Annotated in this window: 50 protein-coding genes, 1 tRNA gene and 1 pseudogene (2 of these 52 running past the window's edge); 29 read left to right on the plus strand and 23 right to left on the minus strand. The window is 68.4% G+C overall.

The genetic code is table 11. The features are described 5' to 3' along the window. The 3 genes in view from sucB to R8G01_06040 are tightly spaced (at most 60 nt apart) and all read right to left on the minus strand, a layout consistent with a single transcriptional unit that may run on beyond the window. A protein-coding gene (gene sucB / locus R8G01_06030; GenBank protein ID MDW3213533.1) for a 2-oxoglutarate dehydrogenase, E2 component, dihydrolipoamide succinyltransferase crosses the window boundary here: on the minus strand, positions 1 to 904 show its 5' portion. Its footprint begins 506 nt before the window's first position; only the first 904 of its 1,410 coding nucleotides appear in the window; its start codon is at positions 902 to 904; its stop codon lies off the left edge, out of view. A gap of 45 nt (positions 905 to 949) precedes the next feature. Next, positions 950 to 2,350 (minus strand): dihydrolipoyl dehydrogenase, encoded by a 1,401-nt coding sequence (gene lpdA, locus R8G01_06035; protein MDW3213534.1) that lies wholly within the window; start codon positions 2,348 to 2,350, stop codon positions 950 to 952. Positions 2,351 to 2,410: 60 nt separating this feature from the next. Then, positions 2,411 to 2,824, minus strand: a complete 414-nt coding sequence (locus R8G01_06040) for a hypothetical protein (GenBank protein ID MDW3213535.1) — start codon at positions 2,822 to 2,824, stop codon at positions 2,411 to 2,413. An 88-nt stretch (positions 2,825 to 2,912) separates the two neighbouring features. Between R8G01_06040 and R8G01_06045 the strand changes: the two genes are divergently transcribed. Further along, on the plus strand, positions 2,913 to 3,170 hold the full coding sequence (locus tag R8G01_06045) for a hypothetical protein (protein MDW3213536.1): 258 nt from the start codon (positions 2,913 to 2,915) through the stop codon (positions 3,168 to 3,170). 15 nt (positions 3,171 to 3,185) lie between these two features. Further along, a pseudogene (locus R8G01_06050) lies at positions 3,186 to 3,467 on the plus strand (redoxin domain-containing protein). A 22-nt stretch (positions 3,468 to 3,489) separates the two neighbouring features. On the opposite strand, the gene R8G01_06055 reads toward R8G01_06050, so the two are convergent. After that, complete coding sequence (locus tag R8G01_06055) at positions 3,490 to 5,529, minus strand: hypothetical protein (protein MDW3213537.1); 2,040 nt, start codon at positions 5,527 to 5,529, stop codon at positions 3,490 to 3,492. Positions 5,530 to 5,648: 119 nt separating this feature from the next. Here R8G01_06055 and R8G01_06060 point away from each other — a divergent pair, with 119 nt between their 5' ends. Genes R8G01_06060 through argJ form a run of 4 tightly spaced genes read left to right on the plus strand, consistent with a single transcriptional unit; the run spans position 5,649 to position 9,445 of the window. Continuing rightward, positions 5,649 to 6,548 carry a TIGR01777 family oxidoreductase gene (locus tag R8G01_06060; GenBank protein ID MDW3213538.1) on the plus strand — a complete coding sequence of 300 codons (900 nt, stop codon included), beginning with the start codon at positions 5,649 to 5,651 and terminating at the stop codon, positions 6,546 to 6,548. Continuing rightward, positions 6,545 to 7,798 (plus strand): NAD(P)/FAD-dependent oxidoreductase, encoded by a 1,254-nt coding sequence (locus tag R8G01_06065; GenBank protein MDW3213539.1) that lies wholly within the window; start codon positions 6,545 to 6,547, stop codon positions 7,796 to 7,798. Before R8G01_06060 ends, R8G01_06065 begins: the two co-directional genes overlap by 4 nt. A 31-nt stretch (positions 7,799 to 7,829) precedes the next feature. Next, a complete protein-coding gene (locus R8G01_06070; GenBank protein ID MDW3213540.1) occupies positions 7,830 to 8,291 on the plus strand; it encodes a MarR family transcriptional regulator in 462 nt (153 codons plus the stop codon). Then, positions 8,288 to 9,445 (plus strand): bifunctional glutamate N-acetyltransferase/amino-acid acetyltransferase ArgJ, encoded by a 1,158-nt coding sequence (argJ, locus tag R8G01_06075; GenBank protein MDW3213541.1) that lies wholly within the window; start codon positions 8,288 to 8,290, stop codon positions 9,443 to 9,445. The genes R8G01_06070 and argJ overlap by 4 nt, the downstream gene beginning before the upstream one ends. A 10-nt stretch (positions 9,446 to 9,455) precedes the next feature. Here argJ and R8G01_06080 read toward each other — a convergent pair whose 3' ends face one another. The 3 genes from R8G01_06080 to R8G01_06090 all read right to left on the minus strand — a co-directional run bounded on the left by R8G01_06080 (position 9,456) and on the right by R8G01_06090 (position 15,316). Further along, positions 9,456 to 12,587: a SpoIID/LytB domain-containing protein gene (locus R8G01_06080; GenBank protein MDW3213542.1), complete on the minus strand. Its 3,132-nt coding sequence runs from the start codon at positions 12,585 to 12,587 to the stop codon at positions 9,456 to 9,458. A gap of 84 nt (positions 12,588 to 12,671) precedes the next feature. Beyond that, positions 12,672 to 13,190 (minus strand): ribonuclease H, encoded by a 519-nt coding sequence (locus R8G01_06085; protein MDW3213543.1) that lies wholly within the window; start codon positions 13,188 to 13,190, stop codon positions 12,672 to 12,674. Then, entirely contained in the window at positions 13,187 to 15,316 is a 2,130-nt protein-coding gene (locus tag R8G01_06090) for an acyltransferase family protein (GenBank protein ID MDW3213544.1), read from the minus strand. The genes R8G01_06085 and R8G01_06090 overlap by 4 nt, the downstream gene beginning before the upstream one ends. Positions 15,317 to 15,358: 42 nt before the next feature. Here R8G01_06090 and R8G01_06095 point away from each other — a divergent pair, with 42 nt between their 5' ends. The 3 genes from R8G01_06095 to aceE all read left to right on the plus strand — a co-directional run bounded on the left by R8G01_06095 (position 15,359) and on the right by aceE (position 21,660). Then, the gene (locus tag R8G01_06095) at positions 15,359 to 17,140 is read left to right on the plus strand and encodes an SGNH/GDSL hydrolase family protein (protein ID MDW3213545.1); all 1,782 of its coding nucleotides are present in this window, start codon (positions 15,359 to 15,361) and stop codon (positions 17,138 to 17,140) included. Then, on the plus strand, positions 17,137 to 18,852 hold the full coding sequence (locus tag R8G01_06100) for a hypothetical protein (GenBank protein MDW3213546.1): 1,716 nt from the start codon (positions 17,137 to 17,139) through the stop codon (positions 18,850 to 18,852). The genes R8G01_06095 and R8G01_06100 overlap by 4 nt, the downstream gene beginning before the upstream one ends. Before the next feature lie 63 nt (positions 18,853 to 18,915). Next, a complete protein-coding gene (gene aceE, locus R8G01_06105) occupies positions 18,916 to 21,660 on the plus strand; it encodes a pyruvate dehydrogenase (acetyl-transferring), homodimeric type (GenBank protein ID MDW3213547.1) in 2,745 nt (914 codons plus the stop codon). Positions 21,661 to 21,674: 14 nt separating this feature from the next. Here the strand turns inward: aceE and R8G01_06110 are convergent, their stop codons facing one another. The 4 genes from R8G01_06110 to R8G01_06125 are packed head-to-tail and all read right to left on the minus strand — an operon-like array spanning position 21,675 to position 23,762. Further along, entirely contained in the window at positions 21,675 to 21,893 is a 219-nt protein-coding gene (locus R8G01_06110) for a hypothetical protein (protein ID MDW3213548.1), read from the minus strand. Between the two features lie 32 nt (positions 21,894 to 21,925). Then, complete coding sequence (locus R8G01_06115) at positions 21,926 to 22,384, minus strand: DUF4345 family protein (GenBank protein MDW3213549.1); 459 nt, start codon at positions 22,382 to 22,384, stop codon at positions 21,926 to 21,928. Continuing rightward, a complete protein-coding gene (locus tag R8G01_06120) occupies positions 22,381 to 23,277 on the minus strand; it encodes an NAD(P)H-binding protein (GenBank protein ID MDW3213550.1) in 897 nt (298 codons plus the stop codon). The genes R8G01_06115 and R8G01_06120 overlap by 4 nt, the downstream gene beginning before the upstream one ends. Then, a complete protein-coding gene (locus R8G01_06125) occupies positions 23,274 to 23,762 on the minus strand; it encodes an Rrf2 family transcriptional regulator (protein MDW3213551.1) in 489 nt (162 codons plus the stop codon). The genes R8G01_06120 and R8G01_06125 overlap by 4 nt, the downstream gene beginning before the upstream one ends. Positions 23,763 to 23,843: 81 nt before the next feature. Between R8G01_06125 and R8G01_06130 the strand changes: the two genes are divergently transcribed. Next, entirely contained in the window at positions 23,844 to 24,212 is a 369-nt protein-coding gene (locus tag R8G01_06130; protein ID MDW3213552.1) for a VOC family protein, read from the plus strand. Here the strand turns inward: R8G01_06130 and R8G01_06135 are convergent. Beyond that, a complete protein-coding gene (locus tag R8G01_06135; protein ID MDW3213553.1) occupies positions 24,199 to 24,624 on the minus strand; it encodes a cupin domain-containing protein in 426 nt (141 codons plus the stop codon). The genes R8G01_06130 and R8G01_06135 overlap by 14 nt on opposite strands. 303 nt (positions 24,625 to 24,927) lie before the next feature. Here R8G01_06135 and R8G01_06140 point away from each other — a divergent pair, with 303 nt between their 5' ends. The 4 genes from R8G01_06140 to R8G01_06155 all read left to right on the plus strand — a co-directional run bounded on the left by R8G01_06140 (position 24,928) and on the right by R8G01_06155 (position 28,769). Continuing rightward, positions 24,928 to 25,614: a GntR family transcriptional regulator gene (locus R8G01_06140; GenBank protein MDW3213554.1), complete on the plus strand. Its 687-nt coding sequence runs from the start codon at positions 24,928 to 24,930 to the stop codon at positions 25,612 to 25,614. A gap of 128 nt (positions 25,615 to 25,742) precedes the next feature. Next, a complete protein-coding gene (locus R8G01_06145; GenBank protein MDW3213555.1) occupies positions 25,743 to 26,600 on the plus strand; it encodes a fumarylacetoacetate hydrolase family protein in 858 nt (285 codons plus the stop codon). A 127-nt stretch (positions 26,601 to 26,727) separates the two neighbouring features. Next, positions 26,728 to 27,162 carry a RidA family protein gene (locus R8G01_06150; protein ID MDW3213556.1) on the plus strand — a complete coding sequence of 145 codons (435 nt, stop codon included), beginning with the start codon at positions 26,728 to 26,730 and terminating at the stop codon, positions 27,160 to 27,162. Continuing rightward, positions 27,162 to 28,769: a D-aminoacylase gene (locus R8G01_06155; protein ID MDW3213557.1), complete on the plus strand. Its 1,608-nt coding sequence runs from the start codon at positions 27,162 to 27,164 to the stop codon at positions 28,767 to 28,769. Before R8G01_06150 ends, R8G01_06155 begins: the two co-directional genes overlap by 1 nt. A gap of 12 nt (positions 28,770 to 28,781) precedes the next feature. On the opposite strand, the gene R8G01_06160 is transcribed toward R8G01_06155, so the two are convergent. Then, the gene (locus R8G01_06160; GenBank protein ID MDW3213558.1) at positions 28,782 to 29,606 is read right to left on the minus strand and encodes a phytanoyl-CoA dioxygenase family protein; all 825 of its coding nucleotides are present in this window, start codon (positions 29,604 to 29,606) and stop codon (positions 28,782 to 28,784) included. Between the two features lie 5 nt (positions 29,607 to 29,611). Next, entirely contained in the window at positions 29,612 to 30,925 is a 1,314-nt protein-coding gene (locus R8G01_06165) for an aspartate aminotransferase family protein (protein ID MDW3213559.1), read from the minus strand. A gap of 359 nt (positions 30,926 to 31,284) precedes the next feature. On the opposite strand from R8G01_06165, the gene R8G01_06170 reads away from it, so the two are divergent. The 6 genes from R8G01_06170 (at position 31,285) to R8G01_06195 (ending at position 39,668) form a co-directional block, all read left to right on the plus strand. Further along, positions 31,285 to 33,351: an ABC transporter ATP-binding protein gene (locus R8G01_06170; GenBank protein MDW3213560.1), complete on the plus strand. Its 2,067-nt coding sequence runs from the start codon at positions 31,285 to 31,287 to the stop codon at positions 33,349 to 33,351. Beyond that, positions 33,348 to 34,283: an ABC transporter permease gene (locus R8G01_06175; GenBank protein MDW3213561.1), complete on the plus strand. Its 936-nt coding sequence runs from the start codon at positions 33,348 to 33,350 to the stop codon at positions 34,281 to 34,283. The genes R8G01_06170 and R8G01_06175 overlap by 4 nt, the downstream gene beginning before the upstream one ends. Further along, positions 34,283 to 35,239 carry an ABC transporter permease gene (locus R8G01_06180; protein ID MDW3213562.1) on the plus strand — a complete coding sequence of 319 codons (957 nt, stop codon included), beginning with the start codon at positions 34,283 to 34,285 and terminating at the stop codon, positions 35,237 to 35,239. Before R8G01_06175 ends, R8G01_06180 begins: the two co-directional genes overlap by 1 nt. 125 nt (positions 35,240 to 35,364) lie before the next feature. Further along, positions 35,365 to 37,071: an ABC transporter substrate-binding protein gene (locus R8G01_06185; protein MDW3213563.1), complete on the plus strand. Its 1,707-nt coding sequence runs from the start codon at positions 35,365 to 35,367 to the stop codon at positions 37,069 to 37,071. Between the two features lie 180 nt (positions 37,072 to 37,251). Continuing rightward, complete coding sequence (locus R8G01_06190) at positions 37,252 to 38,676, plus strand: sulfatase-like hydrolase/transferase (protein MDW3213564.1); 1,425 nt, start codon at positions 37,252 to 37,254, stop codon at positions 38,674 to 38,676. Then, positions 38,673 to 39,668, plus strand: coding sequence for a sugar kinase (locus R8G01_06195; GenBank protein MDW3213565.1), 996 nt, complete (start codon positions 38,673 to 38,675; stop codon positions 39,666 to 39,668). The genes R8G01_06190 and R8G01_06195 overlap by 4 nt, the downstream gene beginning before the upstream one ends. A gap of 25 nt (positions 39,669 to 39,693) precedes the next feature. Here the strand turns inward: R8G01_06195 and R8G01_06200 are convergent, their stop codons facing one another. Beyond that, positions 39,694 to 40,320 (minus strand): bifunctional 4-hydroxy-2-oxoglutarate aldolase/2-dehydro-3-deoxy-phosphogluconate aldolase, encoded by a 627-nt coding sequence (locus tag R8G01_06200; GenBank protein ID MDW3213566.1) that lies wholly within the window; start codon positions 40,318 to 40,320, stop codon positions 39,694 to 39,696. Positions 40,321 to 40,472: 152 nt separating this feature from the next. Between R8G01_06200 and R8G01_06205 the strand changes: the two genes are divergently transcribed. Further along, positions 40,473 to 41,933, plus strand: a complete 1,461-nt coding sequence (locus tag R8G01_06205) for a D-aminoacylase (GenBank protein MDW3213567.1) — start codon at positions 40,473 to 40,475, stop codon at positions 41,931 to 41,933. Positions 41,934 to 41,948: 15 nt separating this feature from the next. On the opposite strand, the gene R8G01_06210 is transcribed toward R8G01_06205, so the two are convergent. Both R8G01_06210 and R8G01_06215 read right to left on the minus strand, forming a co-directional pair. Beyond that, positions 41,949 to 42,746 carry an SDR family oxidoreductase gene (locus R8G01_06210; protein ID MDW3213568.1) on the minus strand — a complete coding sequence of 266 codons (798 nt, stop codon included), beginning with the start codon at positions 42,744 to 42,746 and terminating at the stop codon, positions 41,949 to 41,951. After that, a complete protein-coding gene (locus tag R8G01_06215) occupies positions 42,743 to 44,218 on the minus strand; it encodes a M81 family metallopeptidase (GenBank protein ID MDW3213569.1) in 1,476 nt (491 codons plus the stop codon). The genes R8G01_06210 and R8G01_06215 overlap by 4 nt, the downstream gene beginning before the upstream one ends. A gap of 114 nt (positions 44,219 to 44,332) precedes the next feature. Here R8G01_06215 and R8G01_06220 point away from each other — a divergent pair, with 114 nt between their 5' ends. From R8G01_06220 to R8G01_06235, 4 genes are read left to right on the plus strand one after another with little or no spacing between them, the layout of a single operon-like run. Beyond that, positions 44,333 to 45,187 carry an SDR family NAD(P)-dependent oxidoreductase gene (locus R8G01_06220; GenBank protein ID MDW3213570.1) on the plus strand — a complete coding sequence of 285 codons (855 nt, stop codon included), beginning with the start codon at positions 44,333 to 44,335 and terminating at the stop codon, positions 45,185 to 45,187. A 22-nt stretch (positions 45,188 to 45,209) separates the two neighbouring features. Next, positions 45,210 to 45,626 carry a cupin domain-containing protein gene (locus R8G01_06225; GenBank protein MDW3213571.1) on the plus strand — a complete coding sequence of 139 codons (417 nt, stop codon included), beginning with the start codon at positions 45,210 to 45,212 and terminating at the stop codon, positions 45,624 to 45,626. Next, complete coding sequence (locus R8G01_06230) at positions 45,626 to 46,024, plus strand: Rid family hydrolase (protein MDW3213572.1); 399 nt, start codon at positions 45,626 to 45,628, stop codon at positions 46,022 to 46,024. The genes R8G01_06225 and R8G01_06230 overlap by 1 nt, the downstream gene beginning before the upstream one ends. Continuing rightward, on the plus strand, positions 46,021 to 46,974 hold the full coding sequence (locus tag R8G01_06235) for a mannonate dehydratase (protein MDW3213573.1): 954 nt from the start codon (positions 46,021 to 46,023) through the stop codon (positions 46,972 to 46,974). Before R8G01_06230 ends, R8G01_06235 begins: the two co-directional genes overlap by 4 nt. A gap of 24 nt (positions 46,975 to 46,998) precedes the next feature. On the opposite strand, the gene R8G01_06240 is transcribed toward R8G01_06235, so the two are convergent. Continuing rightward, positions 46,999 to 47,445, minus strand: a complete 447-nt coding sequence (locus R8G01_06240; GenBank protein ID MDW3213574.1) for a RidA family protein — start codon at positions 47,443 to 47,445, stop codon at positions 46,999 to 47,001. A gap of 140 nt (positions 47,446 to 47,585) precedes the next feature. Between R8G01_06240 and R8G01_06245 the strand changes: the two genes are divergently transcribed. Both R8G01_06245 and R8G01_06250 read left to right on the plus strand, forming a co-directional pair. Beyond that, entirely contained in the window at positions 47,586 to 49,178 is a 1,593-nt protein-coding gene (locus R8G01_06245) for a D-aminoacylase (protein MDW3213575.1), read from the plus strand. 28 nt (positions 49,179 to 49,206) lie between these two features. Beyond that, positions 49,207 to 50,691, plus strand: coding sequence for a M81 family metallopeptidase (locus R8G01_06250; protein MDW3213576.1), 1,485 nt, complete (start codon positions 49,207 to 49,209; stop codon positions 50,689 to 50,691). A gap of 33 nt (positions 50,692 to 50,724) precedes the next feature. Here the strand turns inward: R8G01_06250 and R8G01_06255 are convergent, their stop codons facing one another. Beyond that, a complete protein-coding gene (locus R8G01_06255) occupies positions 50,725 to 52,005 on the minus strand; it encodes an alanine racemase (protein ID MDW3213577.1) in 1,281 nt (426 codons plus the stop codon). Positions 52,006 to 52,149: 144 nt separating this feature from the next. Here R8G01_06255 and R8G01_06260 point away from each other — a divergent pair, with 144 nt between their 5' ends. Continuing rightward, entirely contained in the window at positions 52,150 to 54,324 is a 2,175-nt protein-coding gene (locus R8G01_06260) for a hypothetical protein (protein ID MDW3213578.1), read from the plus strand. Positions 54,325 to 54,384: 60 nt separating this feature from the next. Here R8G01_06260 and R8G01_06265 read toward each other — a convergent pair whose 3' ends face one another. Further along, a complete protein-coding gene (locus R8G01_06265) occupies positions 54,385 to 55,161 on the minus strand; it encodes an IclR family transcriptional regulator (GenBank protein MDW3213579.1) in 777 nt (258 codons plus the stop codon). Between the two features lie 148 nt (positions 55,162 to 55,309). Here R8G01_06265 and R8G01_06270 point away from each other — a divergent pair, with 148 nt between their 5' ends. Continuing rightward, the gene (locus R8G01_06270; GenBank protein MDW3213580.1) at positions 55,310 to 55,717 is read left to right on the plus strand and encodes an amidohydrolase family protein; all 408 of its coding nucleotides are present in this window, start codon (positions 55,310 to 55,312) and stop codon (positions 55,715 to 55,717) included. Between the two features lie 201 nt (positions 55,718 to 55,918). Here R8G01_06270 and R8G01_06275 read toward each other — a convergent pair. The 3 genes from R8G01_06275 to R8G01_06285 all read right to left on the minus strand — a co-directional run. Next, positions 55,919 to 55,991, minus strand: a tRNA-Ala gene (locus R8G01_06275). A gap of 492 nt (positions 55,992 to 56,483) precedes the next feature. Further along, positions 56,484 to 56,864, minus strand: a complete 381-nt coding sequence (gene rsfS / locus R8G01_06280; protein ID MDW3213581.1) for a ribosome silencing factor — start codon at positions 56,862 to 56,864, stop codon at positions 56,484 to 56,486. Between the two features lie 27 nt (positions 56,865 to 56,891). After that, a protein-coding gene (locus R8G01_06285; GenBank protein ID MDW3213582.1) for a hypothetical protein crosses the window boundary here: on the minus strand, positions 56,892 to 57,671 show its 3' portion. Its footprint extends 537 nt past the window's final position; only the last 780 of its 1,317 coding nucleotides appear in the window; its start codon lies beyond the right edge, outside the window — the gene reads right to left on this strand; the stop codon is at positions 56,892 to 56,894.

Genomic DNA, 57,671 nt, shown 5'->3' on the forward strand with positions numbered 1-57,671 from the left:
CGATCGCCCGCGAGATGAACGGCAGGTAGGTGAGGCTGAAGCCCTCGGCCGCCTTGAACTCGGCCTTGACCTTCGAACGCGTGGCGTCGACGTTGGCGAAGTCGACCTCGACGACGCTGAAGGCGTGTGGTGACGTCGCCTTGCTCATCACCATGTGGTCACCGGTCAGCTGCCGGATCTTGGACAGCTTGACGACCGAATCGCGCTGCCCGGCCGAAGCGGCGGGAGCCGGTGCGGGGGCAGGCGCCGGCGCGGCTGCCGGTGCAGGGGCCGGCGCGGCGGCGGGAGCAGGTGCCGGTGCGGGGGCAGGCGCCGGGGCCGGGGCCGGGGCCGGGGCGGACCCGACCGCGTCGATGTGGTCGAGTACGTCTTCGCGGGTGATGCGCCCGCCGGGGCCGGAACCGGCGATGTCGTCCGGGTTCAGGGAGTGCTCGTTGACCAACCGCCGCACGACGGGCGACAGGAGTCGGTTGTCGGACGCAGCGGGCGCCGCAGCAGGAGCAGGAGCGGGTTCCGGTGCAGGCGCAGGTGCGGGTTCCGGTGCAGGCGCAGGTGCGGGTTCCGGTGCAGGCGCAGGTGCAGGAGCGGGTTCCGGTGCAGGTGCGGGCGCAGATTCAGGTGCGGGCTCCGGTTCGGCGGCAGGGGCGGGCTCGGACGCCGGTGCTGCATCGGCGTCGCCGACGACCGCGACGACCGTGCCGACCTCGATCGTGTCGCCCTCGGCGACGCGAATCTCACTCACGACGCCGGCGATCGGCGACGGGACCTCGGTGTCGACCTTGTCGGTCGACACCTCGAACAACGGCTCGTCTTCGGCGACCGAGTCGCCGACGCTCTTGAACCACTGTGTGATGGTGCCCTCGGTGACGGTCTCGCCGAGCTGGGGAAGGGTGACATCAGCCATGATCGGTAACTCTGCTCCTGTGGTAACTGTCGATTCGTCGTGTGCTCAACCGTTGATGCTGCGACCGGTGAGCGACATCATCGTCTCACCGAACAGCTCGGTCATGCTGGGATGGGGTTGGATGAACTCGGCGACTTCGTCGACCGTTGCCTCCCAGTTCACGGCGAGGTAACCGCCGGACAACTGCTCGGTCACCCACGGGCCGACCATGTGCACGCCGAGCACCTGACCCGGCGTGCCGTCGGCGTTCTTCTTGGCGATGATCTTGACCATGCCGTCGGTCTGACCGACGATCTGGGCCCGACTGTTGAACTTGAACGGGTGCTTGCCCACCACGACGTCGATGCCGGCGGCCTTGGCCGCATCTTCGCCCGGACCTGCCCACGCCACTTCGGGGTCGCAGTAGATCGCCCACGGGACCCGGTCGTACGCGACCGGCATCGCGCCCTCGCCCAGCGCATGCTTGACCACGAGGATCGCCTCGGCGTATCCCACGTGCGCCAGCTGCGGGGTGTTGATCAGGTCGCCCACGGCGTACACACCCGGCTCACCGGTCTGGCAGTACTCGTCGACGACGACGAAGCCGCGCTCGTCGACCTGGACACCGGTGCCCTCGAGCCCGAGTTGATCGGCGAACGGACGCCGCCCGACCGAGATGATGCAGGCGTCGACCTCGACCGACTCGCCGTCGCCGAACTGCACGGTCGTGCCGCCCGACCCGTCGGGAGTGTGGCCGGTGACCTTGACATCGGTCTTGATGGTGATCTTCTTCTTCTTGAAGCTGCGCTCGACGATCTTGGTGACGTCGCTGTCGAGACCCGGCAGGATCTTGGGCAGCCCTTCGAGGATCGTGACCTCGGCGTCCAGGTCGGCGAAGGTGGAGGCGAACTCGCAGCCGATCGCGCCGCCGCCGATCACGGCGACCCGTGGCGGTACGTGGTCGAGATTCAGCACCTCGTCACTGGTCATGATCGGACCACCCACGTCGAAGCCCGGGATCGTCCTGGGCACCGAGCCGGAGGCGAGGATCACGTTGGTGCCGGTGATGGTCGCCGACCCGCCGTCGTTCATGGCGACCGACACGGTTCGATCGGCGCCGAGCGAGCCGACGCCGTTGAAGACCTCGACGTTGCGGCCCTTGCACATGGCGGCGATCCCGCCGACGAGACCGGCGACGATCTTCTGCTTCCGCTCCTGCGTGACCGCGAAGTTGACCGACGGCGAACTCGACTCGATCCCGAAATCGGCGCTGTGCTCGACGTGGCGCTTGACCGCCGCCGTCTCGAGGAACGCCTTGGCCGGGATGCACCCACGGTTGAGGCACGTTCCGCCGAGTGCGTCTTTTTCGACGAGGGCCACCTGCATGCCGGCGGAGGCGGCGTACAGCGCGGCGGCGTACCCGCCCGGGCCACCACCGATGACGACGAGATCGAACGAATCACTCACGAACGCCACCGTATCGTCGCTACCCACGGGTAACGCACGCCCCTCGCCGCTGTCTGGTGGTCAGCCCAACACCCAGCGGGCCTGGTCGTCACCACGCTCGTAGAACAGCACGCGCGACGCCCCGTCGGCGGAGGCGACGTCGAACTCGATCGCACAATCGGCGAGTGCCGACGACGAGGCCGCACAGGTCGTCGACTCGAGCCCCACCGGACGTCCCGAGGCGATCAACCGGAACGCTGCGGTCGGGTCGTCGTCGTCGGTGCCGCCGATGGTCACGAGCACACGGAGGCGGCCGGCGTCCTCGACGGCGTCGGTGACGACGACCGTCATGTCGCCCACCTCTGCCGACTCGCCGAGCGCCACCGGAGCCGCGATGTCGTCCTGACCGGTGAGCTGGAACAGGAAGACCGCTCCGGCCAACATGATCGCGAGTCCGCAGCCCAGGGCCATCAACATCAGTGTTCGTGTCTTCATGTGCGGACGAGGCTACGAGCGGAAACGTTCGCGAAACACCGCCCGAGGTGACGGCGTCGCTCGCCTCGACCGCGGTACCGTGCTCCTCGTGTTCCGACGTGCCCTCCCCGTACTCGCAGCGACGCTGCTCGTGGCGTGTGGCGGCGGGGACCCCGAGGCATCGCCGACCACCGATGCACCGACGCCCGCTGCCGTGACGACCGCTGCGCCAGGTGCGACAGCGATCGATCCTGGCGCCGTGCCGGCGGCCTTGCAGTTCACCGCCCCGCTCGTCGGCGGCGGCGAGATCGAGCTCGGCGAACTCGCCGGTCGGCCGGTGCTCCTCTGGTTCTGGGCACCGTGGTGAAGCACCTGTAATCGAGAAGCTCCCTCGGTCGAGGAAGCAGCACAACGATGGGCCGGTCAGGCCGAGTTCGTCGGCGTCGCCTGGAGCGGCACCGAGGACCAGTTCCAGGACTTCATCGACAAGTACGACCTGTCGTTCCCACAGATCGGCGACGGGACGGGCGACGTGTTCGCCCAGTTCGAGATCCCGACACAGCCGGCGATCGCGATCATCCGTCCCGACGGCGAGGTCCAGACCCTGTTCGGCGCCGCCGACGAGGCGCTGCTCGACTCGTTGATCTCCGACGCGTTGGCCTGAGACCCGAGCGATCGGCGACCGATCAGTTCTCGTACGCCGCGTCGAGGCAGTCGAGATAGCGCTCGTCGTACTCGGGGTCGTCGAACTCGTTGTACCAGTTCCGACCCTCGAAGCATTCGAGATACGCGATCTCGGTCGGCAGTTCCCACTCGTCGACGACACCCTGCTCGACCAGGTCGAGGAAGCAGGGGCGGGCGGCCTCGGCGCCGGCGATGAACTCGTCGTCGCTCAACTGATAGACCTCGCCGGCCCACGATGACGTGTACCCGCATTCGGGGTGACGCAGCGCGAGCGGGACGAACGACGAGTCGATCTCCCCGGCATCGACCGCGGTCCAGAAGCAGACGGCGGCCACGTCGGGATCGGACTCCGAGTAGCAGTCCTCCCACGAGCTCGCACCCTGATCACCGGTTCCGCCGGTGGTCGCGTCGCCGGTCATCTCGTCACCGATGTCGTCACCCATGCCGTCATCGACGACCACCGTTGCCGGCGGTGCCACCGGCTCGCTCGAGCCGTCGAAGTCGGTGGTGAACTCACCACCGAACGAGCCGGGCAGGTTGTTCAGGCTGCCGAAGATCGCGTCGACGAACTCCTCGCCGGCGGCGGGGGCCTGCTCGATGATCGCATCGAGTTCGGATCGGTCGAGTGCCCGCAGCACGTTGAGGAACGCCTCGCTCGCCGTGGTGGTCGGGCTGACGTACCAGAGACCGTCCGACCTCCGCATCTCGAGCCCGGACTCCTCCATGTCGGCGAACGCGTCGGTCACGGTCTCGATCAGCTGCTTCGTGGCGGGGGCTTCGTCGAGCAGGCCGTTGGCATCCTCGAACACACCCGAGTTGCACTGCTCGAACGTCTCGCCGGCAGCGGCGGCGCGGATGCAGTCGTCGGCGAACTCGAACGAGAACGGCTCGTCCTCGAAGGTGCCCTCGACGGCGATCGCATCGAGGAAGACGGTGGCCGTGTCACCCGACTCGTCGACCCGGAACTCGCGTCGGGTGATGCTCCAGTCGAGCGGCACCTCGGCCAGCGCCGCCTCCGCCTCTTCGATGAACAGCGGGGCGTAGCGCTGGAGGGCGGCCGCCTCGCCGGGGTTCAGGGTTCGCAGCAGACCGGTCAGGTCGAGATCTTCGACACGATCGAGCACGCCGTCGAAGGCCGCATCGGGGGTGTCGGCGCCGTCGGACCCGATGCCCTGGATCGGGATGAGCATGCCGGGGGCCGCCTCCTGGCGGGCGAGTTCGGCGATCGTGTGGAACACGCTGAAGTACCAGCGACCGTCTTCTTCGACCGCGGTGAGACGGACGTCGAACTCGTCGGTCTCGGTGAGACGGGTGCCGCGCATCTCGGTCATCAGGTCGTCGGGGACATTGTCGGTGATCAGGTCACCGATCGGCAGTTCGGCACCGTCGAAGGTCAGCACCGCATCGGCTCGGAGGTCGATGTTGGTGATGTCGGGCACGTTGGTCGACGACGCCGACACGCGCTCGTTCGAGAGTTCGACGTCGAGGCCGAGGATGCGCGACAGATCGGCCTCGGGCGACAGCACCTCGAGGCGCGTCAGCTCGGAGACGAGGTCGACCAACGGGTCGCGGAACACGTCGCGCTCCCCCGGCGACAGCACGTCGACGACGCCCAGGACGTCCTCGTTCTCGATCGCCTGCAGGAGCGACAGGCCCAGTTCGTCGGGTGACGCGGCGCCACCCTGGGCACCGCCGGTGAGGTTGCTGACGGCGAACACGCCGGCCGCGCCCGTGGCGAGCACGGCGGCGACCGCCCCTCCGACGAGCCACTTGGAGCGCTTGCTCCTGGTCGGCGGCTCACCCGAACGGACGAGGACGTCCGAATCGGCCGGCTCGAGCGGCTCGGCCGCCGGCGACCAGTCGGTCGGCGCAACCGCCGGGCCGGTCGGAGCGGGTGGCGGCGGGACGATCGGCGCAGCCGATGCCGGCACGACCGGCGGGGCGGCCGCGGGCGACGGCAGCGACGGCAGCGACGGCGCCGCCGACTCATCGGTCGATCGACCGGGCTCCGACGGCGGTTTCCAGGGGCTGTCGTCCTGCATCTCGTTCACGCTATCCATTCCTCGCATCTCGCTGCTGGCTGTTTGGATCGGCCCGTTCGGCGCCGAACTTGACCCGGACCCGAGGTTTGGGGGTCGCGGCGAACGCGTACAGTCGGGCCATGCACGTAGGAATCACCGGGGCCTCGGGCCTGATCGGCACCGCGCTCGGCGAGCACCTCCGGTCGAACGGCCACCAGGTCACCCCGATCGTTCGACGTTCGGCCTCCGCCGACGAGATCGGTTGGGATCCCGGTGCGGGACGACTGGATCCCGCCGACATCGCCACGCTCGACGCGGTCGTGCACCTGGCCGGCGCCGGCATCGGCGACCGCCGCTGGACCGACGAGTACAAGCGCACCCTGATGGACAGCCGCGTCGACGGCACCACCCTGCTCGCCGGGGTCCTGGCCGAACTCGGCGACGACGGCCCGCAGACGCTGCTCAGCGGGTCGGCGATCGGGTTCTACGGTGACCGGGGCGACGAGATCGTCGACGAGAAATCGCCCAGCGGTGACGGCTTCCTCGCCGAGATCTGCCGGGCCTGGGAGGCCGGCACCTTGCCGGCGTCCGGCGCCGGCGTGCGGGTCGCACACCTGCGAACGGGCATCGTCCTGAGCGACCAGGGGGGCGCGCTGACGAAGATGCTCCCGCTCTTCAAGGTGGGCGCCGGTGGTCGTTTCGGGTCGGGCGAACAGTGGATGAGTTGGATCTCGATCACCGACGAGGTGCGTGCGATCACCCACCTCCTGACCGCCGACGTCGAGGGCCCGGTCAATCTCACCGCTCCGAACCCGGTCACCAATCGCGAGTTCGCCGACACCCTGGGCGACGTCCTCCACCGCCCGTCGTTCATCCCCGTCCCGAAGTTCGGTCCGAAGCTGCTCCTCGGCAGCGAACTCGCCGACGCCCTGCTGTTCGAGGGCCAACGCGTGGACGCTGCTGTGCTCGGTGCCGACGAGAACTTCTCCTTCGCCCACCCCGACCTCGCGACCGCCCTCCGGGCGGTACTCGACCGGTGACCCCGGCGCGTCGCGGCGACGCGCCGATCGTCGTCGTCGGAGCCGGCCTGGCCGGCCTGAGCTGCGCCGTCGCCCTCCACGACGCGGGTCGCGAGGTGCTGGTGCTCGAGGCGAGCGACGGCGTGGGCGGTCGGGTCCGGACGGATGCCGTCGACGGCTTCCTCCTCGACCGTGGTTTCCAGGTGCTGCTCACCGCCTACCCGGAGGCGCACCGACAACTCGATCTCGACGCGCTCGACCTGCGTGCGTTCGATCCGGGTGCCCTGATCCACGACGGCGAGTCGTCGTCGGTGATCGTCGACCCGTTCCGCTCGCCGACTCGGGCGATCGACGCGGTCCGGAGCCCGGCTGCGACGCTCATCGACAAACTCCGCATCGCTCGGCTCCGTCGACGCCTGCGGTCGGTGCATCCTGCGTCGCTCCTCCGGGGTGCCGACATGAACACGCGCGAGGCTCTGGTCGCCGACGGCTTCTCGGATCGCACGATCGAACGGTTCTTCCGCCCACTGTTCGGAGGCATCCAACTCGACCCCGACCTGAACACGTCACGCCGGATGTTCGACGTCATTTTCCGCACACTCGCCGACGGCGACTCGGCGGTCCCGGCGTCCGGGATGCGAGCCATCCCCGACCAGCTCGCAGCACGGTTGCCGGACGGCGCGATCCGCCTCGACTCGCCGGTCGAGCGGATCGACGGCGACGGGGTCGACGTGTCGGACGGGCACATCGCGGCATCGGCCGTCGTCGTCGCCTGCGAGGGTCCGGCCGCGACCCGACTGCTCGACCTGCCGGCCACCGGCTCGAAACCGGTCGGCGCCGTCTACTTCTCGGCGCCGGACGCCCCCACCGACGAACGGTTGGTCGTCCTCAACAGCCGGCCGGGTCCGGTGCTCAACGCGGCGATCATGACCAACGTGGCTCCGAGCTACGCGCCGCCGGGTCGTCACCTGATCGTCGCGGCGATGCCCGGCGAAATCGGGACACCAGCGGCCCTCGAACGATCAGCCCGAACGACGTTCCGCAGTTGGTGGGGGCCCGCCGTCGACGGATGGGAACTCATCCACACCTACCGCATCGAACACGGGCAGCCGATCCAGCCCGTGCCGTTCTCGCCCAAGCAGCCGGTGGCGCTGAGCGACGGGCTGTTCGTGTGTGGTGACCACCGCGACACGGCGTCGATCCAGGGTGCGATGTACTCCGGGCGTCGGTGCGCCGATGCCGTGCTCGGCCGGCCGCGTCCGATTGCGTAGCGCAACAGTTGCACCTGGGTACGATGTCGTCATGAGCGACGTCCGATGGCTGAACGACACCGAGATGGCCGCGTGGCGGTCGTTCGTCGAGGCGCACGACGACCTGATGAGCGCGCTCGAGGCCGACCTGACACCCACCGAGCTGACCCTCGGCGACTACCAGGTGCTCGTGTACCTCACCGAAGCCGACGACCGCCAGATGCGCATGTGCGACCTGGCCGAGATGCTCCAGCTCTCGCCGAGCGGACTGACCCGCAGACTCGACGGCCTGGTCAAGGCCGGGTGGGTCGAGCGACGCAACTCCGAGGTCGACCGCCGCGTCATGCTCGCCGCCCTCACCGACGCCGGACGCGCACAACTCGCGGCGGCGGCGCCGACACACGTGGCGAGCGTCCGGGCCCGCATGATCGACGTCCTCGACACCGACGACCTCGATGCCGTCGCCCGGGCCTTTCGCAAGATCCGCGCCGCACTCGATGCGGAGTGCGCATGACCACGCTCCCCCAGGGTTTCAGCGCGTACGTCGCGAACATCGGCATCAAGGACGACACCGACGACTTCGTCGTGATCGCCGCCGACCGCCTCGCCGCCGCTGCCGGCGTGTTCACCAAGAGTCGTTTCGTCGGACCGAGCGTCACGATCAGCCGCGACCACGTGGCGTCGGGCACCGCCCGAGCGGTCGTGGTCGTCTCGAAGAACGCCAACGTCGCCAACGGGCCGTCGGGTGAGTCCGATGCCCGCGAGTTGGTCGCCTCGGTCGCCGAGCGACTCGGCTGCCAACCCGACGACGTACTGATCGCCTCGACCGGTGTCATCGGCCGGCCCTACCCGATGGACCGCGTCCGCTCCGGTGTCGCCGCCATGCCGGCGCCCCTGACCGCCACTTCGGCCGACGCCGCGGCCGACGGCATCATGACCACCGACACGGTCCGAAAGGTCGCCGTCAGCTCCGTCGAGGGCGCATCCGCGACCGTCGTCGGCATCGCCAAAGGCGTCGGGATGATCGAGCCCGACATGGCGACGATGATCGCGATCGTCCTCACCGACGCGCTCGTCGAACGCGACGAGCTCGACGAAACCTTCAGGCGCGTGGTCGACCGGACCTTCAACTGCGTCAGCATCGACACCGACACGTCCACGAGCGACACCGCGGTCGTCCTCGCGAGCGGCGCAGCCGGACCGGTCGACGCCTCGGCGTTCGAACGGGCGATGCATGACGTGTGCCTCGACCTCACCAAGCAGATCGCGCGTGACGGAGAGGGCGCACAGACGTTGATCGAGGTCACGGTCACCGGCGCCCGCGACGACGATCAGGCCAAACGGGTCGCGAAGACGATCGTGAACTCGCCGCTCGTCAAGACCGCCGTGCACGGCGCCGACCCCAACTGGGGCCGTGTCGCGATGGCGATCGGCAAGTGCAGCGACGACACCGACATCGACCAGGAACGGGTCACGATCCGGTTCGGCGGCACCGAGGTCTACCCGACCCAGGTCGACGACGGCGGGCTGGCCGAACTGTCGATCTACATGCGGGGCGAGACGGTCGAGATCGGTGCCGATCTCGGCATCGGTGGCGGCGACGCCACCGTGTGGGGCTGCGACCTCACCGACGGCTACGTCCGCATCAACGCCGACTACACGACCTGACGCCGAGCAGTCAGCGGGTCGGGATCGGGCCGACCCCGTAGCGGGTGTCGACCACACGTTCGCCGGGCGACGAACGCAGGCCACCGTCGAACCAGGCCGTCACGTCGACGATCACGTCGGTCTCCACCAACGACGACACACACACCTCACCCGACTCGTCCACCGGCACCACCACCGCATTCGGCTCCACCGCACCAGCCGCCACGAAATTCACCGACGACGTCTCCGGCTCCTCCGAACCACACGCCCACACCCGCAAGAACCCCGGACCCACCGGACCCACCGCCGTCACATTCAACGCAACACCCACCACACCCGACTCCGGCACACCCGCCCGATCCGACACCGGCACCCGCAACACCTCACCCGCGGCCACACGCGACCCCTCGCGCGTATCCACCAACCGACCCGACGCCGCACCCACACCCGACTCGAACCACGCCGTCACATCCACGATCACGTCGGTCTCCACCAACGACGACACACACACCTCACCCGACTCGTCCACCGGCACCACCACCGCATTCGGCTCCACCGCACCAGCCGCCACGAAATTCACCGACGACGTCTCCGGCTCCTCCGAACCACACGCCCACACCCGCAAGAACCCCGGACCCACCGGACCCACCGCCGTCACATTCAACGCAACACCCACCACACCCGACTCCGGCACACCCGCCCGATCCGACACCGGCACCCGCAACACCTCACCCGCGGCCACACGCGACCCCTCGCGCGTATCCACCAACCGACCCGACGCCGCACCCACACCCGACTCGAACCACGCCGTCACATCCACGATCACGTCGGTCTCCACCAACGACGACACACACACCTCACCCGACTCGTCCACCGGCACCACCACCGCATTCGGCTCCACCGCACCAGCCGCCACGAAATTCACCGACGACGTCTCCGGCTCCTCCGAACCACACGCCCACACCCGCAAGAACCCCGGACCCACCGGACCCACCGCCGTCACATTCAACGCAACACCCACCACGTCGGTGCCGGCGCCCTCGGCGGGTACCCCACCGACGCCCATCACCGGGATGCGGAGCGGTTGACCGGGCAGCAGCGATCGCGGCGGCGTGTAGCCGTCGGCGACGATCTCGAGTACCCGGTTCCGGAGCCACAAGGCGAACTCCGCCTGGCCGGTCGACGTCAGGTGGACCCCATCGGAATACCAGCGATCGGCGCCGGCATGGCTGCTCGCGGCGTTCCAGTCGAGCACGACGAGTTCGTCCCACGCCGCAGCGGCCTCGTCGAGCGCGGCGTTCGTGAGGTGGTACGGCATGGAGGTGCGACGTTCGGACACGTTGACCCACAGCACGAGGCCGACCTGCCGTTCGCGCAGTGCGAGCATGACGGCATCGATGCGAGCGGGCATCGAACCCGGGTCGTCGTTGTACCCGAGTTCGACCACCACCAGATCCGTGCCGACCGGGACGTCGGACGCGGCCGACACCCCGTCGACGATGTGGCCACCCTGGGTGCGGCGGCTCGAGATGGCATCGAACGTCTCGTCGCCGAAGACGTCCTCCGTGACGACACGGAACTCCGAGGACTCGGACCCCGCCACGCTCACGCCGACGGAGTCACCGATGAAGGCGAAGTCGACCGCGTCGGTGACGGTCCGTCGGATCGGCACCAGCTCGAAGCCGGGCGCGTTCAACCCGAAGGCGTTGCGGAAGTCCCAGGCGCTGACCGTCGTCCCGTTCCCGAGCCGGACCTCGTTGGCCCAGATGCCGCCGTACGGCGAGTCGGTGTCGGTCGCGGTCGTGACGTCGTTGGCCGAGCCCAACCCATAGCGCGAGCGGATCGCATCGGCGTCGATGATGCGGGTCCAGCGGTGATTGGGGTTGCCCGGCTGGTCGTCCCAGGGGTCGACGACCGAGGGAAACGAACCACCGGCCGTCGTCGGACCGTTCGACGCGGAGAACTCGGTCGACACGATCGCGCCCGAGCCCGGCCACACCCGAACAACGCCCCCGGTGTCATCGATGGCCTCGTCGGTGTTGTCGTGCTCGAGGCGAACCGAGTTCGCCGTCGCCGCATCGAGACGCACCGCCGAGCCGCCGTACACCTGGCACGACGAGGTGTCACACGTGCTCGCGTAGGAGTAGCGGTTCTGCGTGAGCGCGTACGACCGTGCGGCGACCGACTGGGCCCGCAGCGCGTTCATCCCGGCGCCGCCGGCGGCGTCGCCCCACGATGCGGGCGACTCCTTCGGGACGACCCCGCGCAGGTAGTTCTCGATGTCGACCTCGTTGACGACCCGATTGCCGTCTCCGGTGTGCAGGAATTCGACCGACCCGCGGTAGTGGGTGATCGAGCCGTCGGGCTCGCACACGCCCAACACGTTCGCGGCGCCCGCCGACGACTGGTTCACCGGGGTGGTGAACCGGACCGGGCCGTCGACCGGTTGCGCGGTCAGCTTCGTCCACGGGGGTGCGTCCTGACCTTCGAGCCGCTCCTCGGCCCGGTTCCAGTCGGCGGCGTCCCACGTGCCGTCGACCGGCAGACCCTCGGCTTCCTGGAAGTCTTCCAGGGCCTCCTGGGTCATGTTGCCGAAGATCCCGTCGATCGGGCCGGGCGAGAAGCCGAAGTGCGAGAGCAGTTGCTGCATCTGCGTGACGCTCTGCCCGCGGTCGCCGTTCGTGAGCGACACCTGCGGCACGACGAACGACGACGACCCGACGCACCCGTACCCCGACGTCGCGCCGTACACCTCGAACCGATCGGGGCTCACCTCGACCGCGTACATCGACGTGTACTTCGCGGTCGAACCGTTCCACGCCGCCTTGCCGTCGCGGCTGATCACGCCGACGGTCCCGACGCCGTCCCACGGGGTCAACCGGACGCGCAGGTCGGACTTCGTCGCGGTGCCGGCCTCGGTGTTGCTGTAGTAGGCGTCGAGGATCTCCTGCCACGACTGGCCGTCGATCGCTCGCCCGTAGGAACCCCATTGGCTGAGCCCGCGGCCGTGGCCGTTGCCGACGCCGCGGACCTCGAACGCGATCACCTCGTCGTCGCCGCCCGGAGCGGCCGACGCAGGCGTGCTCGGCATCGCTGTCGCGAGGGCGCCCGTACCGACCAGGGCGAGCGCGAGCAGCGCGGCGATGCGGCGGGGAGTCTGCACGATCGCGCACCGTAGCCATTCGTCACGCGTTTGTAACGTCACGCCGGGGATATCGGCACGATGGTGGGCCGACTCAAGGAATCGTCAAGACGAGCCGGCGGGCACCGCGGCGACGGCGAGCCGGTCGACCAGGTCGTTCATCCGATCACCCGAATGCCCCTTGACCCATTGGAACGTCACCGAGCCCGACTGGACGATCTCGACGAGCGGCTGCCAGATGTCGAGGTTGGCGACCGGCTCCTTCTTGGAGTTCTTCCACCCGTTGCGCTTCCACTTCACCCACCAGCCGTCGCGAAAGCAGTTGACGACGTAGGTGGAGTCGGACACCACGGTGACCGGCCCGGCCTCCGAGCCGACGCCGAGCGAGCGGAGTGCTTCGAGCACCGCCATCAGCTCCATCCGCTGGTTGGTGGTGCGCGCCTCGCCGCCGGAACCGCACGGTTCACCATCGGGGGCCACGGCCCAACCCCAGCCACCGGGCCCGGGGTTCCCCGAGCAGGCACCGTCGGTGTAGACGGTCACCGGTGCCGCGTCGGCGACACGGCCACCGGGACCGTCGGCGTCGGGGCGATCTGCCGGATGGTCGAACAAGCTGTCGGTCACGGTTGCGGTACTCCCAGTGCGATGCGGACGAGTCGGTCCCCCAGATAGCGCTCACTGATCTCGGTCGCCGCCTCCGGCGTCGGATGCACGCCGTCGGGGCGCACATCCTCGCTGCGGTCGAGGCGCTGATCGCGAAGCCACCGGTCGAGGGCGACCACCTCGACGAGATCGTCGGCGGTGGCGAGGCGGTCGTAGAGGTCGTAGATCACCTGGTGACGCGCTGGGTCTTCCTGTGCGTCGACGCGCGGCAACCAGAACGGGTCGGGAATCGGGTGCCGTACGAGCGCGACTCGGCCGGCACCCGATGTCTCGAGTGCGGTCGTCAGGGTGCGATAGTCGGCGTCGAGCCGTTCGGCGAACTCGTCGTCGAACGGAGTGAGCAGCGCCTCACCGCTCCACCGCCGGTCGACGAGGTCCCACGAGGTCACCATCGCGACCACCACGTCGGGACGGAGCCGCTCGACCTCGGGGTACACGAACCGCTCGAGCCAACGGTCGCAACCCTCGATCGGCCCGATCGTGTCACCGGTTCGCCGCTCGCCACCGGTGAGGAATCCGCACCCGGGCGCCCCGACGACCTCGACCTGGGCGAGTTCGGGGTTCGCTGCCGCCCAGTTGACGAGTCCGGTTCCGAACGCATTGGCCGTCGAGTCACCGGTGACGAGGATCCGGACGGGTCGCGCGAGTTCGGGGAGCGGTTCGACCGCGGCGACCGACCCGGGTGCGGTCGTCGGCGGCGATGTCGCGACGGTCGGCGCCGTGTCGGCGTCGGGCCGCGTGGTGGCGGTGCTCGCCGTCGCCGGTGGTGACGAGGATGGCGAGGGTGGCGACGATGGTGATGTCGATGAGGATGGTGATGTCGATGAAGTGGGCGTCGTGGCCACCGTCGTGGTCGTCGCGACCAGACCGACCAGCGGCTCGTCGGTCTCGTCGATCGACGCCGCCTCGACCGTGTCGGCATCGGGATTCCAGTACTCGCCGATGCCACTCGGCACGACCGCGACAGCCAGCACGAACACGGAGACGGTCGACGCGAACGAGGTGGTGAACGTGATCCTGGGGCCGCGGCCGCGGGCCGACCGGATCGGCTGCTCGACCAATTCGTACGAGACGATCGTGACGGCGAGCGTGAGCACGATGCGAACCAGGAACAGCGCCGGCCCCGGCCAGTCGAACCGATCGGGGTGGACCAACACGAAGATCGGCCAGTGGAACAGGTACAGGCCGTAGGACACCTTGCCGACCCACACCACGCCGTCGTGTTCGAGCAGCCGGCGCAGCGGGCCCGGCTGCTGGAGACCGAGGACCAGGGCGGCCGAGACGAGCGCCACCAGCGGCAGCGCACCCGCGTAGGCCGGGCCACCCGCCGACGGGAACGCGACGATGCACACGACCAGCACGGCGAGCGCGAGCGGCGCCAACGGTGCCACTCGCTCGGGTGCGGTTCGGCCGGCGAGCACCGTCGCCAACGCCGCACCGATGATGATCTCGCTGATCCGCGCCGGGGTCGCCCAGTATGCGGCATCGGCGCCCCAGACGAGCGCGATCACGGGTGCACTGATCGACGTCAGCACCGCCAGGCCGCCGACCACGACCACTCGCCCGCGCCGGCGCGGCACACGGGCCAGCACGAACATCATCAGCGGTGGCCACACCCAGTAGAACTGCTCTTCGATCGCCAACGACCAGAAGTGTTCGAGCGGTGACGACGTCCCGCTCGTCCGTTCGAGCAGGTCCTGGTAGGAGCCGTCGCCGGCCAGGAACACCCAGTTCGCGACCTGGAACACCGACCCGAGCAGATGCGCCCGGAGGTTGGCCACGCCGTCGAACAGATCGGTCGTCGTGGCGATCAGCGCCACGCCGACGAGGCACACCACGCTGGCGGGGAGGAGTCGCCGCAACCGCCGCGCGTAGAACCCGGCAAGGTCGATCGTGCCCGACCCGTCGTGTTCGCTCAGCAGCAGGCTCGTGATCAGGAAGCCGGACAGGGTGAAGAACACCGACACCCCGAGATAGCCGCCGTCGAATCCCGGTATCCCGGCGTGGAAGAGCAACACGGCTGCCACCGCGAACGCCCGGACACCGTCGAGTGCCGGCTGATATGCGATCGTCGGGCGATTCGACATGCGAGGCAGCAGTGTAGGGGCGCGCTCAGTATCGTCGGTGGCGTGCCACGAATCCGTCGGACCCCCCGCCTGGGGCTCGCACTCGTCGTGACCGTGGCGTCCACTGCGGTCCTGAGCCCGGCGTCGACTCCGGCCCACGCCGCGCTCGCGAACCAGATCGGTGATTCGACCACCCGGGTCCACGGCGCCGTCACCGTGCTCGGCGATTCGGTCCTCCAGGGTTCCGTCGTCTTCGGTCCGACGATCGCGACCCGCCTGGCCGAGCACGGGTGGGGTCCGATCCGCGCTCGTGCCGGTGTCGGCTACACGACCGGCTACTTCAGCACGAACTCGATCGAGGCGAAGTCGACGTATTGGATCGAGCGGTGGCGGCAGGAGGGCTGGGACGCACCGAACGTGCTGGTCAACCTGGGCGCCAACGACTCGGGGCGCTGCGATGTCGACCTCGCCTGCGCCCGCAACGCGATCATGCACCTGGTCGACGAGATCGGACCGGGGCGCCGGATCTGGTGGCCGCAGATCACCCGCCATCCGCTGTACCGCCATCAGGCCGACACCTGGAACCTCGCGCTGCACCAGATCGCCGGGGAACGCGACGACTTCTTCACCTGGGACTGGCCGCAGGTGATGGCCGCCGGCGGGTTCCGTTCGGGCGACAACACCCACCTCTCCGTCGATGGGTACCGGACACGTTCCCAGCTGATGGCCCACGAGTTCAGCGCCGACCTCGTGGCGGGCAGCCGGGTCGGCGGCGATGCCGGGCTCGCCGCAGCGACCGGCGCGACGACCGGTGTCGTGCCGATCGGACCGCTGCGCGTGATCGACACACGTGACGACGCACCCGGCACCGTCGCCGCCGACACCGCGATCGAGATCGACGTGTCCGAACACGTCCCCGACGGCACCACCGCGATCGCTGCCTACGTGTCCGCGACCAACACGACCGGACCGGGTTTCCTCACCGCGTACGAGTGCTCGACCGGCCGCCCCGAGGCGTCGGCCGCCAACCACACCGCTGGTCAGACGCGCGGCGCCGTGGCGATCACCCCGATTTCCGACCACGGCACGTTCTGCCTCTACACGCTGGCCGAGGCCGACCTCCTCGTCGACCTCCAGGCAGCGTTCGTGCCGATCACCGACGAAACGTTGCGATTCGACCCGCTCGACACGCCCCGGCGTCTGGTCGACACACGCGAGACCGGTCGCCGGGAGACGCTCGAGATCGACGTCCCCGACGGCGCCGACGCCGTCGCGATCAGCCTCACCGCCGTGTTCACCGACACGTTCGGGTTCCTCACCGCCTACCCCTGTTCCGACGAGGTACCGACCGTCGCGACGGTCAACTACCAGCCGAACGAGGTGATCTCGGGCACCGCGATCGTGCCGGTCAGCGACGAGGGCACGATCTGCGTCTACGCACTCTCGGACACCGACGTGACGGTCGATCTCACCGGCACCTTCGCCGCCGACGCCGAACTCGTATTCCAGCCGGCGCGGCCAACCCGCATGATCGACACGCGGGTCGGCATCGGAGGGTGGAGCCCGATCCACGGGCAGTTCCAGACGATCGACGCTCGGGTCGCTCCCGCCGGCGCCCAGGCGGTCAGCGGCACCCTGACGCTGGTCTCGCCGATGCGTCCCGGGTTCCTGCGGGCGTGGGGTTGCGGGGTGCAGCCCGACACCGCCAACGTGACCGGGCTGCAGGGCGACGTGCTCGGCAACTCCCTGACCACCGGGATCTCCGCCGACGGTCGGCTCTGCATCTTCGCTCGATCGGCGACGTCGACGATCTTCGATACCAGCGGCTGGTGGGTCCCCGGGTGAACCGCCGACTGGTCACAGCGGTCGTGCTGCTGACCACCGCCGTCGGCGTCGGCGGCACCTCGACCGACGTCACCGCCGAGACGCCCCGAAGCCGACGGGTCACCATGTTCACCGACTCGGTCGGCCTCGGCGCCGAGTACGCACTCCCCCGTGCGTTCCCCGCCGACTGGCAGGTCCGGGTCGACGGCGAACCGGCCGAGATGGTCGGCCAGATGGAGCGCAACTTCGTCGCCCCGCGCATCGCCACCAACCCGGAGTGGTTCGGCGACCACGTGGTGATCGCCGCCGGCTACAACTTCCCGTACTGGGACCACGACCGGTTCGTCCGCGAGGTCGATTCGATGATCGCGACCCTCACCGCGGCGGGGGTCGAACACGTCCACTGGGTGACCCTCCGCGAGGTGAAGCGTGAGTTCGTCTCGCCGTCCGGGTGGCGCCAGATCCAGCCGTACTCGTGGTACTTCCCCATCGTCAACGACCTGCTCGAGCAGGCCCTGGAGCGACACCCCAACCTCCACCTCGTCGACTGGGCTGCGATCGCCGACCGGTCCGACATCACCTATGACGCGATCCACCTGAACAACACCGGCGCCGAACTCTTCGCCAACCTGATCCGCGCGTCCGTCGACCGGGTCGCCACCACCGTGGCCGATGGCTCGACCACCCGCATCAGGGTTCCGAACGCCGACGGCGCCGTCGCCGCAGCCGTCAACGTCACGACCACCGACCCGCGCACCGTCGGCTTCATCACCCTCCACCCGTGCGACGGCCCACCGCCCACGGTGTCGATGCACAACCATCGCCGCGGCGAGGTGGCGGCCCACGCCGGGATCGTCCCACTCGACGACCTGGGCGACTTCTGCGTCACCACACGGGTCGCCACCAACCTGATCGTCGACGTGACGGGGCTGTTCCGGGCCGACGAGGGCTTCATCGCGCCCACGCCGACCCGTTGGCTCGACACCCGCGAGCGTGCCGACCGCGCCCCGGTGCCGGCCGGCGACACGATCGAACTCGACCTCGACACGATCCGCGACGAGATCGGGTACTCCGGCGACGCCGCGGCCGTCGCGGTCGTGGTCACGGCGACCGAGGCGACTGCGCCCGGCTGGCTGCGCGTGGGCACGTGCGGCGCCGGGTCCGACACGTCGAACGTCAACTACAACGACGGATTCGCCGTCCCGAACCTGGCGATCGTCGAACCCGACGCCGACGGCCGGATCTGCGTGACCACATTGGCCGACACCCACGTGATCGTCGATCTGTTCGGGGTCGTCGAGGCGTCCTCCGACCAAGCGCAACCGGCCGTGCGTGCCGACCGGGCCGTTCGCATGCTCGACACCCGCACCACCGGCACCAAGGTCGCGGCGGGTGAGATCGTCCGACTCGACGCCACCGCCGGCGGGTTCGAGCCCGCCGCAGGCATCGTGGTCAATGTCACCGGCGTCGACACCGACGACCCCGGCTTCCTGACGGTGTATCCGTGCACCGATGAGGTGCCGACGAGCTCGAGCCTCAACACCCGTCCGGGGCTCGTCGTGTCGAACGCGAGCATCGCGGCGACCGACGCCGACGGGTTCGTCTGCGTGTTCTCGCTCACGGGCACCCATCTCGTGGTCGACATGATGGGAACGGTCGACGGTCCGTTCGACCCGGTCGTGCCGTTCCGCGTACTCGACACACGAACCGCGACCGACGGTCCCACCGGTTGACCGACCGCGGCGAATTCGCTGCTCCCGGTGGTACCCATCGGTAACTCTGCGAGAATGCCCCCCATGATCTTCGACGGCTTCGTGCATCAGCTGCCCGACATCGACCCGGTCGAGACCCAGGAGTGGTTGGACTCACTCGACGCGGTCGTCGACGTCCACGGCAAGACACGGGCGCGGTTCCTGCTGAGCCAGCTCCTCGACCGGGCGAACGCCAGCCAGGTCAGCTTCCCGGCAACCGTGAGCACCCCGTACATCAACACGATCCCCCGTGAGCAGGAGCCGTTCTTCCCCGGCGACGAGCACATCGAGCGGCGCATCCGTGCGTTCATCCGCTGGAACGCAGCCATGATGGTGATCAAGGCGAACAAGCACGCCGACGGCATCGGCGGCCACCTCTCGACCTTCGCGAGTTCCGCAGCCCTGTACGAGATCGGCTTCAACCACTTCTTCCGCGGCAAGGACGACGAGCCCGGCGACCACGTGTACTTCCAGGGCCATGCCGCGCCCGGTGTCTACGCCCGCGCCTACCTCGAAGGCCGGATGACCGACGACGACCTCGACCACTTCCGCCAGGAGATCGGCCGTGGCGGTCGCGGGCTGTCGAGCTACCCGCACCCGCGCCTGATGCCCGACTTCTGGGAGTTCCCCACGGTGTCGATGGGCCTCGGGCCGATCACCGCGCTCTATCACGCCCGTTTCAACCGCTACCTCCAGAACCGCAAGCTCGACGACACGTCGGGCAGCCGGGTGTGGGCGTTCCTCGGTGACGGCGAGTGCGACGAGCCCGAGACCCTCGGGGCGATCTCGCTCGCCTCACGCGAGCAGCTCGACAACCTCGTCTTCGTCGTCAACTGCAACCTGCAGCGACTCGACGGTCCGGTCCGCGGCAACGGCAAGGTCATCCAGGAGCTCGAGGCCGTGTTCCGCGGTGCCGGCTGGAACGTGATCAAGGTCGTCTGGGGCTCCAAGTGGGACGAACTGCTCGCCAAGGACAAAGACGGTGTGTTGCTCAACAAGATGAACAACACCGTCGACGGCGAGTTCCAGCGGTACGCCGTCGAGAGCGGCGACTACATCCGCGAACACTTCTTCGGCCCCGACCCGCGCCTGCGGGCGATGGTCTCCGACCTGTCCGATGACGAGCTGCGCAGCCTCCCGCGCGGCGGCCACGACTACAAGAAGCTCTACGCCGCGTACAAGGCGGCCACCGAGAACCTCGGCTCGAGCCGACCGACCGTGATCCTCGCGAAGACGGTCAAGGGCTGGACCCTCGGCCCCGGCTTCGAAGGTCGCAACTCGACCCACTCGATCAAGAAGATGACCAAGCAGCAGCTGCTCGACCTGCGCGATCGGTTGCACCTCCACGACGAGATCCCCGAAGAACTGATCGAGGCCGACGACCCGCCGTACTTCCGGCCGGCCGAGGACTCGATCGAGTACCAGTACATGATGGAGCGCCGCCGAGCGCTCGGCGGATCGCTGCCCAAGCGCACCACGACGGCCCGGCGTCCGCTCGAACTGCCGGAGCCCGACGCCTTCGAGGAGATGCGTGCCGGCTCCGGCAAGCAAGAGGTCTCGACGACCATGGGCTTCACGCGCCTGTTGCGCAACCTGTGCCGCGACGAGAACGTCGGCAAACGGATCGTGCCGATCATCCCCGACGAGGCCCGGACGTTCGGCATGGACGCCCTGTTCCGCGAGCTCGAGATCTACGCCAGCCAGGGTCAGAAGTACGAGCCGGTCGACCACGACCTGCTGCTGTCGTACGCCGAAGACTCCGACGGACAGATCCTCGAAGAGGGCATCACCGAGGCCGGCTCGATGTCGAGCTTCATCGCAGCCGGAACCAGCTATGCCACGCGTGGCGTACCGATGATCCCGTTCTACACCTTCTATTCGATGTTCGGGTTCCAGCGCGTCGGCGACCTCGTCTGGCAGGCCGCCGACATCCGCACCCGCGGGTTCATGATGGCCGCCACGGCGGGCCGAACCACGTTGCTCGGCGAAGGCCTCCAGCACCAGGACGGCCACGGGCTCGTCCTCGCCTCGACCGTGCCGGCGGTTCAGGCATACGACCCCGCGTTCGCCTACGAGGTCGGTGCGATCGTCCGAGCCGGCATCGAGCGCATGTACGGCGCTCGGTCACGCGAGAACGGTGGGGATCTCGACCCCGACGTGATGTACTACATCAACCTCTACAACGAGAACTATGTGATGCCGGAGCTGCCCGACGACCGGGTCGCCGAGATCGAAGAGGGCGCCGTTCGCGGCCTCTACCGGTTCGCCGAAGCCCCGGAGGGCCCCTCCAAGCGGGCCACCATCTTGTTCTCGGGTATCTCGCACGCCGCCGCCCGTGCTGCCGCCGATCAACTCGCGGAGCACTACGACGTCGGTGCCGAACTCTGGTCGGCCACGAGCTACAAGGCGCTGCGCGAGGAAGCGATGGCGGTCGAGCGCCGCAACCGGCTGCACCCGACCGAGCAGCCAGAGGTTCCCGAGGTGACGCAGCTGCTGTCACAATCGTCGGGCCCGATCACCGCCGTCAGCGACTTCATGAAGATCGTGCCCGAGCAGATCGCCAGGTTCGTTCCCGACGACCGTCCGTTCGAGATCCTCGGCACCGACGGCATGGGCCGCTCCGACACGCGCGAAGCGTTGCGTCGGTTCTTCGAGATCGACATGGGCAACGTGGTGGTGAGCGTGTTGACCGGACTGATGCAGTCCGGCGAGGTCGACGCGGCAACCGTTGCCGACGCCATCAAGCGCTACGACATCGATCCCGACGCCGTCGATCCGTTCATCATCTGATCATCGTCGTCTGATCAACGACGCTTGCGACGGCTCCCGATCGCATCGCGCAGCGCCGAACCCTCGGCACCTCGCTCGCGCCGGAGACGACGGCGACGGGTGCGTTCGACGACCTCGCTCGCGACCAGCGTGACTCCCGCCGCGATCAGACCCCAGATGATGCCGGCGACGAGGGTCACCACGACGCCGACGACCACGACGGCAGCGAGCCAGATCATGTTTCGTGTACTCACGCCAGGCACCGTAACGCGCGGAGCAGGCCCGCTCAGGTGACGCCCGACCCGACCTCGGGCCGCCGATCGTCCGGACGCCGCTCGTCCGGTCGACGCTCGCCGACGAGGAGCGCGATCGGGATCGCGGCGATGAGCACCTGGCCCGTGAGGCTGGCGGCGAGATCGCCGGCGCCGAGGCCGGCGCGATGCGTGACGTGATAGATGAGGTGGGGCACACCACTCGCGAGCACGGCGACGCTCGCGGTGATCACGATCGAGCGGGCGAGGGTCACGATCGCGGCGACGATCAACACGCCCAGACCGAGATACAGCCCGCCGACGTCGCGGACCAGGTGTTCGTTGTACGGACCGTCGACGTCGACCCAGGCCCGTCCCAGCCCCGGGAAGCCGTCGTAGAACGACTTCGGCGCGAACTGTGCCCACACCCCGATCTGGAGCGAGACGACGGCCAGGTAGCCGAGCGCGATGCGTTTCCACACGCGCTCGGTCACGTGAGTCGGCCCCACTGCTCGAGGGCCGCACCGGTCGGCTCCCACGATGTGACCGCCCTGAAGGCCTCGCTCGAGATGCGGTGGGAGCGTGCGAGACCCTCGCCGGCCGCACCGGCGAGCCGCTCGACGAGCGGCAACGTACGCAGGGCGTCGCGACCGACCGCCGCAGCCAGCGCCGAACGGTGGTCGCCGCGGAGCCGGGGGTCGGCTTCGGCGATGTTGTAGACCCCGGGCGGTGCGTGGAGCGCGGCGACGACCGCCGCGGCAGCATCGTCGACGTCGACGAACGACATGTAGGAGTCGTCGTCGCCGAACAACCCCCACAGACCCTTGTCGGCCATCTGGGCGTAGGTCTGCATGTGAGCGCTGTCGTCGGCCATGAACATGGCGAAGCGGAGCACGACACCGGCCCCTCCGACGGCGGTGACCGCCGCTGCCGCGGACTCGGCATCGACGGTGGTGCGGTTGCCCCAGAAGAACGACTGCTCGGTCGTCTCGCCGATCCAGTCGGTCCCACGATCGACGTAGGAGAACGTGATCGACTCCTGCACGTAACGTCCGATGCCGAGTTCGACGGCAGCGTCACTCAGGAGCCGCGCCGACTCCGAACGCAACCGGTCGTTGATGCGCCATCCCCGCTTCCGCATCGCCGAGGCGCCGGTCGGGATGTTGGTGGCGAGGTGCGCGATCGCATCGTGGCCCGCGACCGCCGAGCGGATCGCGTCGAAATCGAACAGGTCGACGTCGGCGGGGGTCGCCCCGTGCTCGGTCAGCGATGCCGCCTTCGCTGACGTCCGGGCCACGGCCGTGACGTCGTGTCCGGCATCGACCAGACGTGGCACGACGCGGCGGCCGAGGACCCCGGTGGCGCCCGTCACGAAGATCTTGCTCATCTCAGTACCTTTCCCAGCCAGTTGATGGCGTTGTCGATCTGTTCGGGTGAGACCGTGCGGTCGAGTTCGGCGACGAGGTCGCCGATGGTCACGGAGCGCAGCGAGTCGCGCCAGGCGGTCTCCGCGTCCCACATCGCACGGGCGATGCCGCACGGTCGGACATAGTGCTCGGGGGCCACGGCGCTCGGTCCGCGCTGGCGGATCTCGCTGCAGCGGAACGCCGGGTCGTCACCGTCGACCGCGAGCACCACGTCGAGCAGCGTGATCTCGCCGGCGGGTCGGCCGAGGCGATAGCCACCGTGACGGCCCGGCACCGACTCGACGATGCCGGCCTGGCTGAGCGCTTGGAGATGCTTGGCCAGGTAGGCGGCCGGCACCTCGTGGAACTCGGCCAGCCTGGCGCTCGGAAGCGCAACCGCGTCGGGCAGCGTGCCCAGCACGGAGCAGCAGTGCAACGACCATTCGACGCCTTCGCTCAGCTTCATACTCGGATGTTAGATATCTGGATATCAGTTGTCCAATTATTCGGCGAGCGGGCGTCCCGAGTGATGCGCGAGGATTGCCGCATGCTGGAGGTCGAGCGGACGAACACCGTGCTCTACTGCGTGCGCTGGGACGAGACCGTCGCGTTCTACCGGGACACGCTCGGGCTCCCGGTGTCGTTCGAGAACGACTGGTTCGTCGAGTTCGCGCTCCAGCCCGGCGCGTTCATCAGCGTCGCCGACGCGGCGCGGAGTTCGATCCGCGCCGGCGATGGCGCCGGCGTGACGTTGAGCTGGCAGGTGCCCGATCTCGATCCGGTCCGCGCAAGCATCCGGGCGAACGGCATCGAGGTCGGCCCGATCCGAACGAGGTTCGGATCACCCGTTTTCGACGTGTTCGACCCGGTCGGCAACCGGATCGAGTTCTGGTCGAATGCGCTCAGCGACGCGTGATCGACAGACCGTCTCGACGCCGGTGCACGCTGAGGTAGGTCAGGCCCTCGGACGCAGCGCGAATCCGCCGACGGCTCCCGCGCGGCACCTGCACGACGACGCCCGGACGGAGCGACCGTGCCCGACCGTCGACCGCCAGTTCGCCGGCACCCCGCCACACGACGACGAGGACATCGACCTCACGGTTGACGTGCTCGTCGATGGCGTCGCCCGGCCGGAGCCAGACGGCGTTGGCATCGAGGTCACCGCCGTGAGGCAGGCTCCAGACCGCGCCGCTGCTTCCGGATTCGTCGAGGTCGGCCAGTTCCACGCCATCGAGCGGCCGACCGTCCGAGCCGTCGGCAACGTCGAGCTCGTCGACGAAATGCGCCCAACACGCCGGTTCGCCACCGAGGTCACTGTCATCGCTCATGCCGCTCCTCCCGCGGTTCGTCGACTCGAGTCTCGCACGCCCCGTCACCGCGGGCGGCGCGATCACGACGTGACGTCGACGACGGCGATCAACACGAGCGCCACCGCGACCCCCAGCATCAGCAGGGCAGCGATGAGCGTGGGGTGCGTCGGCTGCTGATCACGGTCGGGAGGCGCCACGAGTGGCCAGGCTAGACATGCTTGCATCGCGCCGGACGTTCCTGGGCATCAGCGACGTGAGTCGGAGGACGGTTCCAGACCGGTTCTGGTAGTTTGCCGAGCTTCCAGCGAGATCCAGCCACCCATGACGCCACCCACCACACCGATCGAGGACAGCACCGTCGAACAGGTGGTCAACTTCGTCCGCGACGGCATCATCCGCGGCGATTTCCCGCCGGCGTCGAAGTTGCTCCCCAAGCAGATCGCCGAACAGTGCGGCACGAGTTTCATCCCCGTCCGCGAGGCGCTGAGGGCGCTCGAATCCGAAGGCTTCGTCAACTTCGTCCACAATCGCGGGGCGTGGGTCACGCCGCTGTCCAAGGCCGACCTGCTCGACATCTACACGATCCGTATCGAGCTCGAAGGCGAGGCGGTCAGGCGTGCGTCGGCATTCACCGACGACGACATCAGCGCCCTGGAGGAAACCCTCGCCCGCCTCGGCGACCGCCACGAGCACCACGACCATGCCGGCGTGGTGGCGCTCAACCGTGAGTTCCATTTCTCGATCTACCGCAAGGCAGGCTCGCCCCGCCGCCTCAAGCTGATCGATCAGCTCTGGATGCATTCGGCCCGGTACCAACGCCTCGTCCTCGACCATCGCGACGACGGCGCCGACGCCGAACACCGCGAGATGGTGGCCAAGCTCCGACAGGGCGACCACGAGGGAGCGGCGAGAGCACTACGGACGCATCTCGAGTCGACGGTCGAGCTGATGAGCGCCGACATCGAGGCCGCGACCGACGAGCGCACCGACTCCCCCGCCGGCGCCTGACCGCTCCGGCGGCCGTTGGCCGCCGGATGCTATATTCTTGGTCGGCATCGTCGGACGGACGATGCTCCGCCTCGGTCCACCCGTCGGGTGCCCCTGGCCGGACGACCCTACGGAAGTTGGACCAACAGATGAAGCTGCTTCGCTACGGAGATCAGGGGGCCGAACGCCCTGCCGTCATGCAACCCGGCACGGACGTCGTGCTCGACGCCCGCCCGGTCACCGACGACTTCGACCCTGCGTTCTTCGCATCCGGTGGCCTCGAGCGTCTCGCCGCAGCCGTCGACGCCGGCGAACTCGACCCGGTCGACATCTCGGGCGAGCGTCTCGGCGCACCGATGGGTCGACCCGGCAAGATCGTGTGCATCGGCCTCAACTACCGCAACCACGCGGCCGAAGGCGGGATGCCGATCCCCGACGAGCCGATCATCTTCATGAAGGCACCGAACACCATGGTCGGGCCCAACGACGACGTCCGTATCCCTCGCGCATCGACGAAGACCGACTGGGAGGTCGAACTCGCGGTCGTCATCGGGTGCGAGGCGAGCTACGTCGACAGCCCCGAAGCGGCACTCAGCCACGTTGCGGGATATGCGGTCGGCAACGATGTCTCCGAACGCGAGTTCCAACTGGAGCGCGGTGGCCAATGGGACAAGGGCAAGTCGTGCGACACGTTCAATCCGCTCGGCCCGTGGATCGTCACACCGGACGAACTCGGCGACCACCAGTCCAAGGACATGTGGCTGGACGTCGACGGGCAGCGCGAGCAGACCGGCAACACGTCCGACATGATCTTCGGCGTCGACCACATCATCTGGTACGTCAGCCAGTTCATGACGCTCGAACCGGGCGACCTCATCAACACCGGCACGCCGGCCGGCGTCGGCCTCGGCAAGACACCGCCCCGATACCTCAGTGCAGGCCAAGAGATGGTCGTCGGCATCGAAGGCCTCGGCGAGCAGCGCAGCCGCACGATCGCGGCTCCGTAACACCTCCCGACGACCTGCGGCCCCGCCGGCCCGACCGGCGACCGACGAGCGGCAATTGTTATAATGTTCGCTCAGGCCGGTCGAACCGATCGGCCACCCCCCACCAACAGAGAAACGAGCACACATCATGGGAGCACAGGCCAACGCCACCGCCAAGGGATTGGACTTGTCGCCGATCGAATCCGGTTACCTCGCGATGTGCGTGCAGAGCGGGTCACTCATCCACACGAGCGGCCACGTGTCGACCACCAAGGGCGTGCTCGGCAAGGACGTCACGGTCGAGCAGGGCTACGAGGCAGCCCGTGACTGCGCCGAGAAGATCCTGCGGTCGGTGCACCACCACCACGGTTCGCTCGACGGCCTGCGCGTCGTGAAGCTCCTCGGCGCCGTGTACTCGGCACCCGACTTCACCGATCACCACCTGGTGATCAACGGCGCCTCCGACCTGCTGCACGAACTGTTCGGCGACGATCTCGGCTACCACGCCCGCAGTGCACTCGGCTTCGCCGCACTCCCCACCGGGGTCGCGGTCGAGATCGAGGCGATCTTCGAAGTCGTCTGATGCCGATGTTCGACGTTCTGATCACCAACGGCCTCGTCGTCGACGGAACCGGACAACCCGCCTTCGCTGCGGATGTCGCGATCAACGGTGAGCGGATCGTCGCGGTCGGCGACCTCGCCCAGGCCGAGGCCGGCCGCACGATCGACGCAACGGGCATGGTGGTCTCCCCCGGATTCATCGACATCCACACACACTCGGACCTGACCCTGCTCGTCGAGCCGTTCGGCATGAGCAAGATCCGCCAGGGCGTCACGACCGAGGTCAGCGGCAACTGCGGATACAGCCCCTACCCGGTCGCCCCCGATCATGCCGACGAGCTCCGCGAACTGCTGAGCAGCGGACTCCACGGCGAGTCGGTCGACTGGGTCTGGAGCGACCTGGCCGGCTACCGCGACTTCGCTGCCGAACGCGGGCTCGGCATGAACGTCGCGCCGCTGGTCGGTCACGGTGCCGTCCGTGGCGCCGTGGTCGGGTTCGAAGACCGCCGTGCCACCGCCGATGACGTCGCGGGCATGCAACGGTTGGTGTCGGAATCGATGGAGCAGGGCGCGTTCGGCCTCTCGACCGGCCTCACCCTGACGCCCAGCGCCTATGGCGACACCGAGGAGATCGTCGCGCTCGCCGAGGCGATGTCGCACTTCCCCGGCCGCTTCTACACCAGCCACACCCGACTCTGGGCCGGCTGGCACATCAAGGGCGTCGCCGAAGCGATCGACATCGGTCGACGGGCGAACGTGCCGGTCCAGGTCTCGCACATGGCGGTCAACGACCCGCCCTACTGGGGGCAGGCCGACACGGTGATCGCCGTCTGTGAAGACGCCGTCACCGACGGGTTCGATGTGACCTTCGACGTGTACCCGTACGCGGCGAGCAGCAGCGGGTTCGCCCAGTGCATCCCGACGTGGGCGCAGTCCGGCGGGACGCAGGCACTCCTGCAACGGCTGCGCAACCCGAACGAACGCGCCCGGATCCGGGCCGACATGCTCGAAGAGGGGCTGTTCCGAGGCTGGCCGTGGTTGTGGGACCGACTCCAGGTCAGTGCCGCACACACGCGCGAGGTCAGCGAGTTCGAAGGCATGTCGTTCGAGCAGGCGGGCGAGAAGATGGGCCTCGAACCGATCGATGCCGCACTCACCCTGATGGAACGCGACGAGGCGAAGCTGCGGATCATCTTCTACTACCGCACCGAGGAGGACATGAAGTCGTTCCTCCGGCATCCGATGGGCATGATGGGTTCGGACGGACTGGCGATCCAGGCGTCGGGTCCGCTCGGCGCCGGTCGGCCACACCCGCGCTCCTACGGCGCCCACAGTCGAGTGCTCGGCCTGTATGTCCGCGACACCGCCGTACTCACGATGGAAGAGGCGGTGCACAAGATGAGCGGACAGGTCGCGACGCGCCTCGGCATGTCGGACCGCGGCGTGATCGCCGCCGGCAACATCGCCGACATCGCGATCTTCGATCCGGACACCGTCGCCGATCGGGCCAGCTTCGAAGATCCGCACCAGTACGCGGTCGGCGTGCCGTACGTGCTGGTCAACGGCGAGGTGGTCGTGGCCGAAGGCGAACACACCGGCGCACTGCCGGGCCGCGTACTCGCCGCGTAGGACGAATCGACGTCAGCCCGGGCGCTTGCCGGGAGCGGGCGCGCCCGAGTACCCGATCGCGTCCTGCATCGCGAGCGCGCGCCGCGCGTTGGCGACGTCCACGTCGGCCATGACATCGGTGGCCGGGGGCAGCAATTCGAAGTGGCCGAACCGATCCTCGCCGGCGACGAGGTGACCGAACGTCTGCTGTCCGGACACCTGCCTCATCGACGGCGTCACGAATCGGAGCGCCAGTCCGATCCGACGATCGTCCGACGTGTTCGGCTTCGAGGCGTGGAAGAGATGCCCGTGGTGCAACGACATCTCGCCGGGCCGCAGGATCGCCTCGACCGCGTCGGCCTCGTCGACGTCGACTGCGACCTCCTGACCGCGAGACAACATGTTCGACTCGTCGAACGTGTCACTGTGAGCGACGAGTTCATGGTGGCTGCCGGGCACGAAGCGCATACAGCCGCTGGCAGACGTTGCCGGCGACAGAGCGACCCAGGCCGTCACCTCGGACACGTCGTCGTAGCCCCAGTACGTCAGGTCCTGATGCCAGCTGATGAAGTCCGGGGTCCGCGGCTCCTTCACGAAGAAATTGGCGCCCATCACGATGAGATCGTCGCCGAGAATCGACGCGACCGGCTCGACGATCGACGGCAGGCGCATGATCTCGTCGACGAACGGCAGCACGATGTTGGCGAACTGCTTCACGATCCGCGTGGCATCGGGATCGTGTGCATACTCGGCCTCGATCGCTTCGAAGGCGGCGCGGTGCTCGGCGGCACCAGCCGGGCTCATCACCCGGAGCGGGAAGACGTACCCGTCACGCTCGAACGCTCCGCGAACGGACACGCCGGTCAGCCTGCCCCGGCGTTGGCCATCTCGCCGAGCACACGATCCCCGGCAGCGAGGGTGCGGTCGATCGCATCGTCGTCGTGGGCGGCCGAGACGAACCACAGCCCTCGTCCCGTCGGCCGGACGCCGTGGTCTTGCAGGAGCTCCAGGAACCGGGTCAGCATCGGCCCGTCGGAGTTCGCTGCGAAGTCGGTTCGCGAGGCGATCGGCCCGGACTTCCCGAAGCGGGTCTGGAGCAGGCCTCCACCGATGTGATCGACGGCGAGTTCGAGACCGTGACGCTGACCCAGCCCGACGAAACCGTCGGCGAGACGTCGCGCCAGACGATCGATCTCGGGGTACGGGTCGGTGTCGATCAGGACCCGGAGCGTGGCGATCCCGGCCGCGACCGATGACACGCCGGTGTTGTACGTACCCGAGTGGTTGACCTCGCCGCGACCGACGCTCGCCAGCAACTCCGTCGTGGTGCCGAGCACGGCCAAGGGAAAGCCCGAGGCGATCGCCTTGGCGTAGATCGAGATGTCGCCGTTGATACCCAGCAGACCCTGGGCGCCGGTGAGCCCGAGCCGGAACCCCGTGATGACCTCGTCGACGACCAACAGCGCGCCGTGCTGCCGACAGAGTTCCTTGACGCCTTCGAGGTAGCCGTCGGCCGGTGGGATCAGCCCGGTGTTGCACATGACCGGCTCCATGATCACGCACGCGACGTCACCGGTTCGGAGCACGGCGGCGACCTGGTCGAGGTCGTTCCACTCGCACATCACGACGTCGTCGGCCGCCGACACGGACTGGCCGGGGGTGAGCGGAACGGGCCCGTTCTGGTCGGGGGTCGCGGCCATGTTGACGAACAGCGGGTCGAGCCACCCGTGGTAGTGGCCGGTGAACCGCAACACCTTGCGATTTCCGGTGGCGGCCCGGGCGATGCGAACGGCCAGCAGGTCCATCTCCGTTCCGCTCATGCCCATCCGGATGCTCTCGACCCACGGCAGCGCGCCGACGAGCGCTTCCGCGAACTCGGCCTCGAGCGTGTTCTGGCCGGCGAACAACTGACCGGTCGACAGACATTCCTGAACCGCCGTGGTGACGGCCGGATGATTGTGGCCGAGGACCATCGGACCCATCCCGCCGGCGTAGTCGACGTAGGCATTGCCGTCGACGTCCCACAACATCGCTCCGTCACCGCGGGCGATCGTCAGCGGAACCGGTGACCCCTGCAACCGGACGTTCGAGTTCACCCCGCCGGCGATCACCGCCAGGCGGCGAGCGTGCTCCGCTCGGCTCCGGTCGTAACGGAAACTCTCCACTGTTGTCATCATTGACCTCATCGTGTTGGTGAATCGGACCAGCCGACCCCGCAACCGGCCGGGCCCGACCGTTCCGCCGGGTCACCTGCACCGGGAACGAGCCGCCCAGCGCGCTCAATCTCAGCTGCTGGACACCATACCACTGCCTGCAACCCCCACTTCATCAAATGAAATCGTGAGCCTGGCGCGCTTGGCATTGACCGGCGTTCACCGGGACAGTATGGTTCCACGCACTGAAACTTGGGGCACTGTGAATGACACGGACAGGGCCTGCATGACACGGGAAGGGACAGGATGACCACAGCCGACTGCGAGCACGCCGCGACCGAACGAGGTCAGGGTCGGCGAGGCGTGAACGACGGGCTCCGCCGGTGACCGACACCGGCGCGCGAGCCATCGACGACGCCCCGCTCCTCCGCATCGACGGGCTGAACGTCGAGTTCGGCTCGTCCGACCAACCGGTCAGGGCGGTCAACGGGGTCGACCTCGAGGTCCGCCGCGGGGAGACACTCGGGATCATCGGCGAGTCCGGTTCCGGGAAGAGCGTCACGGCGATGTCGATCCTGAGGCTCCTCCCCAAGGGCCAGGCGCGAATCACGTCGGGCAAGATCCTGTTCGACGGCACCGACCTGCTCACCGCCGACCCCGGCGTGTTGCGGCGGGTCCGCGGCAAGGACGTGTCGATCATCTTCCAGGACCCGGCGACCTCGCTGCATCCGTCCTACACGATCGGCGCCCAGTTGATCGAGGCGATCCGGATCCACGACAGCCAGATCTCGAAGGCCAAGGCTCGAGCGCGGGCGGCCGAACTGATCGCCAGCGTCGGCATCGCCCACGCAGACGAACGGTTGGATCAGTATCCACACCAGTTCTCGGGCGGAATGCGCCAGCGTTGCATGATCGCGATGGCGATCGCGAACCAGCCCCAGGTCGTGATCGCCGACGAGCCGACCACCGCGTTGGACGTCACGATCCAGGCGGAGATCCTCAACCTGTTGCGCGTCGTCCAGCGCGAAACGGACTCCGCCGTGATCTTCATCACCCACGACCTCCGGGTCGTGGCCCAGGTCGCCGAGCGAGTGGCGGTGATGTACGCCGGGTCCATCGTCGAGTCCGGCAAGGTCGACGAGGTCTTCCAGAACCCGCAGCACCCCTACACATCGGCGCTGCTCCGCAGCCTGCCGGCGCTCGACCACCGAGCCGAACGCCAGGTGACCATCCAGGGGACACCACCCAACCCGAGCGACCTGCCGATCGGTTGTGCGTTCCAGCCGCGTTGCGACGTGTCGCGCGGCCGGTCCGTGTGCATCACCGATCGTCCCCCGCTCGTCGACGTCGGTGGCGGTCGGACCGCGGCGTGCCACTTCAGCGACGAGATCGAAGCCGTCGCCGTCAACCTCGCGCGCCACACGCCGCAACCACAGGCGATCACCGTCGCGAGCAGCGACGACGCCGAGCCGGTGCTCAGCGTCACCAACCTCGACAAGAAGTTCGAGATCGGCGGCGGTCTGTTCACCGGCGCCAAGCGGCAGGTCCACGCCGTCAACGACGTCTCGTTCGACGTGCACCCTGGCAAGACGCTGGCCCTGGTCGGCGAGTCCGGGTCGGGCAAGTCGACCACCGCCCGCCTGATCCTGCGACTCCACGATCCGACCGGCGGCAAGATCATGTTCGGCGGTCGAGACCTCGCGGTCACCAACGGCACCGACTTGCGCAACCTGCGTCGTGAGATCCAGGTCGTCTTCCAGGATCCGTTCGGATCACTCAACCCGCGCCTCACCGCCCGTGAGTTGGTCGCCGAACCCCTCAAGATCCAAGGGCTCTTCGATCCGGACGGCACCGACAAGGTCGGCGAGCTCCTCGGTCGTGTCGGGCTGTCCCCCAGCCAGTGGAACCGTCTGCCTGCAGCGTTCTCCGGCGGCCAGCGACAGCGAATCGCGATCGCCAGAGCCCTGATCCTCGAGCCCAAGATGCTCGTCCTCGACGAGGCGGTCTCTGCCCTCGACGTCTCCATCCAGGCCCAGGTACTCAACCTGCTCGCCGACCTCCAAGCCGAGCTCGGTCTGACCTACCTGTTCATTTCCCACGATCTCGCCGTCGTCCGGCAGCTCGCCGACTCGGTCGCGGTCATGTTCGCCGGACGGATCGTCGAACAGGGCGCCGCAGCCGACGTGTACGGCTCGCCGCGACACCCCTACACGCGGGCGCTGCTCGCGGCGATCCCCGGAACCGACCCGCACGGCCCTGCGGGCAGTGACGTCGAGGTCAAGGAGGCCCGCATCGACATCGCCGATGAGGGATGTGCCTATCGACTGCGATGCCCGATCGCCCAGGATGTGTGCACGACCGTGAGCCCGCCGTTTGCCCGGATCGACGGCACCGTCCACGACGTGGCGTGCCACTTCGGCGCCGTGCCGGTGGAGGTGACCGCGCCGTGACCACCCCCGTCGACACCGACACCGCTCCCCCGGCCGAGGGTTCGGCGGTCGCACCGCGCAAGCGGCGACTCCGCTCGGCGGCACGCTCGTTCGGCCGCTGGTCGATGGACGAGAAGCCGGCGGCGATCGCGGTCGGATTCCTGGTGCTGCTGTCGTTGGCGGCGATCGCCGCCCCGATCGTCTCGCCACACGATCCGCTCCAGCAGGACCTCAGCTCGATCCTCGTCGGCCCCTCCTGGTCGCATCCGTTCGGCACCGACGAACTCGGTCGCGACATGCTCAGCCGGGTCATCTACGGCGGACGGATCTCGCTCGCGACCGCAGGGATCGCCGTCGGGATCGCCGGGGTGCTCGGTGGCCTGGCCGGCCTGATCGCCGGGTACGTGGAGCGGCTCCCGGGAGCCCTCATCATGCGATCGATGGACCTGCTGCTCGCCATCCCTGGCATTCTCCTGGCGATCACGATCGCCGCAGTGCTCGGCAACGGGTTCTGGCCGGCGACGATCGCCGTGACCGTGATCTCGATCCCTGCGTTCGCCCGACTCGCCCGAGCCAGCGTGCTGGCGACCAAGGAAGAGGAGTTCGTGCAGTCGACCAGGAGCGCGGGGGCGACCCACCCCTACCTCATGTTCCGCACGATCTTCCCCAATGCACTCAGTCCGCTGATCGTGCAGGCCAGCGTCGCTGCGGCGACCGCCATCCTGCTCGAGGCGGCCCTCAGCTTCCTCGGTCTCGGCACCCAACCGCCTTCGCCCTCCTGGGGGACGGCGATGGCGCTCGGGAAGTCGTACCTGAACCAGTCGATCTGGTACGCCCTGATGCCCGGCGTCGTGCTGACGGCGACCGTGCTCTCGATCGACACGATCGGTCGGGCACTCCAACGCACATGGGGTGGCAACGCCCTCGATTCGGCAGCCGGAAGGGGTGGCTGATGCTTCGGTTTCTCGGATTTCGCATTCTGCAACTGATCCCGATCGTGATCTTCGCGTCGATCGGCGTGTTCTTGATGATCCATCTCGTCCCCGGCGACCCGGTACTGACCGTGACGGGGCTGGAGGCCAGCGCCGAGCAGATGGCGCGGGTTCGCGAAGAGCTGGGCTTCAACCGTTCGCTGCCCGTCCAGTACTTCGACTGGGTCGGCCGGGTGCTGTCGGGCGACCTCGGCAACTCGCTGGTGAGCCAGAAGCCGGTGACCGAACTGATCGTCGACCGCATGCCGGCGACGATCCAGTTGACGATCGCCACGATGATCATCGGGCTCGCGCTCGGCATCCCGTTCGGATTGCTGGCCGCCAGCCGCAAGGGCTCGTGGGTCGACAAGACGGTGGCCGGCTACTCGTCGTTCAGCCTCGCTGTTCCGACGTTCGTGGTCGGCATCGTGTTCATCCTGGTGTTCGGCGTCACGCTCGAATGGCTTCCGACCGCATCCGACTACATCCCGGTCTGGGAGGACCCCGGCGGCGCGTTCAAGGCCACGATCGGCCCGGCGTTCACACTCGGCTTTTTCGTGTCCGGGGTCATCGCCCGGTTCGTGCGGGCGTCGATGATCGAGGTCCTCGGTCTCGACTACATCCGAACCGGCCGGGCCAAAGGCGTGAACGAGGCCAAACTCGTGTACAAGCACGCGTTCCGTGCCGCCTCGCTCCCGACGTTGACGGTCGTCGGCATCCAGTTCGGCACATTCCTCGGTGGTTCCCTCGTCACCGAGTCGGTGTTCAACTACCCCGGCATCGGCCGACTGATCTTGAAGGCGATCCTGAGCCGCGACTTCGTCGTCGTCCAGGGTTCGGTCCTCGTCGTGGTCGTCATCTTCACGCTCGTGAACCTCGCGACCGACGTGCTCTACAGCTTTCTCAACCCCAGGATCCGCGCCGGTAACAGCGGATGACACGTCTGGCGGCGGCTTGGAGGACCGCTGTCACCCGTTCGAATGCATGACAACGAAGCACCGCCGGATGCCACCCCGAGTGGCGACCCCGGCATCGTGAACACACAACCTGAAAGGGACACCCCATGAGAAACCACCGACGAGGTCGGCCGATCTTCGGCCTGGTGATGGCGTTCGCGCTCGTCACCGCCGCTTGCGGAGGCGATGACGACGCAGCGGACGAGCCGGCGACGGCTGAGGACACCGCCGACGACGGCGACAGCGAACCCGCCGACGACGGCGACAGCGAACCCGCCGACGACGGCGACAGCGAACCCGCCGACGACGGCGACAGCGAACCCGCCGATGACGGCGACGACGACGCCAGCGAGCCGAGCGACGAACCGAGCGACGACCCTGCCGAAACCGGCGGGGTCCTGCGCGTCGGGTACGTCTCCGACGTGACGACCTTCGACCCGTTCGTCCTCACCTTCGGCCACTTCCCGTCCATCATGGCGATGTACGACGCCCTCATCCGGTACGACGACGATCTCAACGCGTTGCCGAGCCTGGCGACCGACTGGGAGATCGCCGACGACAACACGTCGGTGACGGTCACCCTGCGAGAGGGCGTCACGTTCCACGACGGCGGCCCGGTCGACGCCGACGCAGTGGTCACGACCTACGAGCGGGCCATGGACCCGGAGGTCGGCAGCAACATGCTCGGCTTCACCGTCGACATCGAATCGGTCACGGCCGTCGACGAGGGCACGGTGTTGATCGAGCTCTTCCGGCCGCTGCCCGACCTCGCGATCACCGACATCCTGCAGGCGGTCTCGATCACCGACCCTGCCGGCATCGCCGACCTGCCGACTCGCGGCTCGGGCTCCGGTCCGTTCAAGTTCGAGTCCTGGGACCCGGGCGTCAAGGTGACCCTCTCGGCGTACGAGGACTACTGGGGCACCGAGGGCCCGTACCTCGACGGTATCGAGTACCTCGTCTTCGGTGACGACGACGCGCTGCTGGCCGCATACAACTCCGGCGCCATCGACGTCGCCTGGGACATCCCGAAGAAGGATGCCGCCGACCTCGGCGACGACAACATCCTCAGCGGCTACCCGGGATCGCTGACGTACGCGTTCCAGCTCAACGCCAACCGCGCGCCGTTCGACAACCAGAACATGCGGCAGATGTTGCAGTACGCGACGAACCGTCAGGGCATGCTCGACGCCGCGCTGTTCGGTCAGGGTGAGACGGCGGTACTGCCGTGGGCGAAGAGCTCGCCGGCATACGACGCCTCGTTCGACGAGACGTACGCGTTCGACCTCGACAAGGCCAAGGAACTGCTCGAGGCCGGTGTCGCCGAAGGTGCCGCCACCTCCGCGATCATCAACGTCCCGACCTCACGGCCGCCGATGGTGCTGATGGCACAGATCCTGCAGTCGGACCTCGCCTCGATCGGGTTCGACCTGGAGATCAACGCGCTCGATGCGGCTGCCTTCGGTGAGCTGTACGTCGCCAAGGACTACGGCATCATCACCAACTTCAACGGCAACCTCGCCAAGTACCCGACTCGCATGACGGGCAACTCGACGTTCCGCCTCGAAGACAACCGCGGCTGGCCCGACGGACTGCCCGAGGAGTACGTGGCCGCGGTCGACGCCGCATCATCGGCACTCACGCCGGAAGCACAGGAGGCTGCGTTCGCCGACCTGCGCGAGGTGATGCTCGAGCTGTCGTGGGTGATCAACATCGCCTACAACCAGGCCGTCAACGCGGTCGCCGACAACGTCGAAGGCCTCGACGTCACCGTCGACAGCATGTTGATCATGGAGAACGTCCGCCTGACGTAATCCGCGGTCACCCACCTGCCCTCACCCCCCGGAGGGCCGATCGGGCCGGTCCGTCACTCCAGCGTCGGAGGCGACGGGCCGGCCCGCTCTCGTTCAGCGCCGGGTCGACCGACTCGATCGAGTCGGTCGATCCGGCGCCACGAACACCCACGACATCTCGAACGACGGGCCAGAGTGCGCATGAACACCTCGCAACCGAACATCCTGCTGATCATGTCCGACCAGCACAATCCGAAGCTGGCCGGGTATGCGGGCGACGACGTCGTCCGGACGCCGAACCTCGATCGCCTCGCAGCCCGAGGGGCATCGTTCTCCAACGCCTACTGCACGAGCGCGATCTGCGTGCCGGCCAGGGCGAGCATCGCCACCGGACGCTACGTCCACGAGATCGGCAACTGGGACAACGCCGCTCCGTACGTCGGCGACCACCCGAGCTGGGGGCATCATCTGGGCGACGCCGGCTACCGCGTGACCACGATCGGCAAGCTCCACTACCGGGACCCGTCCGACGACACCGGATTCCCGGACCAGCGCCTCCCGATGCACATCGCCGGCCGTGGCGATCTTCGCGGTATCGCCCAGCGGCCGCAGGGTGCGGTGCCGACGGTTCCGGGCTTCGAGGGGATCCTCGGGGCCGGCGCCGGCGAGAGCGACTACACCCGCTACGACCGCGCAGTCACCGCCGCCGGGGTCCGCTATCTCGACGAGGAGAGCCACCGCGGGCCGTGGGCACTGATGGTCTCGTTCGTCGCTCCCCACTTCCCGCTGATCGCCCCCGACGAGTTCTTCGCCCTGTACGACGACCCCGAGCTCGGCCTCCCACCCGACGACCTCCTGGCGTGGGACCATCCCGCCGTTGAGGTGTTCCGCGAGTCGTTCGGCATCGATCGAGGCTTCTCCGACGACGAGCGCCGACGGGCCCTCCAGGCGTATCTCGGACTGTGCAGCTTCATGGACGCGAACGTCGGTGAGCTGCTCGATGCGCTCGACGCGTCCGGGCACGCCGGCAACACCGTCGTGATCTACACCTCCGATCACGGCGAGAGCGCCGGGGCGCACGGTTTGTGGTTCAAACACCTGATGAACGAGGAGTCGGTCGGGGTCCCGCTCCTGCTCGCCGGTCCCGGCGCCCCCGCCGGGGTGGTCGACACGCCGGTCTCGCACATCGATCTCGTGCCCACCATGCTCGATGCGGCCCGAATCGAGCCGCGTTCCGACGCCCCACTGCCAGGGCTCTCGCTCCTCCGACCTGAGCCGCTCGCTGCCGCCGAGCGCTCGGTGTTCGCCGAATACCACGCCAACGGATCGACCGCGGCCAGCTTCATGATCAGGCACGGCCGGTACAAGTACGTCGAGTACATCGGTGAACGCCCACAACTCTTCGACCTCGACCTCGACCCGGCCGAGACGACCGACCTCGCCGGCCGGGCCGACTGCGCCGACGTGCTGGCCGACTGCGCCGGCCGCCTGCGGCAGATCTGTGACCCGGTGGCGGTCGACGCACGCGCGAAGCTCGATCAGTCGCGCCGGATCGACGAGGTCGGCGGCGTGGCCGCAGCCGCCGCCCACACCGTGGCCTACACCCCGGTACCCGATCGGACATGATGGAACCAGCAGCCTCGCGACCACCGGACAACCGGTTCGACCTCGTGGCGCTCGGCGAGTCGATGCTGAGCTTGTCGCCCGTGCCCGGCACGACGACGTTTTCGTCCGACATCGCCGGGGCCGAGTCGAACGTGGCCCGCAACGTCGCAGCGCTCGGCCTTCGCGCCGGCTGGGTCAGCCGGCTCGGCGATGACGTCGCCGGCCCGCTGGTGCACGCCGCGATCGCGAACAGCGGCGTCGACACTGGCGACGTGACGGTCACCGCCGACGCGCCGACCGGCCTGATGCTCAAGGGAGCTCCCGGCACGCAGCCTCGCGTCCAGTACCACCGGCGGGGCTCGGCGGCATCGGGCATGTCGACGTCGAACATCGACGTCGGCGGATGCCTCGACACCGCCGTGCTCCACCTGACCGGGATCACCATGGCGTTGTCGGAGTCGTGCCGTGCACTCGTGCTCGAGCTGCTCGACGCTCCGAGTACGGCGATCCGTTCCTTCGACGTCAACTGGCGACCGGCGCTGTGGTCGTCGGAGCCGTCGGCAGCCGACCTGCTGGCCGATGCGGCCAACCGAGCCGATGTGGTGTTCGTCGGACTCGACGAGGCCGAAGCGGTGTGGGGTCTCACGACTCCGGCCGACGTGCGCGCCCTGATCGACCGACCGCGCCGGCTCGTGGTCAAGAACGGCGCGATCGACGTGACCACGTTCGTGGACGACGTGGCCCACTCGGAACCGGCGCTTCGCGGCACCGTCGTCGACCCGATGGGTGCCGGCGACGCGTTCGCGGCGGGCTACCTCACCGGGATCGTGCGGTACCCGGACGACGTGCATCGGTGCCAGCGGCTCGGGCACATCACCGCGATGAGCGCCGTGACGAGCCCGAACGACGTCGGCCACCCCCTGGCGTGGGACGAGATCGAACGACTGCTCGCGCTCTCGTCGCACGAGTGGGCCGAGATGGAGTATCCCGACGGAGCGACCGATGACGGCTGACGCCGGCGCTGCGCGACGGGACGTCTCAGCTCGGCCGGGCCTCGACCCAGCGACGGACCGCGTCGACGCCGCCGGGTTGGGTCAGCCGACCGCCGATGCCGACGGCGAGCGCACCCTGCGCCAGATAGTCGTCGGCGTTGTCGACGTCGACCCCACCGGTCGGGACGAAACGAAGACTCGGGAACGGCCCGGCGAGTGCCCGCAGGTACCCCAGCCCGCCGAGCTGCGCGGCCGGGAACAGCTTGACCGCCGAGAGCCCCAGCGCGATCGCGTGCTGCACCTCGGTCGGTGTCGCGACGCCGGGGAGCACGGCGACCTCGTTGTCGCGAGCGAACTCGACGACCGCTGCCGACAGGCCGGGCGAGATGAGGAACGATGCCCCGGCTTCGACGGCCAGCTGCGCGCCCTCGACCGACACCACCGAGCCCGCGCCGATCGTGTCGGGTCCGGCGGGCCACTCCTGAATCGTCTGGCGGAGCGCCGCCAACCCCATCTCGTCCTGCATCGTGACCTCGATGTGACGCACCCCGATCGAGCGCAACTCGAGCGCCAGGGCCGTGGTGGCATCGGGGCTGAGGCCACGCAGGATCGCCACCATTCCTGCATCGCCGAGGCGTTGCTCGAAGTCGGTCTGGACGGAATCGGCGGTCATCGACACCGGCTCCGCACTGACTGGCCCGTCTGCATCATTCATTCACGCTATCCCTCGAGGAGCTTCCCCATGCCGACCGATCACCGACCGCACCCCTCCCCCTCGCCGATGCGCCGCGCGTCGACGATCGAGCTGCTCCGGGGGTGCCGGACATGATCGATCTGGCGATTCGCAACGGTGTCGTCGTCGACGGCACGGGTTCCGAACCGTTCCCGGCCGACGTCGGCATCGACGGCGGCCGACTCGTCGAGATCGGCGAGGTGGGCGCGGCGCGCCACGACCTCGACGCCGCCGGCAAGGTGGTCGCTCCCGGCTTCATCGATGCACACACCCACGACGACATGCAACTGCGGCGGGACCCGTTCAATCGGGAGAAGATGCTCCAGGGCGTCACGTCGGTCATCTGCGGCAACTGTGGGTTCAGCGCGTTCCCACATCGCCCCGGGCACACGACTCCCGACCTGCTCTCGATCGACGGCCCGTGGGACTCGTTCAACACGTACGCCGACGCGTTGCGCCAACAGGGCATCGGCCCGAACATGGCCACGTTCGTCGGCCACAACACGGTCGGTCGCCACGTCGACCCGCAGGTTGATCGTCGCCCCGGTCGTCTCGAGCGCATCCGGATCGTCGACGCCGTGCGACGGTCGGTCGACGAGGGCGCTCTGGGCGTGTCGACGGGCCTGATCTACGAACCGGGGCGATCGTCCGTGACCGACGACCTGGTCGAGGTCGCCACCGCTGCAGCGCAGAGCGGCGGGCTGTACTGCAGCCACATCCGCGACGAGGCGGAGCACCTGCTCGACGCGATCGACGAGGCGTTCACCGTCGCAGCGGCAGCCGGGACCGGAGTGCAACTCTCACACCTCAAGTGCGTCGGGCGTGACAACTGGGGTTCGATCGGTGGTGCGCTCGCCAAGATCGACGCCGCCCACGCCGCCGGCGTCGACGTCGGGTTCGACGTCTATCCCTACATGGCGGGTTCCGGCCCGTTCGAGCAGTACTTCGACGTCGATGCGCTCGATCCCGCTCGGCTCGAGATCGTGCAGATCACGCACTGCCCCGACTTCCCGCAATTCGAGGGTCGCCGGCTCCCCGCGATCGCCGCTGCAGAAGGCTGCACGATCTCGGAGGTCGCTCGGCGGATCATCACCGGGCTGCGCGCCACCGAGACGATCTGCGTCAAGTTCGAGATCGACGAGGACGACATGCGCACGGTGCTCTCCCACCCGAGGGCGATGATCGGCAGCGACGGGATCCCGCAGGACGGCGGCGTGCCGCATCCCCGGCTGCTCGGCGCCTTCCCACGTGTGATCGGCCAGTACGGGCGCGACGAGGGTCTGTTCGACCTCGCCGCTGCGGTCAGGAAGATGACGTCGATCCCGGCGCAGCGTTTCGGGCTGACCGGTCGTGGCCTGATCGAGGTCGGCTGCTGGGCCGACGTGACGGTGTTCGATCATGCGACCGTGGCCGATCGCGCCACCTACGAGGAGCGTCGTTCGCCCGACGGCATCGAATGGGTGATCGTCAACGGTCAGGTCGTGGTGTCGCCCGACGGGCTCGGCACCGCGCTGCCGGGCCGCGTGCTGGCCCGTGACGCCTCGCTCACCTGACGGGCGTCGGGAGCCTCACCAGATCGTCCATCCGCCGTCGACGACGAGGTTGTGCCCGGTGATGAAGCGTCCGGCGTCGCCGGCCAACAGCAACACCGCGCCGGCGAGATCGTCGGGTTCGCCGACGATGCCGAGCGCGTTGCCGGCGCGACCGCGCTCGACGAACTCGGGGTTGGCGTCGGACCGGGGGATGAAGCCGGGGCTGATGCAGTTGACGCGGATCCCGTGCGGGCCCAACTCGGCGGCGAGGTTGCGGGTCAACCCGATGATGCCGGCCTTCGCCGACTGGTAGCCCGGCCCGGATCGTTGGGCGAGGTCGAGCCCTTCGTACAGGCGTGGGTCGGAGGCGACCGAGCCCTGCATCGACGACACCGTCACGATCGATCCACCGGTGCCGGCGTCGCGCATCACCCGGGCTGCCGCCTGGGCACACGAGAACGTGCCGACGAGGTGGGATCGGATCGTCGCGAGGAACGTCTCGACCGGCTGGTCGGGCGGGAACCGGTCTTCGGCCGATGCGCCCGCGTTGCAGACCATGACCGAGAGGTCACCGAGGTCGGCGGCGATGTCACCGATCACTCGTCCCACTCGATCGTCGTCGGTGATGTCGAGTGTGCGTGACGTCACCGTGAGGCCGTCGGCGGTCAAGTCCTCGACCGCGTCGGCGAGCACGTGTTCGCGTCGCCCGACGATGCAGACCCGAGCGCCACGGCCCGCCATGGCTCGCGCCATCGCCTTGCCGAGGTGGGTACCGCCGCCGGTGACGATCGCACCTCGACCGGTGAGCTCGAACGGGTCGGCAGACGGACTCATCCCCGCCACGACTCGATCGCCTCCATCGGGAAACACGGCCGCGGGATGCGCTCCCACGGCAGCGCAGCGATGTCGGACTGGGTCGGCCCCGGGGTCGCGGCGCGGATGATCGTCGAGGTGAATGGCGCCATGTACTGGAAGTTCGAGGCGGTCTTCATCACCATCATGTGGTACTCGGTCGGTTCGATGCCCACGTGTCGGTACACGTCCGGGTGGATGCCGGCCACGCCGGCGTACTCGCTCACCAGCAACGTGACCGGCCCGACCTCGAAGGCGACCGTGTGGCCCATGTCGATCTCGGTCTCGGCGTGGTCGCTGAGTTCGACGATCCCGTCGGACACGGCTCGGACGACGCCGGTGACCTCGAGCGGCGTGAAGAACGGGGCGGACCGACCGCCGAGCTCCAAGGTGACGGTGGCACCGACGCCGGCGGCGGCGAGTTGCGGCGCCGAGACCGGATCGATCATCGGGATCAGCGCTCGGTTGGTGATGCCGACTCGCAGGATCGACTCGAGCAGCACGGTGCTGTCGCCACCGGAGCCGCCCAGCACGGAATCGCCGGTGTCGCTGAGGATCACGAGGCCGGTCTCGGCCGCATCGGCATCGGCGACCGCCCGGTCGACCGGGCGGCTCTCGGTCTCCTGGAACCGGTGTCGCATCGGCCACGCCAGGTCGGCGAGTTCGTCCGCGAACTGTTCGGCGAGTTCCTGATCGTCGTCGGTCACGACGACCATCGACCATCCCCCCTCTTCGGCGTCGAGCCAGCACTGCATCGGGAAGGGCGACACCGCCACGGCCCGAGGGTCCTGCTCCATCTCACGGGCACGATCGAAGAGGATCTTCATCGGGCCGCGCGAGGTGAGGTACTGCTCCTGGTGGGTCATCATGCGGAGGTTGCGCCACGCCGTGGTCGGAGCGATCTCGCCGGCGAACAGCCGCACGGCGTGTTTCGTGAGATCGCGAGCCGTCTCGAACTGGTCGTGGGGCTGCGTCCGGAACCCGACGATGACGTCGGCGTGGTCGATCATCGCCTGGGTCACGTTGGCGTGGTGATCGAGCATCAGACCGAGGGGCAGCTCCGGTCCGACCACGTCTCGGGCGGTTCGCAGCAGCGCCCCCTCGACGTCGTCGTTGCCTTCCGCCGAGGCCGCACCGTGGAGCAGCATGACCAGCCCGTCGAGCTGTCCCGCCACCGCGAGCCCGTCACGGACCTTGCCGTCGAAGAAGTCGAAGACCTCGGTCGCGAGCCGCCCGCCGGAGCGAGCCGCACCGCGGACGATCGGGACCGTTTCCACCTCGACCCCGGATTGGCGGATGCCCTCGAGGTACCCCCCGACCAGGCCGGCGCTCTCCTGCCGTTCGAGGATCTCGGCGCCCTCGTAGATCCCGAACGACTCGAAGTCGGCGAGCGTCGTCAGCGTCGGGTTGAAGCTGCTCGTCTCCTGCGTGACCTGGATCAATCCGATGCGCATGGGTGGGTACTCCTCGTGGCTCGCGGCATGGGGATCCGAGGCCGATCCCGGACGCCGCTGCCATGGGGGTCGGCACCGCTCGGACGATTCCGACCAGTGCCCAAATAGTATAATATGCGAGCCGGAGTGGTCGAACGGTCGGCCACCGACGGGAGGATCATGTCGGAGTTCGGGGACGGCAACACGGTGGCCGACACCGGACCGGACGCGAACCGTCCCTCCACTCCCCCGGCCGGGTGCGTCGTGATCACCGGAGCCGCCAGCGGGATCGGTCGCGCCGTGTACGAGATGCTGCTCGAGCGACGACCCGACGTACAGCTCGGACTCGTCGACCTCGACCACGTCGGATTGAACGAGATCCGGTCCGCACATCCGGACCGGACCCGAGTCGTCGCCTGTGACGTGTCGGAGCGCGACGCGCTCGCGTCGGCGATCGACACGATCGCCGACGGACTCCCGATCGTCGGCCTCGTCACCGCCGCCGGCATGCTCCACCAGCGCGACAGTGTCGAACTCGACGGGGGCGACTGGTCGGCGATGCTGGGAGTACACCTCGACGGCACGCTGTGGGCAGCGCAGGCCGCCGCTCGTTCGATGACCGCCAACGGTGGCGGCGCGATCGTGAACTTCTGCTCGGTCGCGATGGAGTTCGGCTGGCCCCGGCGCCTGCCGTACGCCGTCGCGAAGGCCGGCGTCGCCGCGATGACGCGCACGCTGGCGGTCGAATGGGCCGACCGGGGCATCCGGGTCAACGCCGTGGCGCCCGGCTACGTCGATACGCCGATGATCCGCGGGGCACATGCCGCGGGGGCGCTCGATGCCGACGAGAAGGCGCGCGCCCACGCACTGGGGCGCTTGGCACAGCCGGCGGAAGTCGCGGAGGTCGTCGAGTTCCTCCTCTCCGACCGAGCGTCGTTCGTCACCGGCGAAGTCGTTCGGGTCGACGGCGGCTACACGGTACTGAAATGAACGAATCCAACGAGGAGCACAGATGAGCAAGATCGTCATTCGGAACATCGACGAGATGGTCGACGAGGCGGTCGCCGCGCTCGCCTCCGGGGGCACAGCGAAGCATCCGCTGATCGAGGGGCGGATCGTCGCCGTGTTCGCCACCCCGGACGACGAGACGTCGGCGCGCATGGCGATGGGCGTGAGCGTGCTGCCGCCGGGGTATTCGACGCCGGCCCACCACCACCCGGCCGAGGAGTTCGCGACGGTCGTCCGGGGCACGGGCTCGATCACGATCGACGGCGAGGTCGTGGCGGTCGCACCCGGCGATCTGGTGGTCACGCCGCCCGACTCGGTGCACGTCACCACGTCGTCCGCCGACGAACCGCTCGTCATCCACTGGTCGTACGGCCCGGCCGGCAGCGAACAACGCTGGCTGCAAACAGGAGGAAACTCGTGATGGAACGAACCGGCATCGCTGCCAACCGATCGTGGTCCAAGGTCGCCTATTCGAGGGCGGTCCGGTTGGGCAACCTGATCGAAGTGGCCGGCACCACGTCGAGCGGGCCCGGTGGTGAGATCCTCCACCCCGGCGACATGTACCGACAGGCGAGCGAGATCTGCGGCATCATCGCCCGATCGATCGAAGAACTCGGCGGCAGTGTCGACGACGTCGTACGTACCCGAGTGTTCGTCACCGACATCTCCCAGTGGGAGGCGGCCGGACTCGCCCACCACGAAGCCTTCGGCCACATGGAGCACCCGCCGGCCAGTGCGTTCTACGGCATCAAGGAACTCCTGCATCCCGACCTCCTGATCGAGATCGAGGCCACCGCCGTCGTGGAGCACGATTCATGAAACTCGCGTCCGTACTCACCCCCCTCTCGCACGAGAACCTGACACTGGCGGCCCAGACCGGTGTCTCGGAGATCGTGGTCAGGTACCCGGGACCCGATCTCTCGCAGATCGACGAGCTCAAGGCTCGCATCGAGTCGTACGGCATGCGGCTCGGCGTCGTCGAGGGCTACCTCCCGATCGAGAACATCAAGCTGGGCCGCGACGACGGCACCGAGATGGCACAGATGAAGGCATTGATCCGCCACCTCGGAGCGATCGGTGTTCCGATGATCTGTTACAACTTCATGGCCGGCACCGACTGGATCCGAACGAGCATCGACGCCCCCGAGCGCGGCGGCGCCAAGGTGACCGCTTTCGACCTCGCCGACCTGGAGAGTGCCAGGATCCCCGGACGCGAACCGTTCAGGGCATCGCTCGAACCCGGCGCGAAGGGCGACCAGCTCTGGAGCAACCTGGAGGCGTTCCTGACCGAGATCATCCCGGTCGCCGAGGATGCCGGGGTGATCATGGCGATGCACCCCGACGACCCGCCGCTCCCCACACTGCTCGGCAACGAGCGGGTCATGCACTGCGTCGAGGGCTTCGAACGGCTGGTCGAGTTGGTACCGTCGCCCTCCAATGCGATCGCGTTCTGCCAGGGCACGTTCTCGGAGATGGGGATCGACATCCCGGCAGCGATCCGGCGACTCGGCAAGCACATCGCGTACGTCCACTTCCGCGACGTTCGCGGCACCGCCGAATGCTTCACCGAAACCTGGCAGGACACCGGCCAGACCGACATGGTCGAGGCGATGCGCGCCTACCGAGAGGTCGGTTTCGACGGCCCGATCCGACCGGATCACGTTCCGCAGCTGATCGGCGAGGACGACGGCGAGCCGGGCTACACGATGCTCGGACGCCTGTTCGCGTTCGGCTACACCCGCGGGCTGATGGACGCGACCGAGAGCTGACGGCGACCGGTGCGTCGCGTGCGCTCAGCTCGGGCGGACGGCGATCACGTCGACCTCGAACTTCAACGTCGGAGGCAAGCAGTTGGTGATCGTGCTGCGCGCCGGCAACGGCGCGCTGAAGAACTCGTGGTAGAGCTCGTTGTAGCGCGGACCGTCGGCGGCGTCGTGCAGATAGCTGGTCACGCGGACCACGTTGCGCATGGTGAGCCCGGCGGACGCCAGCACCCCCTCGACGTTGGCGAACGACCGCCGCATCTCTTCTTCGAAGGTTCCGGAGATGATCGCACCCGTGTTGTCGACCGACGCCTGTCCGGAGACGAACACGAAGCCGTTGGCCTCGACGGCCGGGGGAAACGGCAGATGACTCGAGATCTCCGATTCGATCGACGTCCACCCCCTGTCCGCGGCGTCGCTGGAGGTCTCGGCGTGCGCGCCGGTGTGCGGGGAATCGTCGTTCGTTTCAGTGCTCACGAGACGGACCGTACCAGCATTCATCCAGTGGATCGTCCGTTTCAATTCTGTGGTACCGTCATCGCCGACGATGCGATCGATCGGCAACCGGTCGGACGACGTCATCGTTCGTCCGTCCGATCCATCACTGCGAGGACACCATGTTCGACCTGATCATCCGCAACGCCATCGTGATCGACGGCACGGGTTCACCCGGCACGCCGGGTGACGTCGGTATCGCCGACGGCCGAATCACCGCCGTCGGCACGGTCGAGGGCGAAGCGGCCCGCACGATCGACGCGGCCGGACGGGTCGTGTGCCCGGGTTTCATCGACATCCACACCCATTCCGACCTCACCCTCGTCGCCGACGGGATCGGCGAGAGCAAGCTCCGTCAGGGCGTGACCACCGAGGTCGTCGGCAACTGCTCGTTCGCCGCGTTCCCGATCGAACCCGAACGCCTCGAACTCCACGCCGACCACCTCGCTCGAGCGACTGCGCCGATCACGCCGTGGTGGACCGATTTCGACGGGTACGCCGACGCCCTCCAGGAGCAGGGGCTCGCGATCAACGTCGCACCGCTGGCCGGCCACGGCACCCTGCGGGTCGCCGCCATGGGTGTCGACCAACGACCGGCGACCCCCGACGAGATGGCGCGCATGGAACAGGATCTCGATCACGCTCTCGAGCAGGGCGCGTTCGGCATGAGCACCGGGCTCACCCACGTGCCGAGCGCCTACGGAGACTTCGACGAGGTCGCCGCACTGGCCCGCGTCCTCGCCGCCCGCGGAGCGCTCTACGCCACCCATGCCCGCTCGGTCCCCGAGACACGGTTCGGCGAGGTCCTCGAAGCGATCGACATCGGCCGACAGACCGGCGTCACCGTCGAGTTCAGCCACCTCGCGATCAACCGACCCGAGAGTTGGGGCGACGGCGCCGAACTGTTGGCGCTGTTCGACACCGCCCGCGAGGAAGGCATCGACATCTTCTTCGACGTCTACCCGTACGACGCCTCCTCGTCGTCGCTGACGCAGTACCTCCCACCGTGGGTGCAGGCCGGCGGCACCGAGGCGATGTGTGCACGACTCGCGATCCCCGAGGAACGACAGCGCGCACTCGACGACATGGCCGACGGCTGGTTCGGCGGCATCCCGTGGCTCTGGGACCGCTTCCTGGTGAGCAGCAGCCCCGACGGCTACGGCATCGCCAAGACACTCGAGCAACTGTCGGCCGACGAGGGGATCGAGCCGTACGAGCTGACCCTGCAGCTCTGCGAGCGCTACGGCAACGAACTTCAGGTCGTGCTCTTCTACCGGAGCGAAGACGACGTCGCCAAGTTCCTCGCCCACCCCCTGTCGGTGATCGGATCCGACGGCAACGCGATTCCGCTCCACCAGCCGACGGCGTGCCCGCACCCCCGCAACTTCGGCACGTTCCCTCGGGTTCTCGGCGTGTACGCCCGCGACAAGGGCGTGCTGCAACTCGCCGACGCCGTGAAGAAGATGACGGCCGAGCCGGCCCGACGGTTGGGACTCCCCGACCGTGGCACGCTCGCGGTCGGTGCGGTCGCCGACCTCGTGATCTTCGACCCCGACACCGTGATCGACAACTCGGAGTTCGGCCAGGACGCCGGCGCGCCCGTCGGCATCGACGTCGTCATCGTCGGCGGCAGCGTCGTCCTCGACCACGGGACGATCGGCGCGGAGCGTCCGGGCCGAGTCCTCCGCAAGACCCCGACCCCCGTCGCCTCCTGACCGACCCCCTCCCAACCGAAGGATTCCGATGCGCGTTGCCACCCTGGGCCTCCATCACGAGTCGAACACGTTCGCTCCCGTGCCCGCCACCCTCGAGCAGTTCCTCGCCAGTGGCCCGGTCGAGGGCGCCGGCCTGATCGACCGGTACGCCGAGTCGGAGGCCACGTTGGCCGGATTCATCGAGGCGGCGGCCGCCGACCCGGATGTCGAGTTGGTGCCGCTCACGCACTTCGATCTCAATCCGATGGGCACGATCACGTCGGAGGCGTTGGAGACGATCTCGGAACGGCTCCTGAGCGACCTCTCCGAACAGGGCCCGTGGGATGCCGTCCTGCTGGCACTGCACGGCGCCGCAGCGTCGGAAGTGCACCGCGATGCCGACGGCGAAGTACTCGCTCGGGTCCGGGCGCTCGTCGGACCCGATGTGCCGATCGGGATCACCTACGACATGCACGCGAACGTGTCACCCCGCATGATCGAGGCTGCGACGGTCGTGACCATCTACATGACCAACCCCCACCTCGATCCTCGCCTGCGGGCGCGCCAGTGCGCCGACCTGATCTTCCGCGTCGTCCGCGGCGAGATCGCTCCGGTGATGGCACTCGAGAAGCCGCCGCTGTCGGTCAACATCCTGCGCCAGGGCACGAGCGACTCGCCGATGAAGGAACTGGTCGCGCTCGCGCACGAGGCCGCCGAGCGGCCCGGTGTGCTGTCGGTCAGCATCGCCGAGGGGTTCCCGTACGCCGACGTCGAGGAGATGGGTATGGCCTTCCTCGCGGTGACCGACGGCGACGCCGAACTGGCGGCCGACATCGCTCACGAACTCGCCCGAGCCGCCTGGGACGTTCGCACCGAACTCGAAGGCGACGGGATGGACGTCGACGAAGCGCTGCTGCACGCCGCCGCAGCGACGGAGCATCCGGTCGTCCTCCTCGACGTCGGCGACAACGTCGGCGGTGGCAGCCCGGCCGACTCGACCCATGTGCTGGCCGCCGCGCAGCGGCTCGGCATCGGCGGCGTGTTCCACTCGCTGTGCGACCCGGCCGCGGTCACCGCGTGCGCGGCAGCCGGCGTCGGAGCCACCGTCGAACTGGAGGTCGGCGGCAAGACCGACGACCTGCACGGCAGCCCCGTCGCCATCCGTGGTGTCGTCCAGATGCTCGACGACGGCAAGTTCGAAGACACGGGGCCCACCCACGGCGGGTTCCGCTTCTACGACGCCGGTCCGCGGGCGCTCGTCCACACCGACGACGATCACATGGTCCTGCTGACCTCGAACCCGCGTGGCAACACCAGCCGCCAAGAACTCGTCAGCGCCGGCCTCGACCCGCTGACCCAACCGATCATCGTCGCCAAGGGCGTCCATTCGCCGCGCGGCACCTACGAGCCGATCGCCGCCGAGATGATCCGCCTCAACACCGCCGGCTGCACCAGCGCCGACGTCAGCGCACTCGAGTACACGTATCGACCGCGGCCGATGTTCCCGTACGAGCGCGACGCCCACTACGAGTAGCACCGGGCCGGCCCGCGGCCGGCAGCCGGCGCGTCAGAAGAGGGTGTCGGCGACCTCGACGACCCGGTAGTCGTCGTCGACGATCGGGATCGAGCGCCACTTGTCGAACGTCGTGCACGGGTGCGAGATCCCGAAGCCGACGAGATCACCGACGGCCAACGGATCGGCGGGATCGAGGTCGAGGAACGCGTGCTGATCGTGGATCTCGACGACGCGGGCGCCCGATCCGGTCTCGATCTCGGTCGAACCGCGTCGGCGGATCTTCTTGAGATTCGGCAGCAGACCATCGGTCGAGGCGTCGCGCTTACCGATGCCGACGAGGGCCCGGGTCGGCTCTGGTCGCGACAGCACGACACCCCAGACCTCGATCGCGGGCAGCAACCGTTCGTCGTGCCCGGTTCGCGGGGTCTCCCCCATCGGTGACGCCTGGTGGAGCCCGCCGTCGTCGTGGCTGATGTAGCAGCCGCTGCGGATGACGATCCGCGTCGGTGCGTCGATGTCGACCCCCGAGAAGTGGGTGACCACCTGGTCGAAGAACGCGCTTCCCCCGGCGGTGACGATCACCTCCGGCGTCGGCTCGAACCAGCCGGCGGCGGCGACGGCCTGCGTCAATCGGACGATCTGATCGAGGAACTCGTCGACCCGCTCCGGACCCGATCGGCCGTCCTTCGGTCCGAGGATCCCTTCGAATCCGGATGTCCCGGTCAGCGCGAGGTGCGGCGCGTTTGCCGCGGCCTCGGCCACCAGCAGACCGTCGGCGATGGTCCTCACCCCGGTACGGCCTCCATCGATGCCCATCTCGAGGAGGACCGGGAGTCGGCTGGCCGCTCCGGACTCGGCCACGGCGTCGTTCAGCAACCGGACGCCGTCGAGCGAGTCGACGTAGCAGTACACCTCGAAGCCCTCGTCGAGCGCCGACGCCAGCCAGGCGATCTCGCCGGGCACGACGACCTGGTTGGCGATCAGGACCCGGTTCACGCCGGCCGCACGCATCGTCCTGGCCTGCCAGGTGGTGGCCGCCGTCATCGCCCAGGCCCCGTCGCGCATCTGTCGACGGAACAACGCCGGCGCCATCGTCGTCTTGCCGTGCGGCGCCAGGGAGACACCGTTGCGCTCGCAGAAGCCCTTCATCGCCCGGCTGTTGTGGTCGAGCACGGTGTCGAACATCAACGCCACCGGGTACGGGACGTCGCCGTCGAAGATCGACCATCCGACCGGATCGTCGGACCCGAGCGGAAATCCCTTGGGGTGGGCGGCGTGGGCCGCCCCCTCGTCGCCGGTGGCCGTCGTGGCCTGCGGTGATGCGTCCGTCATGGTCTACCCCTGTCGTCCTGGTCGTCTCCGCGCACAGGGTACCGCGTCGGGCCGAATGCGTTCTACACACAGAAATCGTCGTTTCAATCGAAGTGATAACTTGGCCAGGACCCCCGACCACCAGCACCCCGCCATGGAGATGGAATGTTCGAACTCGTCGTAGACCACTCGGGAGCGCTGGGGACGGTTCGCTCGACCTGCCCATCGCCGGCCGAGGCCGGTTCGATCGCCAGCTGGGTCGTCTCGGTCGAGACCACACGGACGCTCGACACCGGAAGCCGACTGGCGTTCGCGCGCCGGTGGCCGAGCGACTGGGGCGCGCCACAGGCCGACGACCCGGAGGCCGCCGACTTCTTCACGGTCGAGACGCCGAGCGGTGTCCCCCTCCGGTGGTGGACGGAGGTCGTGTACCCGTGGCACCCGTTCGACCACGTCATCCACGTCGAGGCGCTGGCACCGATCGCTGCCGGCGAGCGGATCGAACTCCGGTTCGGCGACGACCGGCGGGGGTCGCCCGGGGCGAACATCCAGACGTTCATCGAGGAGGCATCGCCGCTCAGCGTCCGGGTGCGGCCCGGCCGGGACGACGACTGGGTCGAGATCGACCGGATCGAGGTCGCCGTCCAGGGAACCGCGGCCCACCTGCTCGTGGCGACCGCACCCAGCAAGGTCGAGCTCGGCGAACCGTTCGAGATCCACCTCCGGGTCGAAGACCGGTGGGGCAACCCCGCATCCGACGTCGATGCCGAGTTCGAGATCATCGGCGCCGACGCCACGGGCCGGGTGAGTTCGGGCGAGGGCAGCTTCGCCCGGATCGAAACCGTGCTGTACGACGCCGGTGTGCATCGCCTGACCGTCCGCCACGTCGACGGCACACTCTCGGCGACCACGAACCCGATCGACGTCGGCACGCACCACGAGACGCTCCTGTACTGGGGCGACATGCACGGGCAGTCGCTCGTCGGGTGCGGCGCACGCTCGGTCACGAACTACTTCCGGCATGCCCGGGACTTCGCCGGCTGCGACGTCGGCAGCCACCAGGCGAACTGCTACATGGTCACCACCGACGAGTGGGCCGAGACCGAGTCCGTCACGAGCCGGGCACACGAGCCCGGTCGCTTCGTTCCGCTCCTCGGCGTGGAGTGGTCGGCCCTCACCCCGCTCGGTGGCGACCGCAACATCTATTTCCCGGGCGACCGCGCACAGCTCCGACGCTGCAGCCACGAGTTCGTGAGCGACCTGTCGGATCTCGACACCGACCTTCCGCACGTCGACAACCTGCACGACCATTACCGCGACCGGGACGTGATCATCGCGTTGCACGTCGGCGGGCGCACCGCGAACCTCCGGTTCCACGATGCAGCGATCGAGCGGTTGATCGAAGTCCACTCGACCCACGCGACGTCCGAGTGGTTCATGCTCGACGCACTGGAGCGCGGCTACCGGATGGGCGTGGTCGCGGGGAGCGACGGCGTCGACGGCCGGCCGGGCGCCAGCCATCCCGGACACATGGCGGTCCGCAACGTGCGCGGTGGACTCACGGCGTTCGCGCTACCCGAACTCACGCGGGATGCGCTGTGGACGGGTATGTACGAGCGTCGGTGCTACGCCACGACCGGCGAGCGGATCCTGCTCGACTTCGACTGCGACGGACATCCCTACGGCACCGAGTACACGGCCGCGGGCGCACCGACGATCAGCTACCGGGTCGAAGGCACCAGTGCGCTCGACCAGGTCGAGATCTGGCGTGGCACGGAAAAGATCCACGACGTGGCGGTCGAACCCACCGACCCGACGCCCTCCGACGTCGTCCGGGTCTCGTGGCGAGGGACGACCTCACGCGGCAACTGGCGACAGGCCCGCATGGTCTGGGACGGGTCCGTGCGGCTCGACGGAGCACGGATCACCGAGGCCTCGGGCCACGCGTTCGACTCACCCGACGAGGGCCTGACCACCTGGTCCCCCACCGAGGCGCATTGGCGTTCGGTCACCGCCGGCGATTGGGACGGCATCACGCTCCGGCTCGACGACGTGCAGCCCGACGGCGGCCGACTCGAGTTCACGAGCGACCCCATGAGCTTCACCGCTCCCCTCGCCGGCCTCGACGAGCAGCCGATGATCGTCCGGGCCGACGACCCGGCACGCACCGTACGGGTGGAGCGCCTGCCGCTCGGATTGCCCGCGCCGACCGCCGTGGGCAGCTTCGTCGATCCCGACCCGCGGCCGGGATGCAATGCGTACTGGCTCCGAGTGCTCCAACACGATGGCGGCCAGGCATGGTCCAGCCCCGTGTTCGCCTCGTTCCCCGTCGACACCTGACCAGCCGGCCCCTGACCGGCCGGCCCCGTCGGCCGGCCGACCCAGGTCCGATCGCGGGCCTCAGTCGCTCAGGAAGTCACGGACGAGCTCGAGGCCGACACGTCGCATCTGCTTGACGACCGCCGGCACCTTGTCGATCGTCAGACGCAGCGCCGGTGCGCTCACGCTGATACCGCACGGGAAGGGCATGCCTTGGAGCGCGAGGGCGACACATCGACCGTCGTCCTGGTTCTCCAGTTCGTCGATCGCGTATCCCTGTTTGCGGACGACTTCGAGTTCGGCCAGGTAGGCGGCCGGATCGGTGATCGTGTGCTCGGTGAAGGGCTGCATGTCGATCGCGTCGAGCATCGCGAGCACACGATCGTTGGGGAGCTCGGCCGACATCGCCTTGCCCAGTGCCGTCGAATGGATTGGTGCGCGGTCGCCGACGCGCGCCGCGAGGCGCATCATCTGCGGGCTCTCGTACACCAGGCTGTGGACCACCATCGGGCCGTCGAGGGTGCCGAGATTCGTCGTTTCCCCCGTGTCGTCACGCAGCTGCCGGAGCGGGCCTTCGGCGTGCGACAGGAAGGCCTCGAACTGCCGGGTGTTCTGCGGTTGGAAGGCGAGGCCGATCCGATACAGGGCGGTCTCGTCGTCGCGCTCGACGTAGCGCCGGGCCTCGAGGGCCGACAGGTACCGGAAGGCCGAGCTCTTCGGCAGCGAGGTCACCGCGGCGACATCAGGGAGTGAAACACCCTCGCGCGACCGCTGCAACACGTCGAGGATGTCGCAGACGCGCTCGACCGCTCGGATCGGGTAGGCGGTCGCACGGTCGTTGGTGGTTGTCGCTGACACAATCGGCTTCCTAGCGTTGGTTCCGGTCGACGCCGCCGCAGGGCGGCGGAGAACATCTCTGGGGCGCCGTCCGGTCGATGCCGAACGACGTCGGAATTTTCCTCGCGTTCTCCATACTTCGGACCTCCGTCACGTTTCGCTCCTCGGAATGCGCACCGCAAAACCCGACCAGTTCATCGAGCGGTCGAGAAAACAGCATGCTGGCAGCCACATTAGAACCATCTCGTCCGACTGCCTGACATCCGACGAAATACGCCCGAAACAACACGCTCCACGTTCGACCCGCGACGCCCGGCGGTCGACGCTCGACGCAGCGTCGCTCCGCCGACGGATCTACCGCCCGGTTGACGACGTGGTCGGTGTCTGCACGACCGACTTCATCGGTGCCTGCAACCTGATGTGGGGCAGCGACTACCCCCACGGCAACTCGATCTTCCCGGACTCGCAACAGATCCTCGACGAACTCTTCGAGGGCAACGACGACGACCGTCGCCGCATCACCGTCGAGAACGCGATCGAACTCTACGACCTCCCGTTCACCAGCACAGCCGGCTGATCGAGCGGCCATCCGCCGCTCCGCCGATCGAGGTCGTCCGCGCCGAGACGGCGCAGACGGGTGAACACCGGATCCTGCACGTCGCTTGCACCGGGCCACACGCCCGCTCACCGGCGCGCCCGCTTCCCAGCGGCGGACGACGGCGCCCTCCCCTGCCCGGTGACGCGAAAAACCCCAGGCGCTCGGCCTGGGGTTTCGGGGTGGAGCTAAGGAGAATCGAACTCCTGACCTCCTCCATGCCATGGAGGCGCTCTACCAACTGAGCTATAGCCCCGAACTGCTCCGAGGAGACTATCGCGGGGACGGGGCAGCAACACCCTTTCCGTACGGTCTTGGCATGGACTCTTACACCTCGCCGGGGACACAGGGCACACGCAGCGAGGCAGCGATTGCATCCGCGCTCGTTCGGTCGGGTGCCGAGGTGTATCTGCCCGCCTTCGGCAACAACGGGAGGATCGACCTCATCTACGTACGAACGGGGGCTGCGGTCCGCGTCCAGTGCAAGTCAGCCTGTCGCATCGGCGACTCGCTCCGGTTCTGGACGTGCAGCAACACAGCGAACAACCCCGCACCGTATATCGGTGAGGTCGATGAGTTCGGTGTGTACTCACCCGATACCGGCGTCGTGTATGTCGTGCCGGCTGACGGGCTTCCCTCCAGAGCCTGCTTCTTGCGGCTCGCTCCGACTCGGAATGGGCAGCGCGTGGGCGTCAGGTGGGCCCGAGACTTCGAACTCGGCCCTCCGTAGGGCTCGAGGCACCGGTCGTCATCCCGTCGTGGGAACGTCGGTTCCCTCACTCCAGTCGACCTTCGGCACGTCGTTGTAGAGCCGTTCGATCTCGTAGAAGTCACGGATCTCCGACAGGAACACGTGCACGATCACGTCGCCGTAGTCGATCAGGACCCACTGGTGTTCGCGTGCGCCCTCGACCCGGATCGGTGATCGACCGGTTGCCTCGCGCACCTGCGCCTCGATCTCTTCGACGATCGCGTCGACGAGCCGCTTGTTCGACGCCGAGGCCACCACGAAGTACTCGGTGAGCGCCAGCACATCGCCGACGTGCAACACCATGATGTCCGCGGCCTTCATGCCGTCGGCGATCCGGGCCGCACGGATGGCCAGGTCGCGCGCCTCCTGGTCGATCATGCGCCGCCGCGCCGATCGGTCGTCGTCTCAGCCGTCGTCGGCGGTCGCATCATTCGATTCATCGTCCTCAGAGCCTGCCACGGTGGCGGGCGATTCACCACGGAGTTGTTCAAGGAAGCTGCGACCGAGCGTGACCTCGACGTCGATGCCGTCGATCCGAATCGTGGCGGGCACGACCTCGATCTCGCCGAACAGCGGCGCGTACACCTCTCGCACCGCGCCGGAGGTCTCGGGATCGGCGACGAGCACCTGCGTCACGTCTGGCACCTCGCCGCCCGCCAGGTCGGCCACCGAGACGATGTTGGCCTGGGCGAAGAACAGTCCGTCGATCGCGCGCTTCAACACGTCGGAGGAGTTCACCCCGAACCCGTCGAGATCGCTCTCGGAGAACGGCGACACGACACGGAACACCGGTGCGTCGAGCGGAGCCCCCAGTCGCCCCGGAGCGGCGGCACCGAACAGCATGACCATCTCCGCCCGGTCGTGCGCGACGACGGCATCGACCGAACCGAGGGCACCGACGAACGCGTCGACGAGCTGCGACTCGACGCGACCGGGATCGATCGGTCGAAAGCTCAGCGGCCGGTACTCGACCGCCGCGCCGAACAGGCGGTCGGAGAACTGATCGAGGTCGGTGGGGATCGGCACGTCCTGGTCGGAGGCGATCGGAGCCACCGAACCGACACCGGCGCCGACCCGATCTGCCACCGCCTCCCACACCGCAGCGCGCGCCGGTTCGAACGTCCAATCGGCCGCATCGGGATCGGTCGCCGTGATCGCCCTGGCGGCCGCAGCGGAACTCAGCGT

This window comes from Ilumatobacteraceae bacterium (assembly GCA_033344875.1).
GTDB lineage: Bacteria > Actinomycetota > Acidimicrobiia > Acidimicrobiales > Ilumatobacteraceae > Ilumatobacter.

Coding starts and splice junctions, on each gene's coding strand:
- R8G01_06040 (MDW3213535.1), bottom strand. CDS start 2,824: ATGAAGACACGAACACTGATGTTGATGGCCCTGGGCTGCGGACTCGCG.
- R8G01_06055 (MDW3213537.1), bottom strand. CDS start 5,529: ATGCAGGACGACAGCCCCTGGAAACCGCCGTCGGAGCCCGGTCGATCG.
- R8G01_06060 (MDW3213538.1), top strand. CDS start 5,649: ATGCACGTAGGAATCACCGGGGCCTCGGGCCTGATCGGCACCGCGCTC.
- R8G01_06070 (MDW3213540.1), top strand. CDS start 7,830: ATGAGCGACGTCCGATGGCTGAACGACACCGAGATGGCCGCGTGGCGG.
- argJ (MDW3213541.1), top strand. CDS start 8,288: ATGACCACGCTCCCCCAGGGTTTCAGCGCGTACGTCGCGAACATCGGC.
- R8G01_06090 (MDW3213544.1), bottom strand. CDS start 15,316: ATGTCGAATCGCCCGACGATCGCATATCAGCCGGCACTCGACGGTGTC.
- aceE (MDW3213547.1), top strand. CDS start 18,916: ATGATCTTCGACGGCTTCGTGCATCAGCTGCCCGACATCGACCCGGTC.
- R8G01_06120 (MDW3213550.1), bottom strand. CDS start 23,277: ATGAGCAAGATCTTCGTGACGGGCGCCACCGGGGTCCTCGGCCGCCGC.
- R8G01_06125 (MDW3213551.1), bottom strand. CDS start 23,762: ATGAAGCTGAGCGAAGGCGTCGAATGGTCGTTGCACTGCTGCTCCGTG.
- R8G01_06130 (MDW3213552.1), top strand. CDS start 23,844: ATGCTGGAGGTCGAGCGGACGAACACCGTGCTCTACTGCGTGCGCTGG.
- R8G01_06135 (MDW3213553.1), bottom strand. CDS start 24,624: ATGAGCGATGACAGTGACCTCGGTGGCGAACCGGCGTGTTGGGCGCAT.
- R8G01_06140 (MDW3213554.1), top strand. CDS start 24,928: ATGACGCCACCCACCACACCGATCGAGGACAGCACCGTCGAACAGGTG.
- R8G01_06145 (MDW3213555.1), top strand. CDS start 25,743: ATGAAGCTGCTTCGCTACGGAGATCAGGGGGCCGAACGCCCTGCCGTC.
- R8G01_06150 (MDW3213556.1), top strand. CDS start 26,728: ATGGGAGCACAGGCCAACGCCACCGCCAAGGGATTGGACTTGTCGCCG.
- R8G01_06155 (MDW3213557.1), top strand. CDS start 27,162: ATGCCGATGTTCGACGTTCTGATCACCAACGGCCTCGTCGTCGACGGA.
- R8G01_06165 (MDW3213559.1), bottom strand. CDS start 30,925: ATGATGACAACAGTGGAGAGTTTCCGTTACGACCGGAGCCGAGCGGAG.
- R8G01_06180 (MDW3213562.1), top strand. CDS start 34,283: ATGCTTCGGTTTCTCGGATTTCGCATTCTGCAACTGATCCCGATCGTG.
- R8G01_06185 (MDW3213563.1), top strand. CDS start 35,365: ATGAGAAACCACCGACGAGGTCGGCCGATCTTCGGCCTGGTGATGGCG.
- R8G01_06190 (MDW3213564.1), top strand. CDS start 37,252: ATGAACACCTCGCAACCGAACATCCTGCTGATCATGTCCGACCAGCAC.
- R8G01_06195 (MDW3213565.1), top strand. CDS start 38,673: ATGATGGAACCAGCAGCCTCGCGACCACCGGACAACCGGTTCGACCTC.
- R8G01_06200 (MDW3213566.1), bottom strand. CDS start 40,320: ATGACCGCCGATTCCGTCCAGACCGACTTCGAGCAACGCCTCGGCGAT.
- R8G01_06205 (MDW3213567.1), top strand. CDS start 40,473: ATGATCGATCTGGCGATTCGCAACGGTGTCGTCGTCGACGGCACGGGT.
- R8G01_06210 (MDW3213568.1), bottom strand. CDS start 42,746: ATGAGTCCGTCTGCCGACCCGTTCGAGCTCACCGGTCGAGGTGCGATC.
- R8G01_06215 (MDW3213569.1), bottom strand. CDS start 44,218: ATGCGCATCGGATTGATCCAGGTCACGCAGGAGACGAGCAGCTTCAAC.
- R8G01_06220 (MDW3213570.1), top strand. CDS start 44,333: ATGCGAGCCGGAGTGGTCGAACGGTCGGCCACCGACGGGAGGATCATG.
- R8G01_06225 (MDW3213571.1), top strand. CDS start 45,210: ATGAGCAAGATCGTCATTCGGAACATCGACGAGATGGTCGACGAGGCG.
- R8G01_06230 (MDW3213572.1), top strand. CDS start 45,626: ATGGAACGAACCGGCATCGCTGCCAACCGATCGTGGTCCAAGGTCGCC.
- R8G01_06235 (MDW3213573.1), top strand. CDS start 46,021: ATGAAACTCGCGTCCGTACTCACCCCCCTCTCGCACGAGAACCTGACA.
- R8G01_06245 (MDW3213575.1), top strand. CDS start 47,586: ATGTTCGACCTGATCATCCGCAACGCCATCGTGATCGACGGCACGGGT.
- R8G01_06250 (MDW3213576.1), top strand. CDS start 49,207: ATGCGCGTTGCCACCCTGGGCCTCCATCACGAGTCGAACACGTTCGCT.
- R8G01_06255 (MDW3213577.1), bottom strand. CDS start 52,005: ATGACGGACGCATCACCGCAGGCCACGACGGCCACCGGCGACGAGGGG.
- R8G01_06260 (MDW3213578.1), top strand. CDS start 52,150: ATGTTCGAACTCGTCGTAGACCACTCGGGAGCGCTGGGGACGGTTCGC.
- R8G01_06270 (MDW3213580.1), top strand. CDS start 55,310: ATGCGCACCGCAAAACCCGACCAGTTCATCGAGCGGTCGAGAAAACAG.
- rsfS (MDW3213581.1), bottom strand. CDS start 56,864: ATGATCGACCAGGAGGCGCGCGACCTGGCCATCCGTGCGGCCCGGATC.